The sequence below is a fragment of the Streptomyces sp. NPDC044003 genome, assembly GCF_056435185.1.
Window position 1 is genome coordinate 114,890 of record NZ_JBWKFA010000011.1, and the last position, 56,320, is coordinate 171,209.

Consider the following 56,320-nt stretch of genomic DNA (forward strand, 5'->3'; position numbering starts at 1 on the left):
TTCATCAGTCCGGTCACAGAATGCGGGCACCCGACGGAGGGATCGCCCGTGCCTCGACCGTTGCGCGTCATCGCCGCCGCCTTCGCCCTGCTCCTCGTCACCGCATGCAACTCCGCCTCCAACGGCGGAAGCACCCCCTCGTCCGTACGCGGAGTCACCGCCGACACGATCAAGGTCGGCGGCATCGTCTCCATGACCAGCGCCAGCGGCTACTCCAAGAAGGACACCGACCTCGGCGCGCGGGCCCGCTACGAACGGGCCAACGCCGAGGGCGGGATCAACGGACGGAGGATCGAGTACCTGGGCGCCGAGGACGACGGCCAGGACCCCGCCAGGAACCTGGCGGCGGCCCGCAAGCTCGTCCAGCAGGACAAGGTCTTCGCCGTCTCCCCGATGAGCTCGGTCACCTTCGCCGGGGCCGACTTCCTCGACGCCCAGAAGGTCCCGACGGTGGGCTGGGGCACGCTCCCCTCGTTCTGCGGGCCCGCGCATCTCTACGGCTTCAACGGCTGCCTCGTCCCGATGCCCGGAGGCACGCTCAACCAGACCTGGCCCGAAGGCCTCGCCGCCGTCCTCGGCGGCGCGCGCGGCAAGTCGGTCGCGCTCATCGCCGGCGACAACGACGCCGGCAAGTTCGGCATCCGCACCTTCACCCAGGGCTTCAAGGCGGCCGGCTTCCAGGTCGCGTACGCCAAGGCCGTGGTGCCCGCGACCTCGATGCCCAGCGACTGGTCGGCGTACACCAAGGAGATCCTCCGCTCCGGCCCCGGCGGCGGCGCGCCCGACGCCGTGGTCTCCGTGATGCAGACGCCGTACAACATCGGCCTGTTCACCGCGCTCAAGCGGTCCGGCTACAAGGGCGTCATCTCCGACCCGACGGACTACGACCCCGGGCTGCTCGCGAAGGACGCGACGAAGCAGGCCCTCGACGGGGTGCACGTACTGCTGCAGTTCCAGCCCTTCGAGTCGGACAGTCCCGCGATGCGGCAGTTCAAGGCCGACATCAAGAAGGCCGCCGGCGGCAAGGACGTACCCCTCAACATGCACATGATGACGGGGTACATGAGCGCCGACCTCTTCCTCTCGATCGCGAAGAAGGCGGGCAAGGACCTCACCGTCGAGTCCTTCCAGAAGGCCGCCGACGGCTTCTCCGACACCGGAACGCTCGTCGGTGACCGCGCCGAGCCCAAGGGGAAGAAGGAGAGCTTCGGCTGCGGGGCGCTCGTCCGGCTGAAGAACGGGCGGTACGAGGTCGCGGTGCCGTTCACGTGCTATCCGCCGATCCCCTTCGGCTGAGGGGCGCGTCACGTGGGTGACCTGCTGGGCTTCGTCCTGAGCGGGCTGGTCTCGGGCGCGCTGTACGCGCTGCTCGCGACCGGCCTCGTGCTGTCCTACTCCGCCTCCGGGCTCTTCAACTTCGCGCACGGCGCCACCGCCTATCTCTGCGCGCTGGCGTTCTACGAGCTCCACTCAGGGTTCGGCTGGCCTGCCGTCCCCACCGCCCTGCTCCTGGTGTTCGTGGTGGCGCCCGGCCTCGGCTGGGGCCTGGACCGGCTGATGTTCCGCAAGCTCGCCGGGGTCGGCGAGACGGCGCAGATCGTCGCCACGATCGGTCTGCTCGTCGCGCTGCCCGCGGCCGGACTGTGGGCGGTCGAACTCCTGGAGCGGGCGGGCGCCCCGGTCAAGCCCGCCGAGAACCAGTTCGGGCTGCCGGGCGTCGGGCCGAGCCCCGCGGTGTCCTGGCAGCCGCTCGACGGCGTGGGCATCGACTCCGACCAGCTGATCACCTGGATCGCGACCGCCCTCGCGGCGGCCGGCCTGTGGCTCCTGATGCGGCACACCCGGCTCGGCCTGCGGCTGCGGGCGGCGGTCGACAACCGTGCGCTGACCGAGTTGCGGGGCATCAGCGCGGACCGGCTGTCCTCGATCGCCTGGATGCTGTCGTCCGGCCTCGCGGGCCTCGCCGGTGTCCTCGCGACCCCGCTGCTCGGGCTCTCCGCGCACGACTACACCTTGTTCCTGTTCGTCTCGGCCACCGCGGCGGTCCTCGGGCGCTTCATCTCGGTGCCGCTCGCCTTCGCGGGCGGCCTCGGACTCGGGGTGCTGCAGAACCTGGTGGCGGGGTACGCGTCGTTCGCCGAGGGCATCACCGGCTTCCGTACGGCCGTACCGTTCCTCATCCTCTTCGCCGGACTCGTCGCCCTGGGCCGGCGGCGGCGCCGCGCGGCGGGCACGGCGGCCGTGGACCCGCCGCCGGCCGAGTACCTCGCCGGGAAGGGCTGGGGCCGCCGCTGGGGCGCCTGGGTCGTGGCCGGCGTGCTCCTCGGCACGGCGTTCTACACCGTCACCACGCCCTTCTGGAGCGGGATCCTGGCCCAGGGGCTCGCGATCGGGCTCGTGTTCATGTCGTTCACGGTGGTCACCGGTCTCGGCGCGATGGTGTCGCTGGCCCAGGCGACGTTCGTGACCGGCGCCGCCCTCGTCGCGGGGCTGCTGATGAGCCACGGCTGGCCCTTCGTCGCGGCTGCGGCGGTCGGCACGGCGGCCGCGGCCCTGCTCGGCGCGGTGGTCGCGCTGCCCGCCCTGCGGCTCGGCGGCAGATCACTGGCCCTGGCCACCCTGGCGCTCGCCTTCCTGGCGGACCAGGTCCTCTTCCAGCTCGGATGGCTGCGCAACGGCGACACCGGGTGGGAGATCCCGCGGCCGGTGGCCGGACCGGTGGACCTCGGCGACGACCGGGCCCTGGGGCTCGCCCTCGTGCTGCTCAGCGCGGTGGTCGTCGCGCTCCTCAGCCGGCTGCGCGGCTCCCGCTGGGGCCGGGCCGTGCTCGCGGTCCGCTCGGCCCCGGAGGCCGCCGCCGCGTCGGGGGTGTCGGTCGTACGGACCAAACTGCTGCTGTTCACGGTGTCGGCGGGCCTCGCGGGCTTCGGAGGGGTGCTCTACGCCTCGTACAACACCCGGATCACGGCCACGGACTTCACGGCGATGACGGGCCTGGTGTGGCTGGCTGTCGTGGTCGCGGCGGGGGTGCGCAGGCCGCAGTTCGCGGTCGTGGCGGGGCTTGTCTTCGCGGTGGTCCCGCACCTGATGACGACGTACGTGACGGAGTCCGCGCATCTGCCGGTGATCCTCTTCGGCCTGGCGGGGCTCGCGCTGGCGAACGACCCGGACGGGTACTGCGCGGCGCTGCCGTCGAGACGGGCGGCCCGGCGCGCCGCGAAGGCGGGGGCGGCGCGGGGGGCCGTGCCGGGGGCCGCCGCGCCGCGCAGCGGAACCGGCGCCTCTGCTCGGGTGGGGGACGGCCCGTACGAGCCGTCCCCCACCCGGGACGGCCCGTACGAGCCGTCCCCCACCCGGGACGGCCCGTACGAGCCGCACGTCGTCGCAGCCCGAGGCGCCGCACCGGGCACGGCCGGCGGCTCCGACGAGCCGCCGAGCGCGCTGGAGCCGAGCGCCCTCGAACTGAGCGGCGTCCACGCCGGGTACGGCGGCGCGCCCGTGCTGCACGGCGTGGACCTCGTGGTCCGCGGCGGTGAGGTGCTGGTGCTGCTCGGGCCCAACGGGGCCGGGAAGTCCACCCTCTGCCGGGTGGCGGCGGGACTGCTGCGGCCGGCCGGCGGCCTCGTGCGGGTACGGGGCGCGGACTCCACCCGCGACGCGGCCGTCGCCCGGGCGCGCCGCGGGGTGCGGCTGGCCCCCGAGGGGCGGGGGATCTTCGCCGGACTCTCCATCGAGGAGAACCTGGCCCTCCAGCTGACGGGAGCCGAGGACCGCGACGCCGTGTACGAGCGGTTCCCCGCGCTCGCCGCCCGTCGCGCCGTCGCCGCCGGGTCCCTTTCGGGCGGCGAGCAGCAGCTCCTCGCCCTCGCCCCGCTCCTCCAGCGACCGCCTGCGGTCCTCGTCGCCGACGAGCCCTCCCTCGGTCTCGCACCGCGCGTCGTGGACGAGGTCTTCCGCATCCTGGCCGAACTCCGCGGCCACGGAACCGCGTTGGTCCTCGTGGAGGAGAAGGCGGCCGAGGTGCTCGGGATCGCCGACACCGTCGCGTACCTCGCACAGGGCGAGATCGCCTGGTCCGGACCCCGGTCCGAGGTGGACCGGGACCGGCTCGCCGAGGCCTACCTGGGGACGGGAGTTCGCCGATGAGCCGCACGCTGCTCCGCGCGAGCGGGATCGACGTCCGCTTCGGCGGTGTCCACGCCCTGCGTGATGTGACCGTCTCCGTCGGCCCCGGTGAGATCTGCGGTCTCATCGGGCCGAACGGCGCGGGCAAGACGACGCTCTTCGACGTGCTGTCGGGGATGCGGCGCCCGGACGGGGGAGCGATCGCGTACGACGGCACGGACATCACCCGCCGGTCCTCCGTCTGGCGGGCCCGGCACGGCATCCGCCGCACCTTCCAACGCCAGCAGCTCTTCGGCCAGTTGACCGTCGCGGACAATCTCGTCGTGGCGCAGGACTGGCGGGGCGGAGTACGGCCCGCGGCGCGCCGCCACCGGGAACGGGCCGCGGCCGTGCTCCACGAGTGCGGGATCGACGCGCTCGCCGCCTCGTACGCGGGCGGCCTGCCCGTCGGACAGGCCCGGATGGTCGAGCTGGCCCGCGCGCTCGCCGATCCGCCCCGGGTCCTGCTCCTGGACGAGCCCGCGTCCGGGACGACCGCCGAGGAGCGCCGCAGACTCGCCGCCGTCGTACGGCACATGGCCGACGAGGAGAACTGCGCGGTGCTGCTCGTCGAGCACAACGTGGCCTTCGTGATGGAGCTGTGTTCACGCGTCGTGGTGCTCGATCTCGGCCGGATCCTCGCCGAAGGGACACCGGCCGAGGTCCACGCGGACCCGGCGGTGCGGGAGGCGTACCTCGGGTCCGTGGGGGAGGGGGAGGTGCCGGACCGGTGGAGCCGGTGACCTACCGGTTCGTGAGAGAGGGGCTCCTCCGCCCCCCGGGGGGTGTCAGCGCCTGTGTGTGGTGGCTCCTCCGGCCTTCCCGGGGGTGTCAGCACCTGTGGGGTCGTCCGCGTGTGAAGTTTGAGCGGGGCGCTCCGTCCACCCACCATGGGGGCATGAGCCACGCATTCCAGACCCGCATCCTCGACATCACCACCGGGGCAGCGGAAACCGTCTACGACCTGACCGGGGAGTGCTCCTCCTTCCTGGCCGAGGTGGCGCAGGGCAGAGACGGGCTCCTGAACGTCTTCGCACCGCACGCGACCACGGGTGTGGCGTTGATCGAGACGGGTGCGGGCAGTGACACCGATCTCCTGGCCGCCCTGCACCAGCTCCTCCCCGCGGACGAACGGTGGCAGCACCGCCACGGAAGCCCGGGGCACGGTCGTGACCACGTGATGCCGGCCATCGTTCCGCCCCATGCGACGATCCCCGTGATCGGCGGTGAACTGGCGCTGGGTACCTGGCAGTCGGTGTGTCTGGTGGACACCAACAAGGACAACCCCCGACGCCGAGTCCGCCTGTCGTTCCTGGGCTGACGCCGGTGTGAAGCGCACGCCGCGACGTGCGGATCGGCCTCGGCGGGAAGGGGGTCGACCCGCGCTCGCGCCGGCGGCGGCCGGATCCGTTCGGTATCCCTGGAGTCACCCTCGTCTCGTGGCCAACTTCGCTGGCATCATGGAGAGTTGGCGGCCGTGTCGGATGACGGGGGAGGTGTCCGATCGCATGCGCGGATACGAATACCGGGGCGGGGACGGCGACGGGGAACGCTACGACGGGGCGACCGCGACCCGGCTCGCCCGCCGCGCGGTGGAGGCGGCCGCACCGCACGAGCTGCCCCAGTTCCCGATGACGGCCGAGGCCTTCCACCAGTCGTCCGCGAAGTACCGGCTGTGGCCGGTCCACCGTGACGAGCCGCTGGCGATCGGCCTCGAGGTGGTCGCCGCGGTCATCAGCACCGCGGCGCTCTCCGCCGCGGCCCAGGTCCTCAACCACCTCGCGCAGCAGTCCACCGCGGAGGCCGTGGACACCACCCGGAGCCGGCTGTTACCGCGGCTGCTGCGCCGCCGCGCCGGCCGCCGCACCGGACGGGCCCTCGCACCCGCCGCCGCGCCCGTGGAGGCGGAGCGGCTGACCGCCGAGCAGCTGACCCGGCTGCGCGAGGTGGCCAGGCAGGCGGCGCTCCGGTGGCGGGTGCCCGAGCCGCAGGCGCAGGCGATCGCGGACGGGATCATCGCCGAGCTCGCCACGCTGCCCCCGGAGCGGCCGGACGCCGGCGAACCGGGCGGGGAGGGGCCGGCCGAGGCCGCTCGGTGAGGCGGCGTACGCCGGGACCGGCGGCGCGCGGCCGTCCGGGCCCGTTCACGCTTCCCTCCGGCACGTCCGTGCGCTTCGCGCTGCTGATCGCCGCGATGGGCACCGTGTCGGCCCTCCTGGTGAACGGCACCTCGTCGGTCCTCCTGTCCTCGGTGCGGTGGGAGGAGCTGCGGGCGTACCACGACTGCTACGCCCGGGCGACGGAGGAGGCGGCCCGTGAACGCGGCTCCGCCACGGACATCCGCGTCCCCACCGAGCTCGACATGGGCGACTGTCCGGACCCGCGCGCCGGCGCGAGCCGACTGGTCACCGCGGGAGTCTCGGCCGGCCTGCTCCTCGCCCTCCTCGGTGCCTACGTCGGCCTGCCCCGGTACCGGACCCGGCGGCGCGGCTACCGGCCGCTCACCGGGATGCCCGAGCTGTCCGCGTATCTGGCGGGTCTGCTCCGCGAGTCGGGCGTCCGCGCGCGGGTCGGCTTCCTCGCCGAACCACTGAATCCTGCGGTCCACGCCCTCGCCTTCGGGCATCTCGGACGGCGCCGGGTGGCGCTGAGCGGCGGGCTGCTCACCCTGTACTCCCTCGACCGGGGGGCGTTCCGGAGCATCGTCCTCCATGAACTGGCGCACATCCGCAACCGGGACCTGGACATCGCCTTCCTGACGCTGATCCTGTGGCGGGCGAGCATGCCGACGCTGGGGGTGCTGATCGTCGTCGGGGCCCCGATGTCCCTGCTCCTCGGGGGCGCGCTCGCGGGCTCCGTCCTGGCGTTCGCCGCCCAGGTCCCGTTGCTCGCCGCACTGGTGATCCTGCTCAGGAACGCGGTGCTGCGGAGCCGGGAGCTGTACGCCGACGCGCGGGTGACGGAATGGGAGGGCTCGGCCGACGGCCTGCGCACGCTGTTCGGCGCCGCTCCCGCCCGGGAGGGCGCGAAGATCGGCCGTGGTCTGCTGAGCGTCCACCCGCCGCTCGCCCGGAGGGCACGGGCGCTGACCGACCGCGGGGTCCTGTACGAGGTCGGCTTCTGGGACATGACCGCGGTCGGGGCGGCGGGCGCCTTCGTCTACGACATGGTGCGGCTGGGGCCGATCGGCGGCGGCAGCCAGGCCGGACCGGTCACGGAGCTCGCCGCGACGGTCCTGTCCGGGGTCCTGGTGGTGGGCGCGGCGGGGACGGCGCTGTGGCAGGCGGTGGCGCACGCCCCGGGCTCCCTCACCCCGGCGCGGCTCCGGCAGGCGGGGCTCGGTCTGGGCCTCGGCCTGGGCGTGTTCCGGCTGCTGTCGCCTTCGATGGCCTTCAGCGTGGTGAGCGTGGGCGGGAGAGGGGCGTCGCTGGCAGTCCCGTACCTCGCCCTGACGAGTCTGTGCGGCTGGGCTCTCGTACGGTGGCTGGTGCTGGTCGCGCGGGCCTGGGGGCCGGTCCTGGCCCGCGACCGCCGTCCGCGGCGGGTGCTCTGGACGGTTCTCGCGGTGAGCGCGGCCGGTGTGCTGCCGATGGCCGGCTTCCTGCTGACGCTTCCGATGATGACGCTGTACGCGGCGGCTTTCATCGCTCCGTCGCTGCCGGGTGCGGTGGTCTTCCTCGGAGGTGCCGGGGTTCTGGCGTTCACCCGCATCACGTCGCTGGTGGTGCCGGTGATGCTCACGGCCGTGGTGGTGCCGCTGGTGGGGCAGTACGTGTCATGGCGTCCCGGTGCCCGGCACACCTTCACCGGGTTCGGCCCGCCGGGGCCGCCGCCGGGGGTCCTCGTCCGCTTCGGCGTCCCGGTGGCGCCGGCGGCCGCGGTGTCGGCGGTGCTGGTCGTGTGGACCGGCGTCCCCGCCCCCGAGCTGATGCTGGTGGGGGTACTGATCGCCGGCCAGGTCGCGGCTGCCTTCTGGGCGGGCCGGGGCTACGCGCCGCTCCCGCTCGCCCGGGGCGCCCTGGCCGCGTTCGGAGCCGGCCTGCTCGGCATGGAGGCCTTCGGTGTGCTGGCCAGGCTCGTGCACTGCCTCGCCCCGGGCCCGGACCCCTGCGCCCCGCTCCCCGGCGCGGCCCACTTCCGGCTGGCCCTCACGATGGCCGCGTTGGGCACCCTGCCCGCCTGGGTCGTCCACGCGCTCGCCGTCCGGGCCCGCCGGGCCCGGACGTGGATTCGCTGGTAGAGGGCGGGCCCGGACGTGGCTTCGGTCCTAGGGCTCGGGCCCGGACGTGGCTTCGGTCGTAGGGCGCGGGCCCGGAGTGGGCTTCGGTCGTAGGGCTCGGGCTCAGGCGCGGCGTCCGGTCGCCGCCAGGGCGTCCTTGACCTCCTGCGCCACGCGCGCGGCGTCCTCGGGGTTGTTCACCACGTCCGTGTGGTTCATGTCGACGACGAGGACCTCGCTGGCCGAGTAGTGCTTGTGGACCCAGTCGTCGTAGCCGGACCACAGGGTCCGGTAGTACTCGACGAGGCTCTCGTCCTGCTCGAAGTCGCGTCCCCGCAGACCGATGCGGTGCAGCACCGTCTCGAAGTCCGCCTTGAGGTAGACCATGAGGTCGGGGGCCTTGCGGTACGGCAGGCCGTCGATCTCGCGCATCATCTCGTCGAGCAGCCCCTCGTACACCTGCATCTCCAGGGAGCTGATCCGGCCCAGGTCGTGATTGACCTTGGCGAAGTACCAGTCCTCGTAGATGGAGCGGTCGAGCACGTTGTCGCCCTGCTTGTACGCCTCCTTGATCGCGGCGAACCGCGTCTGCAGGAAGTACAGCTGGAGCAGGAAGGGGTAGCGCTTCGCCTCTATCTCCTCGGGGCTCGCCGAGTAGAAGAGCGGAAGGATCGGGTTGTCGTCGACGCTCTCGTAGAAGACCTCGCTGCCCAGCTCCTTGGCCAGGATTTCGGCCACGCTCGTCTTGCCGATCCCGATCATGCCTCCGACGCAGATCACCGGCATACCTCACTTCTCCCTGGGGGTCTTCTGTTCGTGTCGTGGGCGGGGTGAGCCGGGCTTCCCGCACCACTGAGACGCACGCCGGTGGTCACACGATTCCCGCGATGCTCGTGATCAACGTCATGAAGACCGTGAGGCCCGAGCCCCCGCGACAGGCCGCAGCCCCGTGGCCGCCCTGCATCTTAGATGACGATTTCGCCCCACGGCGGCCCGTGCACCGGGCGTGCGTCCCGGCCGCCGTACCGGGCCGATACCCCCGAGGCCGTACCGGGCCGGAAGGACCGCACCCCTAGCATCGCAACCGAACCGGCCCTGGAGGATCCGCGCATGACCCGCACCACGCCCCCGCGCCCCGTCGACATCGAAGCGGTGATCCCCGCCCTCGCCCGGCATCGGCGCACCACGACGCGGCTGCACCCCCGGCAGGGCACGGCGAGGCCGGAGGACAGCTCGGTGGCGGGGCCGCTGCTGTGGCCCGCGGACGAGCCGTGGCCGGTGTGCACCGCCGTGCACCCGAAGGGCACGGGGCACCTTCTCTCCGACGTGCGGCTCCGCCGGCGGGTCCAGGACGAGGCCCGGGGACGGGACTTCACCGACGAGGAGCGGCGGCTCCTCGACGGGATGACACGGGGGAGGCACGCACCGGGGCTCCGCGACGAGGACCCGCTGCCGATGCTGGCCGTCGCCCAGCTCCACGCCCGGGACGTGCCGGACCTCGTCGGCCCCGAAGGGCACGACCTGCTCCAGGTGTTCTGGTGCCCCTTCGAGGTCCACGGCCCGGAGCGGACGATCGACGTGCGGCTGCGCTGGCGTCGCGCGGCCGACGTCGGCACGGTCCTCGCACCGCAGCCCGAACCGCCGGTCGCCGGGCGCGAGGAGTGCGTCCCCACGTCCTGCGCCGTCCACCCCGAGCAGGTCGTCGAGCACCAGTACCTCGGGCTGCTCGCGGAGGAGCTCCAGGAGGAGATCAGCGAGTGGGAGGAGGGCCTGCTGGAGGAGCAGGACGAGGACGCGTACGACTCCTCCGAGCCCGCGAACCACGCGACGTACGAGGAGTACGAGGCCGCCATGGCCGCCGCCCGCGCGCGGGAGCCCGAGGAGATCGACTACATGAGCGACCTCTCGATCGCCCCGGGCTGGAAGGTCGGCGGCTTCGCCTCCTGGCACCTGACCGACCCCCGGCCCGTGGACTGCCCCACCTGCGGGACGCCGATGCCGCCGCTGCTCACCGTCGCCGCGGTGGAGTGCGACGGCGCCTCACGGAGCTGGCTGCCGGTCGAGGACCGCGACGCGGCGGACGACCCGCGGGTGATCGACCCGGCCGGCGTCTACCTGGGCCGGGGCCTCATGCGCGTCCACACCTGCCCGGCCGACCCGACCCACCCGCACCGGCTCAGCTTCCAGTGACCCGGCGGAGAACCCGCCCCGCGGCTCCTAGGCTGGGCGGGTGACTTCGGACAACAGGCCCCTGGCCGTCTTCGACCTCGACAACACCCTGGCCGCGACCGCGCACCGCCAGCACTTCCTGGAGCGCAAGCCCAAGGACTGGGAGGCCTTCTTCGCGGCGGCGCCGGACGATCCGCCGCTGGACGAGGGCGTCGCGCTGTGCCTGGAGGCGGCCGAGGAGTGCGAGGTGGTCTACCTCACCGGGCGGCCGGAGCGGTGCCGCGGGGCGACCCTGGAGTGGCTGGCCGGGCAGGGGCTCCCGGAGGGGTCCGTCCACATGCGGCGCAACCGCGACTTCCGGCCCGCCCGGGTGACCAAGGTGGAGATCCTGCGCCGCCTCGCCGACGACCGCACGGTCAGGATGCTGGTCGACGACGACCTGGCGGTGTGCGACGCGGCGGAGGCGGCGGGCTTCCGTGTCGTACGGGCCCGCTGGGCGGAGCCCTCCGAGGTGCTGAGGGAGGCTCAGGAGAAGGAGGGCCGCACCTGACAGGCCGCAAACCGACAAGCTCGCACCCGACGGGCCGCACCTGACAGGTCACACCCGACGGGCCGTACCTGGCGGTGTCCGGACCCGGTCAGTCCCCGTCCTCCAGGCGGAAGCCGACCTTCAGGCCGACCTGGTAGTGCTCGATCGCGCCGTCGACGAGATGGCCGCGTACCTGCGTCACCTCGAACCAGTCGAGTCCCCGCAGGGTCTGGGAGGCGCGCTCGATGCCGTTGCGGATGGCCTGGTCGATGCCCTCGGTGGAGGTGCCGACGATCTCGGTGACGCGGTAGGTGTGATTCGACATGGGGGCCGAACTCCTCTCGGTGCGTTCCCTCCACGGTGCCCCAGGGCGCGTCGGCGCGCGACACGAAGGGGGCCGGGCGACCCGCGAGTGACTACCGACGGTAACGGGAGCAGGCCGTCCGTCCGGGGGGTGGAACGGGATCGTCAAGGACTTGACCATCCCGTTGGTCCAGACCAGAATCCAGGCCACATACCCGCGCGAACACCCCGTTCGGTCCCCCCATGCCGGGTCAGCCCCCCATGCGCACGACCCTGTGCTGAACCTGAGCAGAAGGTGACCTACGTGAAGAATCGCCATCTCGCCTGCCCCCTGGCCGCCGCCACCGCGCTCGCCCTCGCGGGCTGCGGGATGCTGCCGGGCGGCGACGGCGGGACGAAGACCGTGAACATCTGGCTCATGCGGGACAGCGTCAGCGAGGACTTCCTCTCGCGCTTCACCGAGGCGTACGAGAAGGAGCACGACGGGGTCGAGCTCGAGTTCACCATCCAGGAGTGGACCGGCATCGGGAAGAAGGTCACCGAGGCGATCCAGGGCTCCGGCGGCCCCGACATCATCGAGGTCGGCAACACCCAGGTCGCCCAGTACGCCGACACCGACAAGCTGTTCGACCTCACCCTGGAGTCGGTCCGCGACCTCGGCAGCGAGGACTGGCTGCCCGGTCTCGCCGCGCCCGGCAGCATCGGCGGAGCCCAGTACGGCATCCCCTGGTACGCGGCCAACCGCATCGTCATCTACAACAAGGAGCTGTTCGAGGACGCCGGCCTCGACAAGCCGCCGGCCACCCGCGCCGCATGGCTCGACGACACCGAGAAGCTCAACAAGAACGGCTCCCAGGGCATCTACCTCGCCGGACAGGACTGGTACACCCTCGCCGGCTTCATCTGGGACGAGGGCGGCGAACTCGCCGTCGACAAGGGCGGCCAGTGGTCCGGCGCGCTCGACAGCCCGGCCGCCCAGCGCGGCATGGCCTTCTACAAGGAGCTCCAGGCCCTCGGCTCCGGCCCGAAGAACGCCGACGAACAGACCCCGCCGCAGGCCGACGTCTTCGCCAAGGGCGACGTCGCCCAGCTCATCGCCACGCCCAGCGCCGTCGCCGCCATCCTCAAGGCCAACCCGGACCTCAAGGACAAGCTCGGCTACTTCCCGATACCCGGTAAGCAGGCCGGCCGCCCCTGCGCCGTCTTCACCGGCGGCTCCGACCTCATCATCCCGGAGAACGCGCCCCGGCGCGGCGCGGCCCTCGAGGTCGTCAAGGCGCTCGCCGGCGAGAAGTGGCAGACCGAACTCGCCCGCGCCATGGGCTACGTGCCCAACAAGAAGGGCCTCGCCTCCGTCGTCGCCGGACAGGAGGCCACCGCCGTCATGGCGAAGGGCGCCGCGCGCGGCCGGGCCACGCCCAACTCCCCGCAGTGGGCCGACGTCGAGGCCGACAACCCCATCAAGCCGTACATGACGGCCGTCCTCCAGGGCGAGGACCCCGTGAAGGCGGCGAAGATCGCCTCGACCGCGATCACGGACACCCTCGCCGAATAGCATTTCAGCGTTCGCACACCCGCGAGCCCCCGGACGGTCATGTCGAATCCAGCCGGCGACGGAAGAAGTAAGGAGCCGGGCCACCGCTCACGCGGCCCGGCCCCGCCCCTTCCCCTTCCGTCCGCCGGAGGAGCCCGCCATGTCCGCACCGACGCCCACGCTCGCCGTCCCCGCCCAGCCCCAGGCCGTCCCCGCCCAGCCCCAGGCCGTCCCCGCGCAGCCCCAGGCCCGCGACCTCACGGCGCAGGACGGGACCCCCGCCGAGCAGCCCACGCCCCGGTACCTCGTCGGTCTCGCCCGGAACCAGGAGGACGTACGGGCCGCCCAGCGGCTGCGCCACCAGGTGTTCGCCGGTGAGATGGGCGCCCTGCTCGACGGCCCCGAGCCCGGCCTCGACGGCGACGCCTTCGACGCGTACTGCGACCACCTCCTGGTACGGGAGGAGACCACAGGCGAGATCGTCGGCACCTACCGGATCCTGCCGCCCGACCGGGCCGCCGTCGCGGGACGCCTCTACTCCGAGAGCGAGTTCGACCTCACCCGGCTCGCCCCCGTCCGCCACGACCTGGTGGAGGTCGGCCGCTCCTGCGTCCACCCCGCCCACCGCAACGGCGCCGTGATCGCCCTCATCTGGGCCGGCCTCGCCCGCTACATGACCCGCACCGGCCACAACTGGCTCGCCGGCTGCTGCTCGATCCCGCTCGCCGACGGCGGCACCCTCGCCGCCGCCACCTGGGACACCGTCAAGGCCAAGCACCTCGCCCCCGAGGAGTACTGGGTCACCCCGCACAAGCTGTGGAGCCCCGACGGCATCACCCGCCCCGAGGGCCGCACCGAACTCCCGCCGCTGCTCCGCGGCTACCTGCGGCTCGGCGCCTGGGTCTGCGGCGCCCCCGCGCACGACCCCGACTTCGGCACCGCCGACCTCTACGTCCTGCTCTCGCTGCGCCGCACCAACCCGCGCTACCTCAACCACTTCCTCTCGCTCGCCCCGGCGCGGTGAACGGGTCCACGGCCCTGTCGCCGTGGCTCCCCACGGCGCCCTGCACCCCGGGGCACTGCGCCGCCCACCGGTCCGGCGGCCGTGACCACCGGGGGGAACGGGCCGGTGCGGTCCTCGCCGCGGCCCGGCTCACCGCCGGGGTCGGCGCCGTCCTCGTCGGCGTCCTGCTCGCCCCGGCCGCCGGGCTGCTCCCGGCGGCCGCCCGGCTCGCCCTCGTCCGCGGCTGGCTGCGGGCGGTGGTCCGCGCCTTCGGGGTGCGCGTGCGGTACGAGGGGACGGCCGCCGCGGCCGACGGCCCGCTGCTCGTCGTCGCCAACCACGTCTCCTGGCTGGACATCCCCCTCGTCGCCGCCGTGCTGCCCGGCCGGATGGTGGCCAAGGCGGAGGTCCGCCGCTGGCCCCTCCTCGGCACGCTCGCCGCGCTCGGCGGCACCCTCTTCATCGACCGCGACCGGCTCAGGGCCCTGCCCGGCGCCGTACGGGCGATGTCCGGGGTGCTCGCCGGCGGGGGCCGGGTGATCGTCTTCCCCGAGGGGTCGACCTGGTGCGGGCGGGCCCGGGGGCGCTTCCGCCCGGCCGCCTTCCAGGCCGCCCTGGACAGTGGATGCGCCGTGCAGCCGGTACGGATCGACTACCGGCCCACCGGAGCCGCGGCGTACGTCGGGGACGATCCGCTGGGCGCGTCCTTGTGGCGGGTCGTCAGCGCACGGCGGATGGTCGCCGATATTCGAATACTGGATCCGATATCCAGTATTCGGTATACGGACCGCCGTGCCCTGGCCGCCGCGGCTCAGCGAGCCGTCGCCAGGGACAGTGCGAACCTGCCCTCTCCGTCCGTCCACCAGCGGGCCAGCTCCAGGTCCGCGGCCGCCAGCTCCTTCCGTACACCGGCCTGACGGAACTTCGCCGACACCTCCGTCCGCATCTCCTCGCCCGCCGCGAACGGCACCACGAGATCCAGCTCGGGGATCTTCACGGTCAGCGCGCGGCGGGCGCGCAGCCGCATCTCGATCCACTCCTGCTCGGCGTCCCAGACCGCCACGTGGTCGAAGGCGGCCGGATCGGCGTCCGCGCCCAGCTCACGGTCGATCACCAGCAGCACGTTCTTGTTGAACTCGGCCGTCACCCCGGCCGCGTCGTCGTAGGCCGCCACGAGCGCGGCCTCGTCCTTCACGAGGTCCGTGCCGAGCAGCAGCGCGTCGCCCGGCGTGAGCATGGCACGGACCGAGCGCAGGAAGGTGCGCCGCTCGGCGGGGAGCAGATTGCCGATCGTGCCCCCGAGGAAGGCCACCAGACGCGGGCCCGGCGTCCCCGGCAGCGCGAGGCCCCGGGTGAAGTCGGCGACGAGCGCGTGCACCCACAGGTCCGGTCGGTCGGCGAGCAGCGATTCGGCCGCACCGACGAGCGCGGACTCGCTCACGTCCACCGGCACGTACGCGTCCAGACCCGGAAGGAGCGCGTCGATCAGGAACCGCGTCTTCTCGGAGGAGCCGGAACCCAGCTCCACCAGCGTCCGGGCCCCGGTCGCGGCGGCGATCTCCGGCGCCCGCGCGACCAGGATCTCCCGTTCCGCACGCGTGGGGTAGTACTCGGGCAGCCGGGTGATCTCCTCGAAGAGCACGCTGCCCCGGGCGTCGTAGAACCACTTGGGCGGCAGCTCCTTGGGGGAGCGGGTCAGACCGTGGAGGACGTCGGCGCGGAGATCGGCGCCGGCGGCGTCCGCGGCGAGGGTGCGGGTCAGCTGGAACGGGCTCACGCGGACGGCTCCTTGAGCGGGGTGAGGGTGACATCGGCGCGGTCGGCGGTGACGAGCGTGTACTCGGGCACCTCCCGCCAGCGCGGATCGTCGTCGTACGGTTCGGAGGCCACGACCACCCGGCCGGGGCCCGACAGGTACCAGAGGCTGTTCCGCCAGGCGGTCGCGGCGATCCGCTCGCCGTCGGTGAGCAGCAGATTCAGCCGGGAATCGGGGGCCGCGGCCGCGACCTCCCGCACGGTGTCGGCGAGCGCCGCCCCCGGCTCGTCCCCGGCCCGCAGCCGGTGCAGCACGAGCGCCCACAGCAGCGCCGAGTCGGTGCGCGCCTCCAGGCGCAGCAGCTCCCCGGCCGGCAGCCCCCCGGCGAGCGCCGCGAGCGAGTCCGGCCAGCCCCCGACCGCGCCGTTGTGACTGAACAGCCAGGGCCCGGCGGTGAACGGCGCCGCCGCGGCCTCCCCGTCGGCGCCCGGCAGTGTGGCCCCCCGGACCGCCCCGAGGAACGCCCCGGAGCGCACGACACGGGCGAGGTCCGCGAAGGACAGGTCGCCCCAGATCGGGCCGGCCCGCCGGTACCGCGCCGGCACGGGATCCCCCTCGGCGTACCAGCCGACGCCGAAGCCGTCCGCGTTCACCACGCCGCTGTCCTGCGTACGGGGCTCCCAGGACTGGCGCAGCAGGGCGTGCGGCGGCCGGACGAGCAGCTCTCCCAGCGCCACCGGCCCGCCCACGTACGCCAGATGACGGCACATCAGTCCAGCTCCGCGGTCCGCGCCGTCCGGAAGCCGGAGAAGATCTGGCGCCGCACCGGCAGGTCCCAGTTGCGGAAGGTGCCCCGGCAGGCGACCGGGTCCACCGCGAACGAACCGCCCCGCAGCACCTTGTGCTCCGGACCGAAGAACACCTCCGAGTACTCCTTGTACGGAAAGGCCGTGAACCCCGGGTACGGCAGGAAGTCGCTCGCCGTCCACTCCCACACGTCACCGATCAGCTGCCGTACGCCGAGGGGTGAGGCCCCCGCGGGGTAGCTGCCCGCCGGCGCGGGCCGCAGGTGCCGCTGCCCGAGGTTCGCGTGCTCCGGACCCGGATCGGCGTCGCCCCACGGGTAGCGGCGGGAGCGCCCGGAGACCGGGTCGTACCGGGCCGCCTTCTCCCACTCCGCCTCGGTCGGGAGGCGGCGCCCGGCCCAGCGGGCGTACGCGTCCGCCTCGTACCAGCTGACGTGCAGGACCGGCTCCTCCTCGGGCACCTGCTCCGTCACCCCGAAGCGGCGGCGCAGCCACTGGCCGCCGTCACGGCGCCAGAACAACGGGGCCCCGATGCCGTGCTCCCGGATCTGCGCCCAGCCCTCCGGCCGCCACCAGCGGCGGTCGGTGTAGCCGCCGTCGGCGATGAAGGCGAGATAGGCGCCGTTCGTGACGGGCGTCGTGTCGATGTGGAAGGCGGGGACGACGCGGGCGTGCGCGGGGCGCTCGTTGTCCAGGGCCCACGGCTCCTCCGAGGTCCCCATGGTGAACGGGCCGCCGGGGACGAGGACTTCGGGGGGAAGCGGACCGGACCGCAGCACCGGCGGCGGGGGAGCGGTCAGGGCCGCCGGTCCCTTCCGCAGCTGATGGGTGATCAGCATGGTCTCGTCGTGCTGCTGTTCGTGCTGGGCGATCATGCCGAACGCGAAGCCCGCGTCGACCAGTGGCCGCCCCTCCAGCGGGGTCCGTTCCAGCACGTCGAGGACCCGGAGCCGGACGTCCGCCGCGTAGCCACGGGCCTCGCCCGGCGAGAGCAGCGGCAGCGACGGGCGGGAGGCGCGCGGGTGCTGGAACGCGTCGTACAGCGAATCGATCTCGGGCCGCAGCGCCTCGCGCCCCGCGACGGCCCGCCACAGCCACTGCTCCTCCTGGTTGCCGATGTGCGCCAGGTCCCAGACCAGCGGGGACATCAACGGCGAGTGCTGCGCGGTGAGTTCGGAGTCCTCCACGCAGGAGGTGAGGAGCGCGGTGCGGTCCCGCGCGACGGTGAGGGCGTCGAGGGCCCGCCGCCGCAAGGCCTCGGGGTCGGCCCCGGTCTCGGTCGCGGTCATGACGTCACCACCTGGAGGATGTCGGCCGGGCAGCTCCCGGGGATCACGTACCGCTCGTGGTAGGCGGCGACCGCCCGCCGCACCTCCTCGCTCGCCCCGATCCGGGGCAGCGCGTCGAGCGCGGCGGAGAACACCGCACGGGCGGCGGCGTGCAGCTCGGGATCGGCGAGACCGTCACGGGCCGCCGCCAGCCAGAGCGGATTGCGCGGGGCGGGGCCGGAACCCGCCTGCTCCGCGAGGGGTTTCACCGCCCGGTACACGGTCTCGGCCGCCTCCGGGTCGTCGAACACGGCCGTCGTCACCGCCACCGGCACCATCCAGCCGTCCGAGCCCGGTTGCGCGTCCACCATCCGCAGCTCCAGATGACCCCGCGGCCGCACCGGCGGGAACAGGGTCGTCATGTGATAGCGCAGATCGTCGGCGTCGGCCGGACGGGGGAGACCTGTCCGCAGCCACTCCCGGAACGTCAGCCCCTCCGGCACCGCCCACGGGCCCTCCTCGGCCCGTACGCACATCACCGGAGTGTCCAGGACGTGCGCCGCCCACTCCGCGCGCGGCTCCCCGTCCGGCGGCGGCGCGAGCGCCCGCCGCGGGTCGAGATCCGTCCACAGCGCCTGCCGCGTCGAGCGCCAGCCGGTGCGGCGCCCGCCGTGCACCGGGGAGTTCGCGAAGGCGGCCACGAGCACCGCGCCGAGGAGGTGGGCGAGCCGCCAGCGCCGGTGGTAGCCGAGCGGACCCGGCTCCTCCAGGCCCGCGTCGAGGCAGATCTGCACCGATGCCGAGTCGCACATCATCGCCCGCCCGGCCGGCCCGGTCCGGTCGAGCGCGGTCTCCATCGCGTCGTACCGCGGCTCGTGCAGCACCCGGTCACGCGGCGCGTGCCAGGGATCCACCCCGTATCCGCTGAGGGTCAGGCCGAGCGGCCCGAGCGCCGCCCGCACCGCGGCCAGGTCGGCGGCGAGCGAGTCGAGGCACTCCATGAGGGAGCCGGCCGGGCGCGAGCTGAGCTCCAGCTGCCCGCCGGGTTCGAACGTGAGCGCCGACACCAGAGGCAGGGCCCGTACGGTGTCCAGCGCGGCCGCCAGCCTCGGCGGCCGTACGGGAAGACGGGGGTCGCGCAGCTCGTGCACGAGCCACTCCAGCTCCACCCCCACCGTGCGGGGCGGACCGGTCTTGAAGCAGATACATCGCAGCAGGTCCTCCGCCTCCGCCTCGGTGAGAGGGGGCCCGCCACGCGGTATGCCGCTCGGCGACATCCGTGCACCTCCTGGTCCTCGGGGTCGAGCTGCTGCTTCCACCTAAAGCCACCACAGGGCGGCGTGCAAGAGCGCCCCGCAGGGCCCGCATGCGCCCCCTGCGCCCCTGCTCGTCCGAAATTCCCCGCAGCCCCGGAAAACCCTTTGTTCCCACGCATGCGAAACGATCATGCTGGGAGACATGAGTGCACGACTGCGCGAGATCGCGCGGCGGACCGAGGAGATCGTCGCGGCGGGCCACTACCGGGCCCCCGACGGCCGGACCGTCTCCCTCGCCGAAGACCTGGCCGCGGCCCTGGCCGGAACCCGCCTCCACGGCCCCGCCCCCGTCCCGGTCACCCCGGACACCGACCGCACGCCCACCCTCACCGTCACCCCCGAGAGCAGCCTCGCGGCGGCCCGCCGGATGACCACGGCCGACACCACCCGCCCGGTCGCCGTCCTGAACTTCGCCTCGGCCCGCAACCCGGGCGGCGGCTACCTCAACGGCGCCCAGGCCCAGGAGGAGGCCCTCTGCCGGGCCTCCGCCCTCCACGCCACCCTGCTGCGCGCCCCCGACTACTACGACCACCACCGGGCCCGGAGGGACGCCCTCTACACCGACCGGGTCATCCACTCGCCGGGAGTCCCTGTCTTCCGCGACGACCGGGGCGCCCTGCTCGCCGAGCCCTTCACGGTCGGCTTCCTCACCTCGCCCGCACCCAACGCGGGCGCCGTCCGCCGCAACACCCCCGAGCTCGCCCACCGGCTGCCCGCCGCCCTCGCCTCCCGCGCCGAGCGCGTCCTGGAGACGGCCGCCGCGGCCGGCTACCGACGGCTCGTCCTCGGCGCCTGGGGCTGCGGCGTCTTCCGGAACGACCCGGCGGATGTCGCGGGCACCTTCAAGGCTCTCCTCACCGGCGAAGGCCGCTTCGCCGGCCACTTCGAGGAGATCGTCTTCGCCGTCCTGGACCGAGCGTCCGGCACCCCGACGCTCGCCGCGTTCGAGCGGGTCCTCGCGAACCCGCTCTGACGTGCGGGTCTCCCGCCCCCGTGCCAGGCTGAGGGCATACGGACCATCGTCCGACACCCGTCACGGGAGGCACGATCGTGGGCAAGAAACAGACCCGGACGAACCGGGGAGCCCGTACCGGCGGCCATGAGCACCGCACCGAGGCGGCCGCGAAGGAGAAGAGCGCGCCGACCCCCACGAGAGACGTGGCGCCGACGCCCCTCGTCGAACACGCGTCCCACCGCAAGGAGCGCAGGTTCGGCCACAACTAGGCCTGACCGAGGCCATGACCGAGGCCACGCACGGTCCACGGGATCGCACGGACGGGCCCGGCGCCATGGACGGCACCGGGCCCGTTCGTCGCGTCCCCCTCACTACTTCTCGTCGCCCACCGGGATCTCCACGATCTCCTCGGAGCGCTGGACCGGCAGAACCGCCCCGGCCGGCTTCTCCTGCGTCGCCGGGCTCATCGTGGCCAGCAGCTGGCGGGCCAGCCCAAGGCCCGTCCCGCCCATGGTCAGGGCCTTGGCGAACACGTCCGCCATGCCGTCGGCGCCGTTGAGCAGCACCATCTGGTCGACGTTCCCGAAGGCGGAGGCACCCGCCGAAACGATCTCCGGCCACTTCTCGGCCAGCTGCTGGGCGACCACGGCCTCCTGGTTCTCCGCGAGCGCCGCCGCCCGCGCCTTGATCGCCTCGGCCTCCGCCAGACCCTTCGCGCGCGTGGCCTCCGCGATCGCGAGACCCTTGGCGTGCTGCGCCGCCGCCTCCGCCTCACCGGTGAGCCGGGTCGCCGTCGCCTTGGCCGCGCTCGCCAGCTCCGTCTCCTTCGCCTCGGCCTCGGCGGCCGAGATCCGGGCGTCACGCTCGGCCGCGGCCAGCGTCCGGGTCTCGTACGCCATGGCGTCGGCCGGCTTGCGGACCTCCGCCTGGAGCTGCTGCTCCTTGCGGTGACCCTCCAGCTCGGCGACCCGGGTCTCCTGGACGACGACCTCCTGCCGCGAGGCGGCGTCGGCCAGCGGGCCGGCCTGCCGGGCCCGGGCGGAGGCCTGGTCCCGCTCGGCCTGGTAGCCCGCCTGGAGGATCTCGCTGTCGCGGGTCGCCTCCGACATGCGTGCCGCGGCCTGCTGCTCGGCCTCGGTCGCCCGCCGGTTCGCCTCCGCCTGCGCGATCCGCGCGTCCCGCTGGACGGCGGCCGCGTGCGGGGCGGCCAGGTTCTTGATGTACCCGGTCGGGTCCTCGATCTCGTGGATCTGCAGCGAGTCGACGATCAGACCGAGCTTCTCCATCTCCGTGCCACAGGCCGACCGCGCCTGCCCGGTCAGCTTCTCCCGGTCACGGATCATGTCCTCGACCGTCAACCCGCCGACGATGGCGCGGAGATGACCGGCGAAGACGATGTGCACCCGCTCCGACATCAGCTTCTGCTGGTCGAGGAAGCGGCGGGCCGCGTTGGCGATCGACACGAAGTCGTCACCGACCTTGAAGATCACCACACCGCGGACCTTCAGCGGAATGCCCTGGTGCGTCACGCACTCCACCGACAACTGTGTCTCGTTGAGGTCCAGCGACAGCTTCCGTACCGCCTGGACGCCGGGGAGCACGAGGGTCCCGCGACCGGTGACGATACGGAACCCCATGCCGTCGCCGAGGCCCTCGTTCTTGTGGTTGGAACCGGAGATGATCAGCGCCTCGTTGGGTTCCGCGACGCGCCACATCATCTTGAACACACCGATCAGAACGGCGAGAGCGCCGACGACGACTCCCGCCAGAATGCCGATGCCCATGGACAAGGTCCCCCTTCACCGGAGCCGTGCGGATCCGGTGAAGGGAGTGTGCGCCCGTGACGGGCGCACACTCAACGGTTCGGTCAACTGTCGTACGCGGCTGTGACATAGACGGTGCGTGGAGGGAGATGTTCCATGACCATCACCACCGTTCCGACCTCGATCCGCTCCTTAGGCGAGGCGGGATACGCGAGGAAGTGCTCGGCCCCACCGCGGATCCGGACGATCACCTCGCCGACGAGGCCGGGGCCGACGGTGCCGGTCACCCGGCCGAGCAGTCCCACCATCGAGCTGTGCATCGACGCGTCGTCCATGCCTGAACGGTACGTCAGATCCAGCCGTCCAGGGCGGACATGAACCCGTCGAACTCGTCCCGGTGGACGGTGTGCCCCGCCCCCTTCACCGTACGGAGCTCGAATCCGCGCTCCGTCAGCATCCGGGCGTGCTCCGGCCGGACCAGCGTGCTCGGATCGGCGAGGGTGACGAGGGAGGGCACCACGGGCCGGACCGGCCACAAGTCGGCGCCCACGAACGGCGTGAGGCCATGGGCCGTCCGCTCGTCCCAGTCCCGTACCGACGCCATCTCGACGTCCACGTCCTCGTCCGGCCACTGCGGGTTGAAGCCCTGGATCTGCTCCCGGGTCATCGACTTGCCCCGGACGAAGAGCTCGGCCCGGTAGCCGCACGGGCCGGCCGCCAGATGCCAGGCCGGGTCGGAGTACACCGCGCGGGCCGGTGCGAGGCGCTCCACCGCCTGGGCGAGGACGAGCCCGCCGAGCGAGTGCCCGATCGCCAACTCGGCCCCGACGGGCAGGGATTCGACGAGGTCGTCGGCGTGGTCCGCCGGGCGGTACGCCTCCGGGCCCGCGGCCCGCTCGCTCGCCCCGTGCCCCCGCAGGTCCACGGCGATCACCCGGTAGCCGCGCTCCGCGAGCGCCGGACCGACCCGGCGCCAGGTGCGGTGGTCGGCCATGAGGCCGTGGACGAGCAGGGCCGTCCGGTCACCGGATCCCCACGTGGTGGTGTGCAGGCGCACGGCGCCGCCTTTCCTGCGGTGCTCGGCGGGCGCCGACGGGGGTCGGCGCCCGCCGCGGGACGGGGCGTGGCCGACGTCGGTCAGCGCACGCTGCGGATGGGGCGCACGGCCAGCGCGCCGAGTACCGACAGTACGGCCGCGACCACGAAGAGCGCCGTGTATCCGCCACTCAGCGACACGATGAGCGAGGCCACGAAGGGGGCGACGATCTGCGGGCCGGCGTTGGCGACGTTGAGGACGCCCATGTCACGGGCCGCGTCCTCGGCCTTGGGCAGCACCATGGTCACCAGGGCGGTGTCGACGGCCATGTAGCAGCCGAAGCCGAGGCCGTTGACGACGGAGAAGGCCAGCATCGCGGTCCAGCTGGTGGAGAGGGCCGGGATGAGCAGCGCGACGGCGGCGAGCGCGGCGGACGCGCCGACGAAGAGCTTGCGGCGGTCGAAGCGGTCCGAGAGCCAGCCGCCGAGGACGGTGGAGACCACCATGGCGACCGAGTTGACCGGCATCAGGATCGCCACGGCCTCCTCGGCGCTCAGTCCGGCGGGCAGCTCGGTGTGGTCCTTGAGGATGTACAGCTGGAAGCCGGCCACGGCGAAGTAACCGAGCACGAGCAGGGCGCGGCCGATGAAGGCCCAGCGGAAGTCGTGGTCCTTGAGGGCGCTGCCGAAGGCCGCGATCTGCTCCTTGACCGGCAGCGGTGCCTTCGGGGGCATGCGCTCCTCACGGGCGCAGGTGGTGAACAGCACGGCGGTGGCGGCGACGATCGCGCCGAAGACGAGGTAGCCGGTGCGGTAGTGCTCGGAGAAGGCCGCGCCGAGGAGGGCGCCGATCGTGGAGCCGATGGGGAGGCCGAGACCGACGGCGGCCGAGGCCTTGCCGCGCGCGGCCGTGGGGATCCGGTCGGGGACCACGGAGGTGATGGCCGCCTGGTAGATGTTCATGACGGCCTGGCCCAGACACCAGGCGATGGTGACCAGCAGGATCGTGTGGACGCTGCCGAGGAGCAGCATCACGGGGAGGGCGAGCAGGCCTCCGGCGAGGATCCACGGGTTGCGGCGGCCGGAGCGGTCCGAGAGGGCGCCCGCGACGGGGTTGAAGACGGTGGCGAAGATCGCGGATATGCCGGAGACGAGGCCGAAGTTCGCCACCTTGTCGGCGGGGTCGATGGCCTCGATCTGGAGCGCGAGGAGCATGCCGGGGACGCCGATGTACAGCGCGTACATCGCCGTGTTGCCGGCGAGCAGCAGGGGCAGCAGGCCGCGCGTCGGCCGGGAGGCCGTGGGGGAGCCGGCGGCGGTGTCGGTGCCGGCGGCGCCCGTCTCGGAGCCGGTCCCGGGGGAGGAAAGGGCCACTGTGCCCTCCTGAGGAGATCGCCCGATGCGGGGGCGAGAAGCGGATGGAACGAGGGAGGTGACACGTGTCAGTGACGCGTGTGAGCATTGTGTAGCACTCAAATCCGGCCATCCGCCAGACCCCGGGCCGGATTGTTCTGGAAAGATGCCGGATCGATGAGCCAGCCAACCGAACAGTCCCCCGAACGCCCCACCGGGCGCGCGGTCCCGACCAGCGCCGACGTCGCGCGCCTCGCGGGCGTCTCCCGGGCCACCGTCTCGTACGTCCTGAACAACACCTCGGCCGTCCGCATCAGCGAGCCCACCCGGCAGCGCGTGCGCGAGGCGGCCGAGGAACTGGGCTACGTCCCGCACGCCGCCGCCCGCAGCCTGCGCGCGGGCCACAGCCGCATGGTGCTGCTCCCGAGCTCCCACGTCCCCGTCGGGCCGCTGTACAGCCAGTTCTTCAACGACTTCCAGTGGGCCCTGCGCCGCCTCGACTACACGGTCGTGCAGTACGGCAGCGTGGGCCTGGAGGCCGAGGAGGCCGCCCGCGCCTGGGCCGAGCTGCGGCCGGTGGCCGTGGTCTCCCTCGGCGAGGTCGAGCTCACCGGGCAGGGCGTCGAGATCCTCAAGCGCTCCGGGGCCCGGGCCGTGATCACCCTCGGCACCCAGCGCGTCGAGGGCACCCACGCGCTCGTCATGGACCAGGGGCGGATCGGCGAGGTGGCCGCCGAACATCTCCTGGAGACCGGCCGGCGCCGGATCGGCGTCGTCGTACCCGAGGAGCCGGGCCTCGGCATGTTCTCCGGGCCCCGCCTGGAGGGCGCCCGCCGCGCGGCCGAGGGCGCCGGCGCCACCGTCGTACCCCTGCCGCTGCGGTACGAGGAGGAGTCGGCGGACGCGCTCGCCGCGCGGTGGCGCGAGCTCGGGCTCGACGGCGTCTTCGCGTACAACGACGAGTACGCCATGCTCCTGATGCGCTCGCTCCAGGACGCCGGGATCTCCGTGCCCGAGGACACCGCCGTCATCGGCGCCGACGACCTGCTCCTCGGCCGGCTGCTGCGGCCCCGGCTCAGCACCGTGCGGATCGACATGGTCGGCGGCCGCGAGCTGGCCGAGCTGGTCGACCGCGCCGTCCGCGAACCGGACGCCGCACCCCTCTCCCGCGACCTCCTCGACTCACGGATCGTCCGGAGGGAGTCCAGCTGAGGGCGGCCCGGCGCCCGGGACGTCGTCCGGCGGGAGTCGGTCCGAGAGCCCGGCTCGGGCGGGCGAGGCCCTCGGGCGGGCGAGGCACTCGGGCTGGCGAGGCTCTCGGGCGGGCGAGGGCCTAGGGCGGGCGAGGCCCCAGGGTGGGCGAGGCTCCTGCCGAGCGCTTAGCTTCGGTGCATGAGCAACGTTCCGAAGCGGTTCGAGATCCTGCTGGTGCCCGAGCACGTCGAGGACCGCGGCGGCGCCACCGTCGCGGACAGCGCCGTCCGCTCGGCCGTCGTCGAGGCCACCGGGCGGCACGGCGAGACGGGCTACCCGATCTACGAGGGCCACGGCATCCGCGCCGACATCGACACCGAGACGCTCACGGTCGAGGCGCTGCTCGTCGACGGCCGCGAGCTCGACTACGGCCTCACGGCCCTGGTCCGCCCCTCCGCGCCCCACTGACCCTCCCGTCCCTCCCCGGTGTCCCGAAGCGGCCCGTTGACATGGCGGGCCGTCGGACGGAGACTCTGCGCGCGCAATGCGGCGAAGATTGTTTCACCAGGCGAACAGCGTCGTCGTTCCGAAGGTACGAAGGTCACGTGGGAGAGAACCGATGAGCATCCGCGACGTCTACATCGTCGACGCCGTCCGCACCCCGATCGGGAAGTTCGGAGGCGCCCTCGCCTCCGTACGCCCCGACGACCTCGCGGCCCACGTGGTCCGCGCGCTCGTCGACCGCTCGCCCGCGCTCGACCCCGCGCGCGTGGACGACGTCTACTTCGGCGACGCCAACGGCGCGGGCGAGGACAACCGCGACGTCGCGCGGATGGCCGTCCTCCTCGCCGGACTGCCCGTCACCGTCCCCGGCGTCACCGTCAACCGCCTCTGCGGCTCCGGCCTCGAAGCCGTCATCCAGGCCGCCCGCGCCATCGCCCTCGGCGACGCGTCCGTGGCCATCGCGGGCGGCGTCGAGTCGATGTCCCGCGCCCCCTGGGTGCTGCAGAAGCCCGAGCGGGCCTTCCCCGCCGGCCACCAGCAGCTCCACTCCACGACCCTCGGCTGGCGCATGACGAACCCGAGGATGCCCGCCGAGTGGACGGTCGCGCTGGGCGAGGGCGCGGAGCTCGTCGCCGACAAGCACGGCATCACCCGCGAGCAGCAGGACGCCTTCGCGCTCGCGAGCCACCGCAAGGCGGCCGAGGCCTGGGCCAAGGGTCTCTACGACGACGAGGTCGTCCCGTACCCCGGGGTGGAGCTCGGCCGCGACGAGTGCATCCGCGACACCACGTCCATGGAGGCCCTCGCCAAGCTCAAGCCCGCCTTCCGTCCCGAGGGCGGCACCGTCACCCCGGGCAACTCCTCGCCGCTCAACGACGGCGCCGCCGCCCTGCTCCTCGTCGACGAGGACGGACTGCGCGAGACCGGCCGCGAGCCGCTCGCCCGGATCCGTACCTCCGCCGTCACCGGGATCGAGCCCCAGCTCTTCGGCCTCGGCCCCGTCGAGGCGGTCCGGAGGGCCCTGCAGAAGGCCGGGCGTTCCTTCGCCGACCTCACGACCTTCGAGCTCAACGAGGCCTTCGCGGCCCAGTCGCTCGGCTGCCTCGCGGAATGGCCGGAACTCGACCCCGAGATCGTGAATCCTCGCGGCGGAGCGGTCGCGATCGGTCACCCGCTGGGCGCGTCCGGCGCCCGACTGGCCGGCTCGGTGGCCCACCAGCTCGCGGCGGCGGGCTCCGGCACGGGCCTCGCGGCCCTCTGCATCGGCGTCGGCCAGGGCCTCGCCCTGGTCCTGGAACGCTAGGGCCTGTCCGACGACACGCGAGGGGGGTACGGGAAGCTGTCCCGTACCCCCTTCGCGGTGGATCACTTGGCCTGCGCGTCCTCGATGGACTTGCGCACCTCGTCCATGTCCAGCTTGCGCGCCTGCCCGATGACGTCCTCCAGGGCGTTCTCCGGCAGCGCGCCCGGCTGCGCGAACACGGCCACGTTGTCACGGACGATCATCAGCGTCGGGATCGAGCGGATCTCGAACGCCGCGGCCAGCTCCTGCTGCGCCTCGGTGTCCACCTTCGCGAAGACCAGGTCCTGGTGCCGCTCGGACGCCGCCTCGAAGACCGGGCCGAACTGACGGCAGGGACCGCACCACGAAGCCCAGAAATCGATGAGCACGAATCCGTTCCCGCTCACGATCTCGTCGAAGTTGTCCTTGGTGAGCTCTACGGTGCTCATACTGCCTACCTTTCGGGTCTCCTGGCGTGGTCCTCACGGTCCCCTGGGGACTCGCCCGGCACAACGGCGTATCGAGCCGCGCTATTCCGCACCGCTGCCACCAGACTGGGACCCATGACGCGAACGGTGGAAGACGAGCACAGCTACGACGTCGTGGTGATCGGTGCGGGCCCGGTCGGAGAGAACGTCGTCGACCGGGTGCGGGCCGGCGGCCTCACCGCGGCGATCGTCGAGAGCGAGCTGATCGGCGGCGAGTGCTCGTACTGGGCGTGCATGCCCAGCAAGGCGCTGCTCCGCCCGGCGATCGCCCGCTCGGACGCCCGGAAGGTCGCGGGGCTGCGCGAGTCGGTCTACGGTCCACTGGACGCCATGGAGGTCTTCGCCCACCGGGACAGGGTCGTCGGCCACTGGAAGGACGAGGGCCAGGTCGACTGGCTCGACTCGATCGGCGTGCGGGTCTTCCGCGGCCACGGCAGGCTCCACGGGCCCCGCCGGGTCGAGGTCACGGGCCCCGAGGGCGAGCGTCATGTGCTGACCGCCCGGCACGCGGTCGCCGTCTGCACCGGCACCCGCCCCCTCCTCCCCGAACTGCCGGGACTGCCCGCGGCGCACCCCTGGACCAGCCGTGAGGCGACCAGCTCCGACCGGGTGCCCGAGCGGCTCGTCGTGGTCGGCGGGGGAGTGGTGGGCGTGGAGATGGCCACCGCCTGGCAGGCCCTCGGCGCGAAGGTGACCCTGCTCGTACGGGGCGGGGGGCTGCTGCCGCGCATGGAGCCGTTCCTCGGTGAGTACGTGGCCGCGGCGCTCACCACGCGCGGCGCGGACGTCCGTACCGGCGTCTCGGTGAGCGCGGTGGTACGCGACGGGGGCACCGGCCCGGTCACCGTGGTCCTGGAGGGCGGCGACCACGTCGAGGGGGACGAGGTGCTGTTCGCGACCGGCCGCAAGCCGCGCACCGAGGACATCGGCCTGGAGACGGTCGGTCTGACACCGGGCACCTGGCTCGACGTCGACGACAGCCTCCGGGTCGACGGGAGCGACTGGCTCTACGCCGTCGGCGACGTCAACCACCGCGCGCTCATGACCCACCAGGGCAAGTACCAGGCCCGGATCGCGGGCGCCGCGATCGCCGCCCGCGCGCACGGCGGCGACTCCCTGGACACCGGGCGGTGGGGCGCGCACGTGGCCACCGCCGACCACGCGGCCGTGCCGCAGGTCGTGTTCAGCGACCCCGAGGCGGCCTCCGTCGGCCTCACGCTGGCCGCGGCGGAGCGTGCCGGGTACCGGGTCCGGGCCGTGGACCTCGACATGAAGCAGGTCGCGGGGGCCGGTCTCTACGCGCAGGGGTACCGGGGGCACGCCCGGATGGTCGTGGACCTCGACCGGGAAGTGGTCCTCGGCGCCGCCTTCGTGGGCCCCGGCATCGGGGAGCTCCTCCACTCGGCGACGGTCGCCGTCGCGGGCGAGGTGCCGATCGCCCGCCTGTGGCACGCCGTCCCCGCGTACCCGACGCTGAGCGAGGCGTGGCTGCGGCTCCTGGAGGCGTACCGGGGCTGAGACCGGAGGCCCACCGGGGCTGAGGCCCCGTCAATCCCCTTCGCTCTCCTTGGTGTTGAGGGGGATCAGAGCGCGCGCCGCCGAGCGGGCGGCCTCCAGGGCGGGCCGGGGGTCCCGCACCGGCTCCTGGCCCAGCACCACGCGGGTGCTCAACCCGTCGAGCAGAGCCAGGAGTTCGGAGGCGCGGGCGGCGGTGTCCAGCGGGGCGAAACGCCGGCGCGCCACGCCCGCCGTGAGCAGGGCCTCCAGGTCCTCCTGCCAGCCCGTGTCCAGTTCGGCCTGCGCCTCGCGGAGCGCGGTGTTGCCGGGGGTGCGGGCCCAGAGCTCGATCCACAGGGTCCAGCGCGGATCGCGCGGGCCGCGCGGGAGATAGAGCCGGAGGAAGAGGTCGAGCTTGCGCTCGGCCGTGATCCGGCGGGCGAGCAGCGCGCGCCGCTCCTCGGCGAGCGCGGCCTCGCTCCACCGGAGGGCGGCGAGCAGCAGCAGGTCCTTGCTGCCGAAGTAGTACAGGATGTGGCCGCCGCTGGTGCCGAGCCGCTCGGCGAGCGCCGACATGGTGAGGGAGGCGAGGCCGTCCTCGGCGATCGCCGCCATGGCCTCCTCCAGCATCCGTTCCTGGGTGACGTGTCCGTCCCGCCGTCGTGCCGCGCCTGCCACCGCCGCCGTCCCCGTCCTGCCGTTCCGCTCTGTCCTCCGCCTGCGGGTTCGACCTTAACCGCAACCTTCCCAGGTCTTGACGTGGCCTGAACCCATCGCACATCTTGAATGCCGTTCTAAAACTTAGAACGGCATTCAAGACAGGAGTGCGGTGTGCTCGAACACGAGACGGCGCCCGTGACCACGGGCCGGACAGCGACCGACGAGGTCTTCCAGGTCGAGGAGCACGGCATCGACCCCATCCCCGACGCAGAACGGCACGGTGGCGCCAAGGACGTCTTCTGGCTCTGGTTCGGCTCGAACCTGACCTTCACCTACGTCATCAACGGCGCCCTCGCCGTCGCCTTCGGGCTCTCCTTCTGGCAGGCCACCGCCGTCGTCGTGCTCGGCGGCCTCTCCTTCCTCGCCATCGGCGCGGCCGGACTCAGCGGCGTGCGCACCGGCACCGCCACCCTCGTCATCTCCCGCGCGGCCTTCGGCCGCCGCGGCAACTGGCCCGCCGGACTGCTGAACTGGATCGTCAGCATCGGCTACACCATCATCAACACCGTCGTGGGCACCCTCGCCCTCGAAGCCTTCTTCGTCGACCTCGGCTGGAACGGCGGCCACGCCGCCCGCGCGCTCGCGCTCGCCGTCACCCTCGCGCTGACCTTCGCCGTCGCCCTCTGGGGCCACGCCACCGTCCAGTTCGCCGAACGCTGGATGGCGTACGTCCTCGCCGCCGGCTTCGCCGCCCTCGTCGCCCTCGTCCTGCCCGGCGCCGACACCTCCGCCCCCGCCGCCGCGCCCGGCGCCTCCGGCTGGAGCCTCGCCTTCGTCGTCATGCTCGCGGGCCCCTTCTCGTACCTCCCCATGCCCGCCGACTACACCCGCTATCTGCCCCGCACCACCAGCCTCAAGGCCGTGACCTGGAGCGGCGCCCTCGGCGGCTTCGTCTCCTCCGTCGCCCTCGGTGTCGCCGGCGTGGCCGCCGCGACCCAGGTCGACATGACCGACGCCGTCGCGGGCACCGAGAGCCTCCTCCCCGGCTGGTTCCAGCCCCTCTTCCTCGCCCTCGTACTCGGCGGCTCCGTCACCAACTCGATCATCACGCTCTACTCGTCGAGCCTGAACCTCCAGGTCCTCGGCATCCCCTGGAGCCGGGCCCGGGCCATCGTCATCAGCGCCGCCGTCACCGCCGTCGGCTCCCTCGGCGCCCTCTTCCTCACCGACTTCACCACCTCCCTCCTCTCCTTCCTCTCCCTCCTGATCATCGTCTTCGCGCCCTGGGGCGGCGTCTTCCTCGCCGACATGGTGCTCCGCCGCTGCACCTACGACTCCGCCGGCCTGCACGCGGACACGGGCGGCGCCTACTGGTACCGCTCCGGCTGGCACCCGGCCGGCATCACCGCACTCCTCGCCGGCCTCGTCTTCTCCGCGCTCACCTGCGACTCCGAGCTGTGGACCGGCCCCCTCGTCGCCCCGCTCGGCGGCGCGGACCTCACGCTCCTCGGCGCGGTCGTCTCCGCCCTGGTGTACGTGCTCCTCGCCCGCCGCACCGTTGCCCCCGTCAAGTAACCGCCCCGACTTCCCTCGTACGACACGGAGTCCCGCCCCATGAACCGCACCGCCCCCGCCGACCTCGTCCTCACCGGGGCCCGCATCCACACCGTCGACCCGGCGCTCCCCGAGGCCCAGGCGCTCGCCGTCCGCGCCGGCCGCATCGTCTGGGTCGGCCCCGACGCCGAGGCCGCCGAGTGGACGGGCGCCGACACCCGGATCCTCGACGCCGGCGGGCGGCTCGTCCTGCCCGGCTTCGTCGACGCCCACAACCACGTCCGCCTCGGCTCCGACGACGCCTGCGTCCAGCTCGCCGGCGCCCGCACCCTCGACGAGATCCACGCACGCATCCGCGGCTGGCACGAGGCCCACCCGGACGCCCGGTGGATCGAGGCCGAGGCCTTCGACTACTCCGCGATCCCGGACGGGCGGATGCCCACCGCCGCCGACCTCGACCCGGCCACCGGAGACACCCCCGCCCTCGTCCTCAGCTACGACGTCCACACCGCCTGGCTCAACACCGCCGCCCTCCGCCGGCTCGGCGTCGACCGCGACCACACCGAGCTGCCCTTCGGACGGGCCGTCACCGACCCCGCCACCGGCGAGCCCACCGGCTTCGTCAAGGACTTCGCCGTCAGGGGCCTCTCCCGCGACGGCCACCGCGCCCTGCGCGAGCTCGGCCTCCCCTGGGCCTCGATCGACCGGCAGTACGGACGGCTCGCCAAGAGCCTGGACGACGCCATCGGCTACGGCATCACCACCGTCGTCGAACCGCAGAACTCCCTCGACGACCTCGCCCTCTTCGAGCGCGCCCGCGACGAGGGCCGGCTGCGCTCCCGGATCGTCGCCGCGCTCTTCCACCCCCGCGGCACCACCGAGGAGGACCTGGACGCCTTCGAGACGGCGGCCGACGCGTACGCCGACGACCGGCTGCGGGTCGGCCCGCTCAAGCTGTACATCGACGACGTCGTCGAACCCCGCACCGCCGCCCTCCTGGAGCCGTACGCCGGCTGCTCCCACCACCGCGGCGACACCTTCTACCCGCCCGAGGAGTTCGCCGAGCTCCTCACCCGGCTCGACGCACGAGGCTTCCAGTGCTTCGTCCACGCGACCGGCGACCGGGGCATCCGCACCGTCCTCGACGCCGTCGAGCGGGCCCGCGCCGTCAACGGGCCGCGCGACGCCCGCCACCAGGTCGTCCACGTCGAGTGCCTCGACCCGGCCGACACCCCGCGCTTCGCCGAGCTCGGCGTCGTCGCCTGCATGCAGCCCCGGCACGCCGCCCCCGACATCGCGGGACCCGGCCAGGACTGGGCCGAGAACGTCGGCCCGGAGCGCTGGCACAAGGCCTGGCCGCTCCGCAGCCTGCACGCGGCCGGTGCGGTCCTCGCCCTCTCCAGCGACTGGAACGTCGCCGAGATGGACCCGATGGTCGGCATCCACGCCGCCGTCACCCGCCGCCCGCCCGGCGGCGGCGAGGCCTGGACGGCGGGCGAGACGATCGACGTCGCGACCGCCGTCGAGGGCTACACGATGGGCTCGGCCCACGCGAACTTCCTGGAGCACGAGCGGGGCTCGCTGACGGTGGGCAAGCTGGCCGACTTCGTCGTCCTCTCCCGCGACATCCTGCGCATCGTCCCCGAGGAGATCCCGGGGACGGTGGCGGAGACGGTGGTGGTCGGCGGCGAGGTGGTCGTGGACCGCCGACCGGGAGCGTGACGGACCCTCGCACGCTCGGGCGGGTGCCGGTTTTGGGTCGCGGGGGATCGGGGCTGCCGTTCGGGCGGGTGCCGGTTTCGGGTCGCGGGGGATCCGGGCTGTCGCTCGGGCGGGTTCCTGTTCCGGGATCGGGGTCGCCGCTGGGGCGGGTGCCGGTTTCGGGATCGGGTTCGCCGCTCGGGCGGGTGCCTGTTCCAGGATCCGGGTCGGCGCTCAGCCGGCGATCCGCTCCAGGACCGGGGCCAGGGCGGACGGCCGCCGGTCGACGGGCAGCGGGTCGACGAAGTGCACCGGGCACCCGAGCGCCCGCGCACCCCCGTCGGCCGTCCGGTTGTCACCGACCATGAGCACCTCGGGCGGCGCGACCCCCAGGAGCTCGCAGCCGGCCCGGAAGATCGCCGGATCGGGCTTCTGGGCCCCCACCTCGTACGAGAGCACATAGCCGTCGACGAGCTCGTCGAACCCGTGGGCCCGGAACACCGGACGGAGGTCCCAGCCGATGTTGCTCACCACGACCACCGGTACGCCACGGCTGCGCAGGGCGCGCAGCGTGGCGCCGGTGTCCGGGTACGGCTGCCAGGCCGCCGGGCTCATGTGCCGCTCGTACAGCGCCGTCACGAGCCCGGGGTCGGTGAGCCCGGCCTCCCGGGTGAGCCCGGTGTACGCGGCGCGGTGACTCTCCGGAGACAGGTCCCGCTCGTCCCAGAGCCGCTCCAGATGGCCGGGCACCCGCTCCGGCTCGGCGCCGCCGGGCAGCGCCCCGTACCGCGTGAGCCGCCCGACGAGGTCGTCGAAGGACTCCGTGCCCGGCACCGGGCCGCCCCTCGGGCCGACAACGGCCGCGGCCCACTCCTCCACCGGTTCGATGTGCAGAAGGGTGCACGAGAAGTCGAACATCACTCCGTTGACCGCTGTGGTGATCATCCCGGGATCGTAGGCCGCCGGGGCCGGTCAGTGGCCGCCGTTCCCGGATTCCACCGAGAGGCGGCGCTCGAAGGTGCGGCCCGCGTCGCGTGACTCGTACACCCCGTCCTGGGTGGCGACGAGCAGTCGGCGGGCGTCCACGGCGGTGAGCGCCTGCGGGGCACCGCCCGGCACGGGGGCGACCCGGGTCCAGGCGGCGCCCCCGTCCGTCCCGCGGTAGAGGACGCCGTCCGGGTCGACGCCGAAGAGGGCGTCGGGGGCGGCCCACGACACGTACGCGAGGACCCGCTCGGAGGCCGGGGCGAAGCTCCGGCCGCCGTCCGTGGAGCGGACCACGCCGGTCTCGGTGGTGGCCAGGACGGTGCCGGGGGCGGCGGGGGAGACGGCGATGTCGAGGGCGCGAAGGGCGGCGCGGTCGTCCCAGGTCACGCCGTCGGTGCTGACCCGCAACAGGCCGTTCGCGCTGTCCAGGCCGTAGACGGTGGAGTCGGCCGCGGTGTCGAGCGCGTGGAAGTCGACCTTCCCCGCGAGGGACTGCTCGCGCCAGGTGCGGCCGGAGTCCGTCGACGCGATGAGCCCGAGGTCGGCGGGCCCATCGCCGCCGGGTGCAGGGTGCCCGCTGGCGAGGAAGTCGCCCTTCGCGGTGACGGTGAACCCCATGAAGTCGTCGCGGCGGTCGCCGACCAGGACCGGCCGGCCGTCGGCGTCCGGGCTGTGGAGGCCCTGGTGGGTGGCGACGTAGAGGGTGTCGCCGCGCATCCCGAGGCCGTGGATGTGGCTGAGCGCCGACCCGGAACCGGCGGAGTCGTCGGCCGGGTCCCCGGAGGAGCAGCCGGCCAGGGTCAGAGCGAGGGCGGCGGCGAGGGCGGCGCCGAGGGTGGTGGCCGGGCGGCCGGAGAAGTACGTCTTCATCGTTCTTTCGCCAGGGGTTCGGGAGGTACGGGGGTACGGGCGGGGCGCGGGTACGGGAGGCATGCGGGTACGGGAGGCATGCCGGTACGGGCGGGACGCGGGTACGCAAGGCACGGGGGTGCGGAACGTACGGGGGTGCGGAACGTACGGGGGTGCTGGAGGCACGCGGGTACGGCGGCGGGGGCGGCCCGTCCCGGGAAGGGACGAGCCGCCCGTGAGGCACGCGCACGCGTGGCCGGGGAGACGGGAGATCCGGCTCAGATCCGGCTCAGAGCCGGTCGAGGATCTTCCGCAGCTGGGCGACCTCGGCGGACTGGGTCCGTACGACGTCGTCGGCGAGCTTCTTGGCCGTGGCGTTGCGGCCGCTCTGCTGCTCGTCCTTCGCCATGGCGACGGCGCCTTCGTGGTGCGCGATCATCAGCTCGGCGAACTTGCGGTCGAAGGCCTTGCCCTTGACGGCGGCCAGGTCCTTCATGTCCTGGTCGGACATCATCCCGGCCATGCCGTGTCCGGAGCCGTGCCCTGCGGACTCGGGCTTGCCCCAGCCCTTCAGCCAGGCCTTCATCTTCTGGATCTCCGGGTCCTGGGCCTGCTCGATCGCGGCGACCAGCTTCTTGACCTCGGGGTCCTCGGCCCGGCCGTCCGCGAGTTTCGCCATCTCCAGGGCCTGCTCGTGGTGGGGGATCATCATCTGCGCGAACATGACGTCCGCGTCGCTGAAGTCGCCGGGGGCCGAGTCGGCGCCGGGGGCGGCGGGAGCGGAGGCGGACGCGGTGGACGTGGCGGACGTACCGCCGTGGTCCATTCCGCTCATGCCGTCGTCGGTGCCACAGGCGGTGAGGAGCAGTCCGGCTGCGGAGAGGGCCCCGGCGAGGGCGATCTTGCGGGTGGTGCGGTTCGTGAAGGCATGCATGGTGATACCTCGTGTGTGCTGTGTCTACGTACAGGCGGAAGGGGGACCGAGAGACGCGTGCGGGCAGCGCGAGGCGACCCGTGGCGCGTCGGGTTCGGTCTAGATCCGCAGGACGGACAGCCGGGCGAGGTCCGGGGGACGTGGGGGAGGGGCGTGCGGCCCGAGCGCGGGGGTGAGCCGCGCGAGGAGGAGGGTGAGCCAGTCGGGGCGGCGCCCGAGCGCGGCCCGGAGGAGGCCCGCGAGCAGCCAGGCGCCGAGGACGGCCACGCAGAGGGTGGTCATGTCCATCCCCGAACCCGGCTCGTGCCGGGCGTCGGAGCTGTCGCCGTGATGTGCGGGGGCGGCCTGGGCCGGCGCGCTGTGGTGCGAGGCGGCAGCGGTGTCCATGCCGCCGCCGGAGCCCTCGGGGTGGCCCACCGCGTGCATCAGGAACACACCGAGCGCGAGCACGACGACGAGCAGGAGGTGCCCGATGGCACCTCCTGCTCGTCTGCCGCGTTCCGCTCGGTGTGCGCGCACGATTCAGGGCCTCCTGGCCCCGACGATACCGTGCGGGGGTATCAGTCGCGCGTCAGGACGGGGTCTCGCCCGTCATGGCGGCGGCCATCCGCAGGTGCGGCGCGGCCTCGTCCCGGCGGCCCTGGCGCTCCAGGGTGCGTCCGAGCATCAGCCGGGCGTAGTGCTCGACCGGGTCACGGTCCAGGACGGCGCGCAGCTCGGTCTCGGCGCGGGAGAGCTGGGCGGAGTGGTAGTAGGCCCGGGCGAGGAGGAGCCGCTGGGCCGTCTGCTCCGGGTGTTCGGCGACGAGGCCGCTCAGGATGCGGATGGCGGTTCCGTACTCCTTGGCCTCGAAGAACAGCTGCGCGCGGTCCCAGCGTTCCCCGGCCGTTCCGAACTCGTAGTACGTGTCGCTCACTTGCTCTCCCTTTCCGGGGCTCCGGATCTGCCACCCTGTGGGGTGGTCGATCACGTCAACACCGCCGGTTAGTTGAACATTCCACCAAGGATGGGTTGAGTGTCATGAGCAATCTCGATCGTCAGGCCGCGCTGACCGTGTGCGGCGGCCGCGGCTTCGTCGTCGCCGAACCCGTACGGGAGCTCCTCAGCCCCCGCCGCGTACAGCTCGGCGAATCGACCGAGGTCCGCAGGCTGCTCCCGAACCTGGGCCGCCGCATGGTCGGAGCCTGGGCCTTCGTCGACCACTACGGCCCCGACGACATCGCCGACGAGCCCGGCATGCAGGTCCCTCCCCACCCGCACATGGGGCTGCAGACCGTCAGCTGGCTCCACGAGGGCGAGGTGCTGCACCGCGACTCCACCGGCAGCCTGCAGACGATCCGCCCGCGCGAACTGGGCCTCATGACCTCCGGCCGGGCGATCTCCCACTCGGAGGAGAGCCCCCGGCCGCACGCCCGCTTCCTGCACGGCGCGCAGCTCTGGGTCGCCCTCCCCGACACCCACCGCCACGTCGAGCCGCACTTCCAGCACCACGCCGAACTGCCGCAGGTCACCGCCCCCGGCCTCACCGCCACCGTCATCCTCGGCACCCTCGACGGCGCGACCTCGCCCGGCACCACGTACACCCCGCTCGTCGGCGCGGACCTCGCCCTCGCGGCGGGCACCGAGACGCGCCTGCCCCTGGAGCCCGACTTCGAGTACGCGGTCCTCGCCATGTCCGGCGAGGCCCATGTCGACGGCGTCCCCGTCCTGCCCGGCTCCATGCTCTACCTGGGCTGCGGCCGCACCGAACTCCCCCTCCACGCCCTCTCGGACGCCGGCCTGATGCTCCTCGGCGGCGAGCCCTTCGAGGAGGAGCTCGTCATGTGGTGGAACTTCGTGGGCCGCACGGACGAGGAGATCCGCAAGGCGCGGGAGGACTGGATGACGGGCGACCGCTTCGGCGAGGTGAAGGGGTACGACGGAGACCGGCTGGACGCCCCGGAGGTTCCGGCTACCCAGCTGAAGGCGCGAGGTCGGGTGCGCTGACCTGGGGTTTTCTCCCCGGAGTCGATGGAAGGGCGGGGGTTGCCCGGGCCCGCCTGTCGCTGTCGTCGCGGGTGTGGGAGGGGGCGTGTGGCAGCCCCTCCCAGTCGCGCAGGAGGCGGGTGTGCTTCCAGGATGTGCTCGCGTCTGAGTGGTCTGGTGACATTGCGTGGCTCTCGTCCTTGACCGGTTGTGCGCTGTCGTGCCAACTCCTGGGCGCAGGAAGTCAAGGCGGTCGGTCGGGTCGCTCGTAGCTTGAGGAAGTGCCGAGCCGCGGACGCGGCGGGCACGGTACCGATTGCTTCGAGAGGACCCCTCATGTTCGACATCAACAAGGTGCAGGCCGCCCCCAGCGCGGACCTTCTCACGCCCGACAACGCGGTCATGCTCTTCGTCGACCACCAGCCGCAGATGTTCTTCGGTACCGGCAGCGGCGACCGGGCCGCGATCATCAACAGCACCGTGGGTCTCGCCAAGGCGGCGCAGGCGTTCGATGTGCCGGCCGTTCTGACCACGGTGGCCGCCGAGTCGTTCTCCGGGCCCCTGCTGCCGCAGCTCGCCGAGGTGTTCCCCAAGAACGAGGTCATCGACCGCACCACCATGAACGCCTGGGAGGACGAGGCGCTCGTGGCGGCGGTCAAGGCGACCGGGCGCAAGAAGATCATCCTGGCGGGTCTGTGGACCGAGGTCTGCCTCGTGCTGCCCGCGCTCTCCGCCCTTGAGCAGGGGTACGAGGTGTACGTGGTCTCCGACGCCTCCGGCGGCGTCAGCCCGGCCGCCCACGAGCACGCGCTGCAGCGGATGATCGCCGCCGGCGCCGTCCCCGTGACCTGGGTCCAGGTCCTCCTGGAGCTGCAGCGCGACTGGGCGCGCCAGGAGACGTACGGCGCGGTCATGGAGATCGTCAAGGCCCACGCGGGCGCGTACGGCCTGGGTGTCGTGTACGCGCAGTCGGTCATCGGCGCGCACGCGGCGGGCTGACCCCTTGGACACCGGCATTCTGATCCTGCGTCTGCTGGTGGGCCTGCTCGTCGCCGGCCATGGGGTGCAGAAGATCAGTTCGCACCTGGGCGGTAGGGGACTCGAAGGCGGGACACAGGAGTTCCGCGCCGACGGCTTCCGCGGCGGAGCCCTCACCGCCCTGGCGGCGGGCGCCGGCCAGATCGGCTCCGGCCTGCTGCTCGCCGCCGGCCTCCTGACACCGCTCGCCGCGACCGGCGCCATCGGGGTCATGACCGTCGCCCTCACCGTGAAGTGGCGCCACGGCCTCTGGGTGCAGAACGACGGGTACGAGTACCCGCTCGTCCTCATCGGCACCGCCGCCGCCCTCGCCGCCACCGGACCCGGCGCCTGGTCCCTCGACGCGGTCCTCGGCCTCACTCCGTACCCGCTGTGGTGGGCCGCCCTCGCGCTCGTGGCCGGTCTCGGCAGCGGACTCCTCACCCGGCTCGTCCTGCACCGGCCCCCCGCCGCCCCGGCGATCGCCGAGCGCTGAGCGCTCAGCGCGAGCAACGCAGACCGGGTCCGGCCGGCCGTGCACCCCCGACCGGGCGGCCGGACCCACCCACCCACCTCTCCCTGTACAGGAGCACTCGATGGACACCCTCACGTCTCCGCACGGCGGCGGCCAGCCGCTGCTGCACCAGAAGGGCGCCGAGACCCAGGCGTTCGGCACGCTCAAGCAGCTGCCGATCGGTCTCGGCCACGACACCCGCATGTACGCGTGCCAGCGGCTGAACCGCGTACTCGCCGACACACAGATCCTCTACTCCCTCTACAAGAAGCACCACTGGCTCATGCGCGGGGCGACCTTCTACTCGCTCCACCTGATGCTGGACAAGCACGCGGAGGCCCAACTGTCCATCGTGGACGCGCTGGCCGAGCGGGTCCAGAGCCTCGGCGGCGTCGCGGTCGGGGACCCGCGCCACGTCGCGGAGCTGACCGCGATTCCCCGTCCGCCGGACGGCGTGGAGCCGGTTCCGGTCATGCTGTCGCGGCTCCTCGACGCGCACGAGCGGATCCTGATCGACGCGCGGGACGCCGCGGCCCGGCTCTCCGGCGAGGGCGACGAGGGCAGCGCCGACCTGCTCGTCTCCGATGTCATCCGCACCGGCGAGGCGCAGGTGTGGTTCCTGGCCGAGCACCTCGTGGACACCCCTCTGGTGCACGGCTGATGGACACGTACGACGTGGTCGTGGTCGGCGGCGGACCGGCCGGCGAGGTCGTCGCCGACCGGGTCGTCCGGTCCGGTCTGACCGCCGTCGTCGTCGAGGCCGACGCGGTCGGCGGTGAGTGCTCGTACCGTGCCTGCGTGCCGAGCAAGGCCTTGCTGCGTCCCGGCGCCGCCCGAGCGGAGGCCCGCTCGGTCGACGGGGCCCGGCAGACGGTCACGGCGCCACTCGACCCGGCGCGCGTACTTGCCCGTCGAGACCGCTTCACCGGGCGCGGTGACGACACCGGCCAGGCCGACTGGCTCGACGGTGCGGGCATCGCGCTCGTACGGGGCCACGGGCGGCTTGCCGGAGAGCGCCGGGTGGAGGTGACCGGGGCCGACGGTGCGGTCCGCACCCTGCGGGCCCGGCTCGCGGTCGTCCTCAGCCCCGGCACGGAACCCGCCCTGCCGCCGGTCGAGGGGCTCGACGGGATCGGTGTGTGGACGAACCGGCAGGCCACCACGGCCGATGCGGTGCCGGAGCGGCTGGTCGTCATCGGCGGGGGAGTGGTGGCCTGCGAGATGGCCACCGCGTGGCGCTCGCTCGGCTCCTCCGTCACCCTGCTCGTCCGCGGCCAGGCCCTGCTGACCGACTGGGAGCCCTGCGCCGGCGAAGAGGTCACCCGGGGACTGAGCGACCTGGGCGTCACGATCCGCTTCGGCGTCTCGGCCGTCCGGGTCGCCCGTGACGTCGACACCCGCACGGTGACCGTGGAGACCGACGACGGCGCCACCCTCGTCTGCGACGAGGTCCTCGCCGCCGTCGGCCGACGCCCGCGCACCGCGGACCTCGGTCTCGGCTCCGTCGGGCTGCCGACCGGCGACTGGCTCCAGGTCGACGACACCTGTCGGGTCACCGCGGTCGACGGCGACTGGCTCTATGCCGTCGGCGACGTCAACCGGCGCGCGCCGCTGACCCACATGGCCAAGTACCAGGCCCGCGCCTGCGCGGCGGCGATCGCCGAGCGAGCCGCTGGGCGTGCGGCCGTCACCGGCGGCCGGCAGCCGTGGAGCGCGGAAGCCGACCGTTTCGCCGTCCCGCAGGCCGCCTTCACCCGTCCCGAGGTCGCGAGCGTCGGTCTCACGGAACGCGCGGCACGCGAAGCGGGTCTCGCGGTACGCACGGTGGAGTACCGCCTCGACGACGTCGCCGGTGCCGCACTCCACGCCGACGACTACCGCGGCCTGGCCAAGCTCGTCGTGGACGAGACCAGAGGGGTCGTCGTCGGCTGCACCCTCACCGGCCCGATGGCGACCGAGCTCATCCACACGGCCACGGTCGCCATCGTGGGCGAGGTCCCTCTGGAGCGTCTGTGGCACGCCGTGCCGGCCTTTCCGACGGTGAGCGAGGTCTGGCTCCGGCTCCTGGAGGCGTACGGCCTCTGAGGCCTGGACCCTCTCTCCCCGAGCCCCTCTCCCCGAGCCCCGCTCGACCGAGCCCCTCTCCCCGAGCCCCGCTCGACCGGCGTACCCCTCCCGCTCGACCGAGCCCCGCTCGACCGGCGTACCCCTCCCGCTCGACCGAGCACACCCCAACGCTTCCCCACCCGACAAGGACACACCCACCCATGCGACTCACGAGGCGCACCCTCGCCCTCGCCGTGCCCGCGACGCTCGCCGCCCTGATCGGCGCCGCACCCGCGAGCCGCCCGGCTGCCGCGAACACCGACCGGCAGGACCCCAAGCCCACGATCGTCCTGGTCCACGGAGCGTTCGCGGACGCCTCCAGCTGGAGCGGCACGATCAGGCGGCTGCAGCACGCCGGCTACCCCGTCCTGGCCCCCGCCAACCCGCTGCGCGGTCTCGCCGCAGACACCGCCTACCTGCGCAGTGTGCTGGCCGCCGTCGACGGACCCGTCGTCCTGGTCGGACACTCCTACGGCGGCGCCGTCATCAGTGGCGCCGCGGTGGGCAACAGCCGTGTGAAGGCCCTCGTCTACATCGCCGCATTCACCCCGGACAAGGGCGAGAGCGCGGCCGAACTCGCCGCCAAGTTCCCCGGCTCCACCCTCGGCGACACCCTGAACCCGCGGTCGTACCCGCTGCCCGACGGTGGCACCGGCACCGAACTCGTCATCGAACGGTCCAAGTTCCACCGGCAGTTCGCCGCTGACGTCCCCACCGCCGACGCGGCCGTCATGGCCGCGACCCAGCGCCCGGTCGCCACCTCCGCGCTGGAGGAGACGGCCGGGGAAGCCGCCTGGAAGACGATCCCGTCCTGGGCGCTGATCGCCACCGCCGACAAGAACATCCCGCCGGCCGCCGAACGGTGGATGGCCCAGCGCGCCGGTTCGCAGATCACCGAAGTGGACGCGTCCCATGCAGTGGCCGTCTCCCGCCCGGCCGTGGTCACCCACGTGATCCTCGCCGCCGCGCGGGCGACCGGCTGACGCTCCGAACCGCCCGTCCCGTACACCCTCCGAAGGAGTACCCCTCATGACGAACCGACCGGTCCTCGAACCCGCCGCCCAGGCCTTCGCCGACGCCACCGCCCAGCCGCCGTACCTCTACCAGATCCCCGTCGCGGACGGCCGTAAGGCCGTGGACGACGTCCAGAGCGGTGAGGGTGTCCCGCTGCCGGACGTCGACGAGGAGTGGATCACCGTCCACGGCGGCCCGACCGGCGACGTCCGCGCCCGCATCCTCCGCCCCCGAGGCGCCACCGGCCCGCTCCCTGTCATCCTCTACATCCACGGCGCCGGCTGGGTCTTCGGTAACGCCCACACCCACGACCGGCTCGTCCGCGAGCTCGCCGTCGGCACCGGGGCGGCCGTCGTCTTCCCCGAGTACGATCTCTCGCCCGAGGCCCGCTACCCCGTCGCCATCGAGCAGAACTACAGCGTCGCCCAGTGGATCGCCCGCGAGGGCCACCACAAGGACCTCGACGGCACCCGGATCGCCGTCGCGGGCGACTCGGTCGGCGGCAACATGAGCGCCGCCCTCACCCTCATGGCCAAGCAGCGCGGCGACGTCACGCTCGTCCAGCAGGTCCTCTTCTACCCGGTCACCGACGCGAGCTTCGACACCGACTCGTACCACGCCTTCGCCGAGGGCTACTTCCTGCGCCGCGACGCCATGAAGTGGTTCTGGGACCAGTACACGACCGAGGAGGCCGAGCGCGCCCAGATCACCGCCTCGCCGCTGCGCGCCACCACCGAGCAGCTCACCGGCCTGCCGCCCGCCCTGGTCATCACTGCCGAGGCCGACGTCCTGCGCGACGAGGGCGAGGCGTACGCGGCCAAGCTCCGCGCCGCAGGCGTCCCCGTCACCGCCCTGCGCGTCCAGGGAGTCATCCACGACTTCGTCATGCTGAACGCGCTGCGCGAGACGCACGGCGCCGAGCTCGCCATCGGTGTCGCCACCGACGTCCTGCGCAAGGCCCTCGCGTGACCGGGCCCTCCACGAGCATGCCGGTGGCGGGCCTCGTCCCCGCCCAGCGGCGGGAACATGCGCACGCCGACCTCCTCGTCCGCAACGCGAAGGTGTTCACCGGCGACCCCGGCCGCCCCGCGGCCCGTGCCGTCGCGATCCGCGACGGCCGGGTCGCGGCCCTCGGCGACGACCACGACCTCGCCCACCTCGTCGGGCCGGGCACCAAGGTCGTCGACGCGCTGGGCCGCCGGGTGATCCCCGGTCTCAACGACTCGCACCTGCACGTCATCCGGGGCGGCCTGAACTACGTCCTGGAGCTGCGCTGGGACGGCGTACGCAGCCTGCGCCACGCCCTGGCGATGCTGCGCGAGCAGGCCGGCCGCACCCCGAAGGGGCAGTGGATCCGGGTGGTGGGCGGCTGGACCGCCGAGCAGTTCGCCGAGCGCCGGATGCCGACCGTGGCGGAGCTGAACGCCGCCGCGCCCGACACCCCGGTGTTCGTCCTGCACCTGTACCAGTCGGCCCTGATGAACCGGGCCGCGGTTCAGGCAGCCGGTTTCACCCGGGAGACCCCCGATCCTCGGGGCGGGCAGATCGTCCGGGGCAAGGACGGCGAACCCAACGGCGTCCTCCTCGCCGCCCCGAGCGCGCTCATCCTGTACTCGACCCTGGCCAAGGCGCCCGCTCTCGACGAGGCCGACAAGCGGACGTCGACGCGGCACTTCCTGCGCGAGCTGAACCGGTTCGGCCTGACGTCCGCGGTCGATGCCGCCGGCGGCTTCCAGAATTTCCCCGACAACTACGCCACGGTCACCGACCTCGCCAGGTCGGGGGAGCTGACCCTCCGGATCGCCTACCACCTCTTCCCGCAGACGGCCGGGCAGGAACTCGCCGACCTGAAGCGCTGGACGGAGATGGTCAAGCCCGGGGACGGGGACGAGTGGCTCCGAATGAACGGAGCGGGCGAGAACCTGACCTGGGCCGCTGCCGACTTCGAGAACTTCTCCGAGCCCCGACCTGAGCTCGCCGCAGGTTACGAGGTCGAGTTCGAGCAGGCCGTACGGCTCCTGCTCGAGAACGGCTGGGGCTTCCGGCTCCACGCGACCTACGACGAGACGATCCGCCGCGACCTGGCCGTCTTCGAGAAGCTCGCGGCGGAAGGGCTCTTCCCCGGCGGCAACCGCTGGCTCTTCGACCACGCGGAGACCGTCTCGGGCGACAGCCTCGACCGGATCGCGGCCCTCGGCGGCGCCGTCTCGGTCCAGAACCGGATGTCCTTCCAGGGCGCCGCCTTCCTCGACCGCTACGGTGCCGAGGCCGCCGCCCACACCCCGCCGGTCCGCGCCATGCTCGACCGCGGCCTGACGGTGGCCGCCGGAACCGACGCCACCCGCGTCTCCTCGTACAACCCGTGGGTCGCACTGCACTGGCTGGTGACCGGCAGGACCGTCGGCGGCACGGCGCTCTCCCCGGCCGGGACACGGATCGACCGGGAGACCGCCCTCGACCTCTACACCCGGGGCGGTGCGCAGCTCACCGGCGAGCAGGACGTCAAGGGAAGCCTGCGCGAGGGCTGCTACGGCGACCTCGCGATCCTGTCCGACGACTACCTCACCGTGCCCGAGGACGTCATCCCCGACATCGAGTCCGTCCTCACCGTCGTCGGCGGCCGCATCGTCTACGCGACCGCGGAGTACGAGGGCCTCGACGAGGCCATCCCGCCGGTGACCCCGGAGTGGAGCCCCGTGGCCCGCTTCGGCGGCTACCAGAGCGGTGCCCTCCAGGCGTCGGCCGTGGCCGAGGCCGCCGCGGAATCCGAGCAGCACCGCCGGTGGCGCGTCGCCCGCGGATCCGTCCCCGAGACGACGCCGTCCTTCGTCGACCCCTGCTTCGAACACTGAAAGAGACCGCACGATGAGTACAGCCTCCCCCGCCACCGACGGCGGCGAAGAAGACCCGGCCGGCCTGCCGGGACGCCGCTTCGAGCCGGACCTCCGGTCGATGACCCGGATCAACCTGCGCCCCATCGCCTCACCCATGCCGCTCGGCTTCTTCACGATCGCCATCGCGTCCGTGATGACGGGCTGCCTCCAGCTCGGGATCCTGGGCGAGGAGGCCCGTACCGCCGTCGCCTTCACCGTGCTGCCGGCCTTCGTCCTCCAACTCCTGGTCAGTTTCCTGGCCTTCGGCGCCCGTGACGTGATCGCGGCGACCCTGATGGCGGTGTTCGCCGGCAGCTGGCTGCCCTACTCGCTCATCATGCTCAGTGGCGCGGCCGACGGCCTGAAGGTGCTCGGCGTCTTCAACCTGGCGCTTCTCTGCTTCGGCGCGCTGATGACCGCCGTGACCGGGCCCAAGCGGGCGCTGTGGCTCGTCCTCGCGGTCTCCCTTCCCCGCTGGGCGGCCACCGGCCTCGCGGGCGTCACCGGCGCCGAATGGCTCACGCGCACGTCCGGGGCTCTCGGCCTCGTGGTGGCGCTCGTCGCGATGTACACGGCGTTCGCCCTGATGCTCGAGGACATGCGCAGCGAGCAGGTCCTGCCGATCGGCCGCAGCGGCCCCGCCCACCTGGCCGTGGAAGGCGACCTGGCCGTCCAGCTACGCAACCTGGAACGCCAGGCCGGCGTGCGCCGCACGCTCTGAACGCAGCCACCGCCCCCGTCACACCACGACCGCACAGGAGCACCCATGGAACCCCGAGTGACCGACCGGCCCGAGAAGTCCCGGTACGAGATCCTTGCCGGCGACGACGGCACCGAGACCGCGGGCTTCGCCGAATACCACCTCTCGGACGGCGAGATCGCCTTCATCCACACCGAGATCGATCCCCGCTTCGGCGGTCAGGGTCTGGGCGGGCTGCTCGCCCGCGGCGCCCTGGACGACGCCCGGGCCCGCGGGCTGAGCGTCCTGCCGTACTGCCCCTTCATCCGGGGCTGGATCGGCAAGCACCCCGAGTACGCCGACCTGGTGCCCGAGGCGCGCCGCGCCCGCTTCGGTCTCTGAAACACCCCACATCCACCTCCTGTCCCCAGCCACACACCGAGGAGTTCTCCCGTGCCCCGACACGCCCGTCCCACCGTCGTCCTGGTCCACGGCGCCTTCGCCGACGCCTCCAGCTTCGCCCGCGTCATCCCCGAACTGACCGCCGCCGGCATGGAGGTGATAGCTCCGGCGGTGCCCAACCGCAGCCTCGTCGACGACGCCGCGTACATCGCCTCCGTGGTCCGTGCCGTCGAAGGCCCCGTGATCCTGGTGGGGCACTCCTACGGCGGCGCCGTCATCACCCTCGCCGGTACGGAGGACAACGTCCGCGCCCTGGTGTACCTCGCGGGGTACGCACTCGAGGAGGGCGAGAGCCTGGGCGAGCTGCAGGGCGGCTTCCCCGACTCCGGTCTCGGCGACGCGCTCGTGTACACCCCGTTCCCGGTGGCCGGTTCGGACGAGACCGGTACCGACGTCTCGGTGGCGATCGAGAAGTTCCCCGCTCTGTTCGCGGCCGACGTCGAGCCCGAGCTCGCCGCGGTGCTCGCGGTCTCCCAGCGCCCCCTGGCCGCGCGGGCCTTCTCCGAGGCGGCGCCGGTCGCGGCGTGGAAGACCAAGCCCTCGTGGGGCCTGGTGGCCTCCGCCGACCGTACGATCAACCCCGATGTGGAGCGTTTCGGCTACGAGCGCGCCGGCATGACCACCGTCGAGGTCGACTCCTCGCACCTGGTCATGCTCGCCCAGCCCAAGGCCGTGGCGGAGCTGATCATGGAGGCGGCCCGGTCCACGGGGCACTGATCCCACGGAGCCGACGCTTGAACATCGAACGATTGGTCTCTGTCGTTCGAACGCGGTAGCTTTCCGAAACGCCCGTCGAGAACATGCGGCGGGCGATCGGAGGAAGCACACCCATGAGGTTCGGCGCGAGGCTCGCGCTCGCGGTCATCACCCTCGCCGTCACCGCCACCGCCTGCGGCACCCCGCAGGACAGTGGTTCGCGGTCGCACACCACCGCGGACTGCGCACCGTACGCCCGGTACGGCAAGCACCCCGGCACCAAGGTGACCGTCTACGCGGAGAACCGCGACCGGGAGGCCGATCTGTTCGAAGAGACCTGGGCGGACTTCGCGGACTGCACGGGAATCGACGTCCAGTACGAGGGGGACGGAGAGTTCGAGGCCCAGATCCAGGTCCGAGTGGAGGGCGGGAACGCGCCCGACGTGGCGTTCTTCCCCCAGCCCGGTCTCCTGGAACGCTTCGCGCGGGACGGGAAGCTCAAGCCCGTGAGCGCCGGCGTCGCTGCTCTCGCGCAGCAGGGCTGGTCGGCCGACTGGAACAGCTACGCGACCGTGGACGGCACCCTCTACGGCACGCCGCTCGTCGCGAACGTGAAGTCGTTCGTCTGGTACTCCCCGAAGTTCTTCCGCGACAGGGGACTGAGCGTTCCCCGCACGTGGTCCGAGCTGATGGCCGTGACCGAGAAGGTCGCGGCGTCGGGCGTCAAGCCGTGGTGCGCGGGCATCGAGTCCGCCGAGGCGACCGGCTGGCCCGTGACGGACTGGATCGAGGACGTCCTGCTGCGCCGGCAGGGCACGCACGTCTACGACCAGTGGGTCGCCCACGAGATCCCGTTCAACGACCCGCGGGTGATCAAGGCCATGGACACCGTGGGGTCCATCCTCAAGAACGACCGGTACGCCAACGGCGGCTTCGGCCCGGCCCGGTCCATGGCGTCGATCTCCTTCCAGGAGGCCGGCACGCCGGTTCTCTCCGGCGACTGCGCGATGCACCGCCAGGCCTCGTTCTACGCCGGCATGTGGCCGAAGGGCACCGAGATCGGACCGGACAAGGACGTCTACACCTTCCTCCTGCCGGGGGCCGACCCGGCGAGCCGCCCCGTACTGGGCGGTGGGGTGTTCACCGCGGCGTTCGCCGACCGTCCCGAGGTGCGGGCGTTCCAGCAGTACCTGGCCTCCGCGGACTTCGCGAACGCGCGGATGAAGAAGGGCCCGTTCGTCTCGGCGAACAAAGGCGTGGATCCGGCGAACGCCGCGACCCCGGTCGACAAGCTCTCGATCCAGCTGCTCCAGGATCCCCGGACCCAGTTCAGGTTCGACGGTTCGGACCTGATGCCGGCGTCGGTCGGCGCCGGGACGTTCTGGAAGGGAGCCGTCGACTGGGTCGGCGGCGCGAGCACCCGGCAGGTCGCCGACTCGGTCGAACGGTCCTGGCCGAGCCGCTGATGTCGTTCGACGCCGTCGCCCAGCAGCCCAAGCTGATGTACCTGCTCCAGGGCGTCGCCGCCTTCGCGGCGGTGGTCGCCCTGGTCCTGCTCGCGCTGCACCGGGGGCCGGTACGGAGGAGGGCCGCGGCCCTGATCCTGCTGACCCCCGCGCTGCTGCTGCTCACGGTCGGCCTCCTCCTGCCCGGTCTGCGCACCCTGGTGCTGTCGTTCACCGACAGCGGGGGAGACACGTGGGCCGGCTTCGACAACTACGTGTGGATGTTCACCGACCACAGGGCGCTGGTGGCGCTGCGCAACACCCTGGCGTGGGTGGTGCTCGTGCCGCTGACGTCGACCGCGGTCGGTCTGCTCTACGCGGCGGCCGTCGCACGGTCGCGGTTCAGAGCGTTGGCGCTGTCCCTCGTCCTGATGCCGATGGCGATCTCGTTCGTCGGCGCGGGTGTCGTCTGGAAGTTCGTCTACGCCTACCGGCCCGTGGAAGCAGGGCAGATCGGGCTGCTGAACCAGCTCGTCGTCGCGTTCGGCGGCGAACCGAGGCAATGGCTCGTGGACTCCCCCTGGAACGTCCTGTTCCTCATCGGGGTGATGGTGTGGACCCAGGCGGGCTTCGCGGCCGTCCTGCTGGCCGGCGCGATCAGAGCCGTACCCACGGAGCTGACCGAGGCCGCTCGGCTCGACGGCGCGTCCCCCCGGCAGATCTTCCGACGGATCACCCTGCCGTCGATCAGGCCCACGCTGCTCGTCGTGCTCCTCGCCCAGGCGATCGGCACCTTCAAGGCCTTCGACATCGTCAAGACCATGACCGGCGGACAGTTCGACACGGGCGTCATTGCCCACGAGATGTACGACCAGGCCTTCCGCTACGGCGAGACGGGCCGCGGCGCGGCGCTCGCCGTGCTCCTCTTCCTCCTCGTCACCCCCTTCGTCGCCCATCAGGTCAGGGCGCAACGGAGGACGGGGTGAACGGCGTCCGGGAGCGTCTGGCCTCCCGCGCCTTCACGTTCATCGCCGTGGTGATCGCGGTGCTCTGGACGACACCGACCCTCGGTCTCCTGCTCTCCTCGTTCCGCCCCGAGGAGGAGATCAAGACGACGGGCTGGTGGACCGTGTTCGGTACGCCGCACCTCACGCTCGACAACTACGGCGAGGTGCTGTCCGGCGGCGGGAACGGGTCGGGGCGGCTCGGGGAGTACTTCGTCAACTCCGTCGTCATCACCGTTCCCTCGGTGCTGTTCCCGCTCGTCCTTGCCTTCCTCGCGGCGTACGCCCTGGCCTGGATCGACTTCAGGGGGCGCGACGCGCTCGTCGTCGGCATCTTCGCGCTCCAGGTCGTGCCGCTCCAGATGGCGCTCGTCCCTCTCCTGAAGCTCTTCTCCCAGGGCTGGCTGTTCCTGCCCGCGTGGCACCTCACCGGACCCGCGCGGTTCGGCCAGGTCTGGTTCGCCCACACGGTCTTCGCGCTGCCGTTCGCGGTGTTCCTCCTGCACAACTTCCTGGCAGGGCTGCCCCGGGACCTGATCGAGGCCGCCCGCGTCGACGGCGCGTCGCACGGGACGCTGCTGCTCCGGATCGTGCTGCCGCTGGCCCGCCCGGCCCTGGTCAGCTTCGCCATCATCCAGTTCATCTGGGTGTGGAACGACCTCCTCGTCGCACTCACCCTGTCCGGCGGAACGGCCGAGACCGCGCCGATGACGGTCAGACTCGCGAGCATGGCCGGGACCTACGGCAACGAGTGGCAGCGGCTCACCGCAGGTGCCTTCGTGGCGGCGCTCGTCCCGCTGCTCGTCTTCTTCTCCCTCCGACGGCACTTCGCACGGGGACTGCTCGCCGGATCGGTCAAGGGATGAGCCCCGACCGGCCCGAGGAACGAGCCGTGGCGCCGGGGCTGAGCCGGCCCGGACTGCGGGGCCGCGAAGCCGAGCTGGAGCGACTGCGCGCCCTGGTCGAGGCGGTGCGCGACGGCGAGGGAGGAGCGATCGCGCTCCTCCTGGGCGAGCCCGGGATCGGGAAGACCGTACTGCTGCAGGAGACCGTCTCGATCGCACGGGCCCACGGATTCCTCGTCAGCCATGGACGCGCCGAGGAACTGCACGAGCTGGCACCGCTCGCCTCACTGGCCTCGGGCCTCCTGCACGGCGACCCGCCGCTCCTGGCCCGTACGGACTTCGCAGACCTCGCCGGCCACCACGACCAGCGCATCTGGCTCGTCGAACGGCTGGCCCAGCTGATCGAGGAACGCTCGGCGGGCACGCCCGTACTGATCGCCGTCGACGACGTCCAATGGGCCGACCCGCTGAGCCGCTTCGCCCTCAGTGTCATGCCGACACGGCTGCTCAGTTCCCCGGTCCTCTGGCTGCTCACGGGCAGGGAGGACCCGGAACTGTACGGGCAGGGGCCGCGGACGACGACCCTCCCGCTGCGGCCGCTGTCCGACACGGCCCTGGCCGAGCTGGCCCGCGACGTCCTCGGCGAGGACGTGCCGGCGCGGGTCGAGGAGCTCCTCGACGGGGCGGGCGGCAACCCCTTCCTCGCGGCCGAGATGCTCGGGGGCATCGCGGCGTCGGGCGCGGACGGACCGGAACCACCCGAGCGGCTGGTCCTCGGCGTGCGCGGCCGACTGGCCGACCTCCGGCCGGACACCCTCCACTTCCTGCGGATCGGCTCGGTCCTCGGCCGCGCGTTCTCGCTCGCGGACGCAGCCGCCCTGTGCGGCCGGCCCGCCTCCGCACTCAGCGCCGAAGTGGACGAGGCGATCGCCGCCGCCCTCCTCCACGACGACGGCGAACGCCTCCTGTTCCGCCACGACCTGCTCCGCCAGGCGGTGTACGCCGACCTCGCCCCCTCCGTACGCCGGGCGCTGCACCGGGAGGCCGCGAGCCGGCTCGTCGCGGCGGGCCGGAGCTCCGTCGACGCGGTCCCGCACCTGCTGATGAGCGCCGAACCCGGCGATTTGGAGGCGATCGGACTGCTCGGCACGGCCGCCGCGGACGTGAGCGCCGTGATGCCCGACCTCGCCGCCGACCTGGCCGTACGCGCCCTGGAACTCGTACCGCCCCGTGCGCCCATGGCGTACGACGTGGGAGAACGGGCCGTCGTCGCGCTGACCCGCGCGGGCCGGTACACCCAGGCACGGGACACCGGCGACGCGCTGCTCGCCCGACAGCCGCCCCTCGACGTCTTCGCCCGTCTGCAGTGCGTACTCGGCGACACGCTGTGGCACCTCGACGACATCCACGAGCTGACCCGCCGCTCGGCGGTGGCGCTGGCGGCCGTCACCGACCCGGCGATCCGCGCCCGGCTCACCGCCCGGCAGGCCCTCGCCCGGTCCCGCGGGCGCGACCTTGCGGCCGCACGCGAGACCGGCGAACGGGCGCTAGCCGAGGCGGAGCGGGCCGGTGACCGGGAGGCCCGCGTCCTCGCACTGTGGGGTCTCGGCGAGATCGCCCTCAACGCGGGCGACTGCGCCGCCGCCCTCGAACACCACACGGCCCTGAGCGTGTTCGACAAGGCCTTCCTTCCCGAGGAGGCCGTCGCCCTGATCCACATGGATGACTTCGACACCGTACGGCGACTGCTCCGCACGGCGGGCGACGCTCCCCTGCGCCCCGCGATGCTGAGCTGGGCCCAGGGAACCTTCAACATGGGGCTCGGCCGGCTCGACGACGCGGACGCCGACTTCGTCACCGCCGAGCGGCTCGAAGCGGACCTCCACGTGCCCGGCAACCTGGTCAACATCCGCGTCAACCGCGGTCTCCTCGCGTTGCTGCGCGGCGACCGCGAAGCCGCGCGGGAACACCTGGACGTCGTGCGGGCGACCGTGGCCGACCGGCCGAACACGGGCAACCACGCCACGCACCAGTACTTCGAGGCCGTCGTCGCCGACTCCGACGGCGACCCCGCGGCAGCGGCGGAACTGGTCCGGTCCGTGCAGCGCGACCACCCCTTCCTCCGGTGGCGGCTCCTGCGCCCCCATGTCGTCCAGGCCGTGCGGATCGCCCTGCGCGGCGGGGACCGGAAGCTGGCCGAGGACCTCGCGGCCCAGGCCGCCGAACACGCCACCCGCAACCCCACCGTGCCGACCGCCCAGGGGACGGCCGCCCACGCGGCCGCCCTGGTGAACGCCGACCACGAACTCCTGGAGCGGGCGGTCCACGTCCTCCTCACCGGCCCTCGGCCGCTGCCCCTTGCCGCCGCGTCCGCCGACCTCGGGCGCGCGCTGCTGACCTCGGGCGACGCCACCGCCGCGACACCCGCCCTGACCAGGGCGTACGACCTCTACGCCCAGGCGGGGGCCGACGCCGAGGCCGACCGGGTCCGGGCCGAACCGGAACGGGCCACAAGCCGCCCCGGCCGGCGCACCGGACGCCTCCGGCCACGCGCCGACCAGGGCTGGGACGCGCTCACGGCCTCGGAACGCAAGGTGGCCCGGCTGATCGCGGCGGGTCACACCAACCGGTCGGCCGCGGAGGCCCTCGTCGTCTCCCCGCACACGGTCAACACCCACCTGGCGTCGATCTTCCGCAAGCTCGGGGTGCGCTCGAGGGTCCACCTGGCCCGGATCGTCCTCGCGAAGGACGACGCCGGAACGGCCACCGGCGGCTGAGCGACCTCTGCGCCCCCGTGCAAGGTGCGGTGCGCGGGACGGCAACAGCAGGTGCGGGACCGGTCCTAGCGTGACGGGCATACCGCGCCGCTCCGACGCGCGGACCAGTCCACCCGAAACGAGGGAACCCCCATGCCGTTCATCACCGTGGGCCAGGAGAACACCACCCCCATCGAGCTGTACTTCGAGGACCAGGGCGCCGGGCAGCCCGTCGTCCTCATCCACGGCTTCCCGCTCGACGGCCACTCCTGGGAGCGCCAGAGCGCCGCTCTGCTCGACGCCGGGTACCGCGTGATCACGTACGACCGCCGGGGCTTCGGGCAGTCCTCGCAGCCGACGACCGGCTACGACTACGACACCTTCGCCGCCGACCTGAACACCGTGATGGAGACCCTCGACCTGAACGACGCCGTCCTCGTCGGCTTCTCGATGGGCACGGGTGAGGTCGCCCGCTACGTGTCCGTGTACGGCTCCGGCCGCGTCGCCAAGGTCGCCTTCCTGGCCTCGCTCGAGCCCTGCCTGCTCAAGACCGACGACAACCCGGAGGGCGTGGCCCCGCAGGAGTTCTTCGACGGAGTCGTCGCCGCCGTCAAGGCCGACCGGTACGCCTACTACACGGCCTTCTTCCAGGACTTCTACAACCTCGACGAGAACCTGGGCAGCCGGATCAGCGAGGAGGCCGTCCGCAACAGCTGGGACACCGCGGCCCGCGGTGGCTCCTTCGCCGCGTCCGCCGCGCCGGCGACCTGGTACACCGACTTCCGCGCCGACATCCCCGCCGTCGACGTGCCGGCCCTGATCCTGCACGGCACCGCCGACCGCATCCTCCCCGCCGAGAACACGGCCCGCCCCTTCCACAAGGCGCTCCCCGCCGCCGACTACGTCGAGATCGAGGGCGCCCCGCACGGCCTGCTGTGGACCCACGCCGAGGAGGTCAACACCGCCCTCCTCGCCTTCCTGGCGAAGTGACCCCGCACCGCTGACCCGCCGGGTGACGCCGGAGCTCCCGGCGTCACCCCGGCCCCCGGTTCCCCAGCGCGGGAAGCGGACGAGCTCAGGAGAGCAGACACCCCATGCAGTTCGGCATCTTCACCGTCGGGGACGTGACCCCCGACCCCACCACCGGCCGCACCCCGACCGAACGCGAGCGCATCAAGGCGATGGTCGCCATCGCGCTCAAGGCCGAGGAGGTCGGCCTGGACGTCTTCGCGACCGGCGAGCACCACAATCCGCCGTTCGTCCCGTCGTCGCCGACCACCATGCTCGGCTACATCGCGGCCCGCACCGAGAAACTGATCCTGTCCACGTCCACGACGCTGATCACCACCAACGACCCGGTGAAGATCGCCGAGGACTACGCGATGCTCCAGCACCTGGCCGACGGCCGGGTCGACCTGATGATGGGCCGCGGCAACACCGGCCCCGTCTACCCGTGGTTCGGGCAGGACATCCGCCAGGGCATCAACCTCGCCAAGGAGAACTACGCGCTGCTGCGCCGGCTGTGGCGCGAGGACGTCGTGGACTGGGAGGGCACGTTCCGTACACCGCTCCAGGCCTTCACCTCGACACCGCGGCCCCTGGACGGCGTCGCGCCCTTCGTCTGGCACGGATCCATCAGGTCCCCCGAGATCGCGGAGCAGGCCGCCTTCTACGGCGACGGCTTCTTCCACAACAACATCTTCTGGCCGGCCGACCACACCAGGCGCATGGTGCAGCTGTACCGGCGCCGGTTCGCGCACCACGGCCACGGCCGCCCGGAGGACGCGATCGTCGGCCTGGGAGGACAGGTCTTCATGCGGAAGAACTCCCAGGACGCCGTACGGGAGTTCCGGCCCTACTTCGACAACGCGCCGGTGTACGGCCACGGCCCGTCGCTCGAGGACTTCACCGAGCAGACCCCGCTGACGGTCGGCTCTCCCCAGCAGGTCATCGAGCGGACCCTGTCCTTCCGGGAGACTGTCGGCGACTACCAGCGCCAGCTGTTCCTGATGGACCACGCGGGCCTGCCCCTGAAGACCGTCCTGGAACAGCTCGACATCCTCGGTGAAGAGGTCGTGCCCGTCCTGCGGAGGGAATTCGCGAAGGGGCGTCCGGCCGACGTGCCGGAGGCACCCACGCACGCGTCCCTCCGAGCCGCCCGGGAGGTGTCCGCCGCGTGAAGCTGACCATCGTCTCCGCAGGGCTCAGCACCCCCTCCTCCACCCGCCTGCTCGCGGACCGGCTGGCCGAATCGGCCCGCGACGGACTCGCCGGCCGGGGCCACGAGGCGTCCACCGAGGTCGTGGAACTGCGCGAACTCGCCGGCGACATCGCCAACCACCTCGTGACCGGATTCCCGCCGCCGCGGCTGAGCGCCGCGATCGACGCGGTGACGGCGGCCGACGGTCTGATCGTCGTGACTCCCGTGTTCGCTGCCTCCTACAGTGGTCTCTTCAAGTCCTTCTTCGACGTGATCGATCCGGATGCCCTCACCGGAAAGCCGGTCCTGATCGCGGCGACCGGCGGCACCGCCCGCCACTCCCTGGTCCTGGAGCACGCCGTGCGCCCGCTCTTCGCCTATCTCCGCGCCGTCGTCGTCCCCACCGCCGTGTTCGCGGCCTCCGAGGACTGGGGCTCGGGGGGAGACGAGTACACCGACGGCCTGCCCGGCCGCGTCCGCCGGGCGGGCGCCGAACTCGCTACGCTCATGGCGGCGCGCCCGGTCGGAGAAGAGCCCGAGGACGACGTCACGGCCCTCGAACGGCAACTCGCCGACCTGCGCTTCGACTGACAAGGGCCCCTGGGCCGGGCGACGGCGGGGTGGTGCATATGGTTCATACTGTTCCGCCGTATGAGCGTGAACAGAGCGACGACAAGAACCGTGCCCGAGGAGCCCGACGGTGCACGGACACCCCTCCGCGGCAGGGACGCGGAACTGGCGTTCATCGAGGCGCGGCTCGACGCGCTCGACCGGGGCGAAGGCGGGATCGTCCGCGTCGAGGGCCCCGCCGGCATCGGCAGGTCCCGCATCCTCGCGGAGGCCGCGGCAGCCGCGCGGCGGCGTGGGACGAGGGTCTTCGAGGGGGCTGCGGACCCCGACGAGCACGTCGTGCCGCTCGGC

At 72.9% G+C, this 56,320-nt stretch carries 55 protein-coding genes (1 of these 55 only partly in view); 38 read left to right on the forward strand and 17 right to left on the reverse strand.

Annotated elements, in window-relative coordinates:
- Positions 1–48 precede the first annotated feature (48 nt).
- From AC07AW_RS33640 to AC07AW_RS33665, 6 genes are all read left to right on the forward strand, one after another.
- Entirely contained in the window at positions 49–1,296 is a 1,248-nt protein-coding gene (locus AC07AW_RS33640) for an ABC transporter substrate-binding protein (RefSeq protein ID WP_478819261.1), read from the forward strand.
- Between the two features lie 12 nt (positions 1,297–1,308).
- Entirely contained in the window at positions 1,309–4,146 is a 2,838-nt protein-coding gene (locus AC07AW_RS33645; protein ID WP_478819262.1) for an ABC transporter permease subunit, read from the forward strand.
- On the forward strand, positions 4,143–4,907 hold the full coding sequence (locus AC07AW_RS33650) for an ABC transporter ATP-binding protein (RefSeq protein WP_478819263.1): 765 nt from the start codon (positions 4,143–4,145) through the stop codon (positions 4,905–4,907). Before AC07AW_RS33645 ends, AC07AW_RS33650 begins: the two co-directional genes overlap by 4 nt.
- 155 nt (positions 4,908–5,062) lie before the next feature.
- Entirely contained in the window at positions 5,063–5,485 is a 423-nt protein-coding gene (locus AC07AW_RS33655) for a YjbQ family protein (protein ID WP_478819264.1), read from the forward strand.
- A gap of 187 nt (positions 5,486–5,672) precedes the next feature.
- Positions 5,673–6,263, forward strand: a complete 591-nt coding sequence (locus tag AC07AW_RS33660; RefSeq protein ID WP_478819265.1) for a hypothetical protein — start codon at positions 5,673–5,675, stop codon at positions 6,261–6,263.
- A 68-nt stretch (positions 6,264–6,331) separates the two neighbouring features.
- A complete protein-coding gene (locus AC07AW_RS33665) occupies positions 6,332–8,404 on the forward strand; it encodes a M48 family metalloprotease (protein ID WP_478819266.1) in 2,073 nt (690 codons plus the stop codon).
- A 102-nt stretch (positions 8,405–8,506) separates the two neighbouring features.
- Here AC07AW_RS33665 and AC07AW_RS33670 read toward each other — a convergent pair whose 3' ends face one another.
- Positions 8,507–9,169 carry a deoxynucleoside kinase gene (locus tag AC07AW_RS33670; RefSeq protein ID WP_478819267.1) on the reverse strand — a complete coding sequence of 221 codons (663 nt, stop codon included), beginning with the start codon at positions 9,167–9,169 and terminating at the stop codon, positions 8,507–8,509.
- Between the two features lie 324 nt (positions 9,170–9,493).
- Between AC07AW_RS33670 and AC07AW_RS33675 the strand changes: the two genes are divergently transcribed.
- Both AC07AW_RS33675 and AC07AW_RS33680 read left to right on the forward strand, forming a co-directional pair.
- Complete coding sequence (locus AC07AW_RS33675; protein ID WP_478819268.1) at positions 9,494–10,573, forward strand: hypothetical protein; 1,080 nt, start codon at positions 9,494–9,496, stop codon at positions 10,571–10,573.
- Positions 10,574–10,613: 40 nt separating this feature from the next.
- A complete protein-coding gene (locus tag AC07AW_RS33680; RefSeq protein WP_478819269.1) occupies positions 10,614–11,102 on the forward strand; it encodes a phosphatase domain-containing protein in 489 nt (162 codons plus the stop codon).
- Positions 11,103–11,190: 88 nt separating this feature from the next.
- Here the strand turns inward: AC07AW_RS33680 and AC07AW_RS33685 are convergent, their stop codons facing one another.
- On the reverse strand, positions 11,191–11,406 hold the full coding sequence (locus AC07AW_RS33685) for a dodecin (protein ID WP_478819270.1): 216 nt from the start codon (positions 11,404–11,406) through the stop codon (positions 11,191–11,193).
- Positions 11,407–11,688: 282 nt separating this feature from the next.
- Here AC07AW_RS33685 and AC07AW_RS33690 point away from each other — a divergent pair, with 282 nt between their 5' ends.
- The 3 genes from AC07AW_RS33690 to AC07AW_RS33700 all read left to right on the forward strand — a co-directional run bounded on the left by AC07AW_RS33690 (position 11,689) and on the right by AC07AW_RS33700 (position 14,838).
- Positions 11,689–12,939, forward strand: coding sequence for an extracellular solute-binding protein (locus AC07AW_RS33690; RefSeq protein ID WP_478819271.1), 1,251 nt, complete (start codon positions 11,689–11,691; stop codon positions 12,937–12,939).
- A gap of 139 nt (positions 12,940–13,078) precedes the next feature.
- Entirely contained in the window at positions 13,079–13,942 is an 864-nt protein-coding gene (locus AC07AW_RS33695; RefSeq protein WP_478819272.1) for a GNAT family N-acetyltransferase, read from the forward strand.
- A gap of 14 nt (positions 13,943–13,956) precedes the next feature.
- The gene (locus tag AC07AW_RS33700; protein ID WP_478819357.1) at positions 13,957–14,838 is read left to right on the forward strand and encodes a lysophospholipid acyltransferase family protein; all 882 of its coding nucleotides are present in this window, start codon (positions 13,957–13,959) and stop codon (positions 14,836–14,838) included.
- On the opposite strand, the gene egtD is transcribed toward AC07AW_RS33700, so the two are convergent.
- Genes egtD through egtA form a run of 4 tightly spaced genes read right to left on the reverse strand, consistent with a single transcriptional unit; the run spans position 14,733 to position 19,028 of the window.
- Positions 14,733–15,698 carry an L-histidine N(alpha)-methyltransferase gene (egtD, locus tag AC07AW_RS33705; protein ID WP_478819273.1) on the reverse strand — a complete coding sequence of 322 codons (966 nt, stop codon included), beginning with the start codon at positions 15,696–15,698 and terminating at the stop codon, positions 14,733–14,735. The genes AC07AW_RS33700 and egtD overlap by 106 nt on opposite strands.
- Complete coding sequence (gene egtC / locus AC07AW_RS33710; RefSeq protein WP_478819274.1) at positions 15,695–16,447, reverse strand: ergothioneine biosynthesis protein EgtC; 753 nt, start codon at positions 16,445–16,447, stop codon at positions 15,695–15,697. Before egtC ends, egtD begins: the two co-directional genes overlap by 4 nt.
- Positions 16,447–17,772: an ergothioneine biosynthesis protein EgtB gene (gene egtB / locus AC07AW_RS33715; protein ID WP_478819275.1), complete on the reverse strand. Its 1,326-nt coding sequence runs from the start codon at positions 17,770–17,772 to the stop codon at positions 16,447–16,449. The genes egtC and egtB overlap by 1 nt, the downstream gene beginning before the upstream one ends.
- Complete coding sequence (gene egtA / locus AC07AW_RS33720) at positions 17,769–19,028, reverse strand: ergothioneine biosynthesis glutamate--cysteine ligase EgtA (protein ID WP_478819276.1); 1,260 nt, start codon at positions 19,026–19,028, stop codon at positions 17,769–17,771. The genes egtB and egtA overlap by 4 nt, the downstream gene beginning before the upstream one ends.
- A gap of 181 nt (positions 19,029–19,209) precedes the next feature.
- Here egtA and AC07AW_RS33725 point away from each other — a divergent pair, with 181 nt between their 5' ends.
- Both AC07AW_RS33725 and AC07AW_RS33730 read left to right on the forward strand, forming a co-directional pair.
- On the forward strand, positions 19,210–20,040 hold the full coding sequence (locus tag AC07AW_RS33725; protein WP_478819277.1) for a TIGR02452 family protein: 831 nt from the start codon (positions 19,210–19,212) through the stop codon (positions 20,038–20,040).
- Positions 20,041–20,117: 77 nt separating this feature from the next.
- Positions 20,118–20,291, forward strand: coding sequence for a hypothetical protein (locus tag AC07AW_RS33730; protein WP_478819278.1), 174 nt, complete (start codon positions 20,118–20,120; stop codon positions 20,289–20,291).
- A 102-nt stretch (positions 20,292–20,393) separates the two neighbouring features.
- Here AC07AW_RS33730 and AC07AW_RS33735 read toward each other — a convergent pair whose 3' ends face one another.
- The 4 genes from AC07AW_RS33735 to AC07AW_RS33750 all read right to left on the reverse strand — a co-directional run bounded on the left by AC07AW_RS33735 (position 20,394) and on the right by AC07AW_RS33750 (position 24,194).
- Positions 20,394–21,806: a flotillin family protein gene (locus tag AC07AW_RS33735; protein ID WP_478819279.1), complete on the reverse strand. Its 1,413-nt coding sequence runs from the start codon at positions 21,804–21,806 to the stop codon at positions 20,394–20,396.
- Between the two features lie 83 nt (positions 21,807–21,889).
- A complete protein-coding gene (locus AC07AW_RS33740) occupies positions 21,890–22,120 on the reverse strand; it encodes a hypothetical protein (RefSeq protein WP_478819280.1) in 231 nt (76 codons plus the stop codon).
- A gap of 14 nt (positions 22,121–22,134) precedes the next feature.
- Complete coding sequence (locus AC07AW_RS33745) at positions 22,135–22,842, reverse strand: alpha/beta fold hydrolase (protein ID WP_478819281.1); 708 nt, start codon at positions 22,840–22,842, stop codon at positions 22,135–22,137.
- Between the two features lie 80 nt (positions 22,843–22,922).
- Positions 22,923–24,194 (reverse strand): MFS transporter, encoded by a 1,272-nt coding sequence (locus AC07AW_RS33750; protein ID WP_478819282.1) that lies wholly within the window; start codon positions 24,192–24,194, stop codon positions 22,923–22,925.
- 156 nt (positions 24,195–24,350) lie between these two features.
- On the opposite strand from AC07AW_RS33750, the gene AC07AW_RS33755 reads away from it, so the two are divergent.
- From AC07AW_RS33755 to AC07AW_RS33765, 3 genes are all read left to right on the forward strand, one after another.
- Entirely contained in the window at positions 24,351–25,385 is a 1,035-nt protein-coding gene (locus AC07AW_RS33755; RefSeq protein WP_478819283.1) for a LacI family DNA-binding transcriptional regulator, read from the forward strand.
- A 180-nt stretch (positions 25,386–25,565) separates the two neighbouring features.
- Positions 25,566–25,835 carry a hypothetical protein gene (locus AC07AW_RS33760; RefSeq protein WP_478819284.1) on the forward strand — a complete coding sequence of 90 codons (270 nt, stop codon included), beginning with the start codon at positions 25,566–25,568 and terminating at the stop codon, positions 25,833–25,835.
- A 151-nt stretch (positions 25,836–25,986) separates the two neighbouring features.
- Positions 25,987–27,174 (forward strand): thiolase family protein, encoded by a 1,188-nt coding sequence (locus AC07AW_RS33765; RefSeq protein WP_478819285.1) that lies wholly within the window; start codon positions 25,987–25,989, stop codon positions 27,172–27,174.
- Between the two features lie 62 nt (positions 27,175–27,236).
- Here the strand turns inward: AC07AW_RS33765 and trxA are convergent, their stop codons facing one another.
- Positions 27,237–27,602, reverse strand: a complete 366-nt coding sequence (gene trxA / locus AC07AW_RS33770; RefSeq protein WP_478819286.1) for a thioredoxin — start codon at positions 27,600–27,602, stop codon at positions 27,237–27,239.
- Between the two features lie 114 nt (positions 27,603–27,716).
- Between trxA and AC07AW_RS33775 the strand changes: the two genes are divergently transcribed.
- Positions 27,717–29,159 (forward strand): dihydrolipoyl dehydrogenase family protein, encoded by a 1,443-nt coding sequence (locus AC07AW_RS33775; protein WP_478819287.1) that lies wholly within the window; start codon positions 27,717–27,719, stop codon positions 29,157–29,159.
- A 30-nt stretch (positions 29,160–29,189) separates the two neighbouring features.
- Here the strand turns inward: AC07AW_RS33775 and AC07AW_RS33780 are convergent, their stop codons facing one another.
- On the reverse strand, positions 29,190–29,816 hold the full coding sequence (locus tag AC07AW_RS33780) for a TetR/AcrR family transcriptional regulator (protein WP_478819288.1): 627 nt from the start codon (positions 29,814–29,816) through the stop codon (positions 29,190–29,192).
- 153 nt (positions 29,817–29,969) lie between these two features.
- Between AC07AW_RS33780 and AC07AW_RS33785 the strand changes: the two genes are divergently transcribed.
- Together AC07AW_RS33785 and AC07AW_RS33790 are read left to right on the forward strand one after the other, a co-directional pair.
- The gene (locus tag AC07AW_RS33785) at positions 29,970–31,373 is read left to right on the forward strand and encodes a purine-cytosine permease family protein (RefSeq protein WP_478819289.1); all 1,404 of its coding nucleotides are present in this window, start codon (positions 29,970–29,972) and stop codon (positions 31,371–31,373) included.
- Between the two features lie 39 nt (positions 31,374–31,412).
- Positions 31,413–33,074, forward strand: a complete 1,662-nt coding sequence (locus AC07AW_RS33790; RefSeq protein ID WP_478819290.1) for an amidohydrolase — start codon at positions 31,413–31,415, stop codon at positions 33,072–33,074.
- A gap of 213 nt (positions 33,075–33,287) precedes the next feature.
- On the opposite strand, the gene AC07AW_RS33795 is transcribed toward AC07AW_RS33790, so the two are convergent.
- From AC07AW_RS33795 to AC07AW_RS33815, 5 genes are all read right to left on the reverse strand, one after another.
- On the reverse strand, positions 33,288–33,998 hold the full coding sequence (locus AC07AW_RS33795; RefSeq protein WP_478819291.1) for an HAD family hydrolase: 711 nt from the start codon (positions 33,996–33,998) through the stop codon (positions 33,288–33,290).
- A gap of 27 nt (positions 33,999–34,025) precedes the next feature.
- Positions 34,026–34,910 (reverse strand): F510_1955 family glycosylhydrolase, encoded by an 885-nt coding sequence (locus AC07AW_RS33800; protein ID WP_478819292.1) that lies wholly within the window; start codon positions 34,908–34,910, stop codon positions 34,026–34,028.
- Between the two features lie 268 nt (positions 34,911–35,178).
- Complete coding sequence (locus tag AC07AW_RS33805) at positions 35,179–35,823, reverse strand: DUF305 domain-containing protein (protein WP_478819293.1); 645 nt, start codon at positions 35,821–35,823, stop codon at positions 35,179–35,181.
- Between the two features lie 99 nt (positions 35,824–35,922).
- Positions 35,923–36,342, reverse strand: coding sequence for a DUF6153 family protein (locus tag AC07AW_RS33810; RefSeq protein ID WP_478819294.1), 420 nt, complete (start codon positions 36,340–36,342; stop codon positions 35,923–35,925).
- Positions 36,343–36,394: 52 nt separating this feature from the next.
- The gene (locus AC07AW_RS33815; protein ID WP_478819295.1) at positions 36,395–36,739 is read right to left on the reverse strand and encodes a tetratricopeptide repeat protein; all 345 of its coding nucleotides are present in this window, start codon (positions 36,737–36,739) and stop codon (positions 36,395–36,397) included.
- Positions 36,740–36,843: 104 nt separating this feature from the next.
- Here AC07AW_RS33815 and AC07AW_RS33820 point away from each other — a divergent pair, with 104 nt between their 5' ends.
- From AC07AW_RS33820 to AC07AW_RS33910, 19 genes are all read left to right on the forward strand, one after another.
- Complete coding sequence (locus AC07AW_RS33820) at positions 36,844–37,809, forward strand: pirin family protein (RefSeq protein ID WP_478819296.1); 966 nt, start codon at positions 36,844–36,846, stop codon at positions 37,807–37,809.
- Positions 37,810–38,124: 315 nt separating this feature from the next.
- The gene (locus AC07AW_RS33825; protein WP_478819297.1) at positions 38,125–38,787 is read left to right on the forward strand and encodes a hydrolase; all 663 of its coding nucleotides are present in this window, start codon (positions 38,125–38,127) and stop codon (positions 38,785–38,787) included.
- Positions 38,788–38,791: 4 nt separating this feature from the next.
- Positions 38,792–39,301, forward strand: coding sequence for a DoxX family membrane protein (locus AC07AW_RS33830; RefSeq protein ID WP_478819298.1), 510 nt, complete (start codon positions 38,792–38,794; stop codon positions 39,299–39,301).
- Between the two features lie 100 nt (positions 39,302–39,401).
- A complete protein-coding gene (locus AC07AW_RS33835) occupies positions 39,402–39,980 on the forward strand; it encodes a Dps family protein (RefSeq protein ID WP_478819299.1) in 579 nt (192 codons plus the stop codon).
- The gene (locus tag AC07AW_RS33840) at positions 39,980–41,404 is read left to right on the forward strand and encodes a dihydrolipoyl dehydrogenase family protein (RefSeq protein WP_478819300.1); all 1,425 of its coding nucleotides are present in this window, start codon (positions 39,980–39,982) and stop codon (positions 41,402–41,404) included. The genes AC07AW_RS33835 and AC07AW_RS33840 overlap by 1 nt, the downstream gene beginning before the upstream one ends.
- Before the next feature lie 182 nt (positions 41,405–41,586).
- A complete protein-coding gene (locus AC07AW_RS33845) occupies positions 41,587–42,408 on the forward strand; it encodes an alpha/beta fold hydrolase (RefSeq protein ID WP_478819301.1) in 822 nt (273 codons plus the stop codon).
- 46 nt (positions 42,409–42,454) lie between these two features.
- Entirely contained in the window at positions 42,455–43,408 is a 954-nt protein-coding gene (locus tag AC07AW_RS33850; RefSeq protein ID WP_478819302.1) for an alpha/beta hydrolase, read from the forward strand.
- A 17-nt stretch (positions 43,409–43,425) separates the two neighbouring features.
- Positions 43,426–45,291: an amidohydrolase gene (locus AC07AW_RS33855; RefSeq protein ID WP_478819358.1), complete on the forward strand. Its 1,866-nt coding sequence runs from the start codon at positions 43,426–43,428 to the stop codon at positions 45,289–45,291.
- 13 nt (positions 45,292–45,304) lie between these two features.
- Positions 45,305–46,033, forward strand: a complete 729-nt coding sequence (locus AC07AW_RS33860; protein WP_478819303.1) for a GPR1/FUN34/YaaH family transporter — start codon at positions 45,305–45,307, stop codon at positions 46,031–46,033.
- Positions 46,034–46,078: 45 nt separating this feature from the next.
- Positions 46,079–46,393: a GNAT family N-acetyltransferase gene (locus AC07AW_RS33865; protein WP_478819304.1), complete on the forward strand. Its 315-nt coding sequence runs from the start codon at positions 46,079–46,081 to the stop codon at positions 46,391–46,393.
- A gap of 51 nt (positions 46,394–46,444) precedes the next feature.
- Positions 46,445–47,170: an alpha/beta fold hydrolase gene (locus tag AC07AW_RS33870; RefSeq protein WP_478819305.1), complete on the forward strand. Its 726-nt coding sequence runs from the start codon at positions 46,445–46,447 to the stop codon at positions 47,168–47,170.
- A 113-nt stretch (positions 47,171–47,283) separates the two neighbouring features.
- Complete coding sequence (locus AC07AW_RS33875; RefSeq protein ID WP_478819306.1) at positions 47,284–48,615, forward strand: ABC transporter substrate-binding protein; 1,332 nt, start codon at positions 47,284–47,286, stop codon at positions 48,613–48,615.
- Positions 48,615–49,580 carry a carbohydrate ABC transporter permease gene (locus tag AC07AW_RS33880; protein WP_478819307.1) on the forward strand — a complete coding sequence of 322 codons (966 nt, stop codon included), beginning with the start codon at positions 48,615–48,617 and terminating at the stop codon, positions 49,578–49,580. Before AC07AW_RS33875 ends, AC07AW_RS33880 begins: the two co-directional genes overlap by 1 nt.
- On the forward strand, positions 49,577–50,464 hold the full coding sequence (locus AC07AW_RS33885) for a carbohydrate ABC transporter permease (RefSeq protein WP_478819308.1): 888 nt from the start codon (positions 49,577–49,579) through the stop codon (positions 50,462–50,464). Before AC07AW_RS33880 ends, AC07AW_RS33885 begins: the two co-directional genes overlap by 4 nt.
- Positions 50,461–53,220 carry an ATP-binding protein gene (locus AC07AW_RS33890; RefSeq protein ID WP_478819309.1) on the forward strand — a complete coding sequence of 920 codons (2,760 nt, stop codon included), beginning with the start codon at positions 50,461–50,463 and terminating at the stop codon, positions 53,218–53,220. The genes AC07AW_RS33885 and AC07AW_RS33890 overlap by 4 nt, the downstream gene beginning before the upstream one ends.
- A 132-nt stretch (positions 53,221–53,352) precedes the next feature.
- On the forward strand, positions 53,353–54,189 hold the full coding sequence (locus tag AC07AW_RS33895) for an alpha/beta fold hydrolase (protein ID WP_478819310.1): 837 nt from the start codon (positions 53,353–53,355) through the stop codon (positions 54,187–54,189).
- A gap of 104 nt (positions 54,190–54,293) precedes the next feature.
- Positions 54,294–55,379: an LLM class flavin-dependent oxidoreductase gene (locus tag AC07AW_RS33900; RefSeq protein WP_478819311.1), complete on the forward strand. Its 1,086-nt coding sequence runs from the start codon at positions 54,294–54,296 to the stop codon at positions 55,377–55,379.
- Complete coding sequence (locus tag AC07AW_RS33905) at positions 55,376–55,990, forward strand: FMN reductase (RefSeq protein WP_478819312.1); 615 nt, start codon at positions 55,376–55,378, stop codon at positions 55,988–55,990. The genes AC07AW_RS33900 and AC07AW_RS33905 overlap by 4 nt, the downstream gene beginning before the upstream one ends.
- Positions 55,991–56,050: 60 nt before the next feature.
- Positions 56,051–56,320: the 5' end (the start) of a helix-turn-helix transcriptional regulator gene (locus AC07AW_RS33910; protein WP_478819313.1), read on the forward strand. 2,559 nt of this gene lie beyond the right edge of the window; only the first 270 of its 2,829 coding nucleotides appear in the window; the start codon lies at positions 56,051–56,053; its stop codon lies off the right edge, out of view.

Bases quoted from the DNA above. Each gene is read 5' to 3' on its own strand.
- AC07AW_RS33880 (WP_478819307.1), top strand. From the start codon at position 48,615: ATGTCGTTCGACGCCGTCGCCCAGCAGCCCAAGCTGATGTACCTGCTC.
- AC07AW_RS33820 (WP_478819296.1), top strand. From the start codon at position 36,844: ATGAGCAATCTCGATCGTCAGGCCGCGCTGACCGTGTGCGGCGGCCGC.
- AC07AW_RS33695 (WP_478819272.1), top strand. From the start codon at position 13,079: ATGTCCGCACCGACGCCCACGCTCGCCGTCCCCGCCCAGCCCCAGGCC.
- AC07AW_RS33860 (WP_478819303.1), top strand. From the start codon at position 45,305: ATGAGTACAGCCTCCCCCGCCACCGACGGCGGCGAAGAAGACCCGGCC.
- egtA (WP_478819276.1), bottom strand. From the start codon at position 19,028: ATGTCGCCGAGCGGCATACCGCGTGGCGGGCCCCCTCTCACCGAGGCG.
- AC07AW_RS33760 (WP_478819284.1), top strand. From the start codon at position 25,566: ATGAGCAACGTTCCGAAGCGGTTCGAGATCCTGCTGGTGCCCGAGCAC.
- AC07AW_RS33850 (WP_478819302.1), top strand. From the start codon at position 42,455: ATGACGAACCGACCGGTCCTCGAACCCGCCGCCCAGGCCTTCGCCGAC.
- AC07AW_RS33825 (WP_478819297.1), top strand. From the start codon at position 38,125: ATGTTCGACATCAACAAGGTGCAGGCCGCCCCCAGCGCGGACCTTCTC.
- AC07AW_RS33835 (WP_478819299.1), top strand. From the start codon at position 39,402: ATGGACACCCTCACGTCTCCGCACGGCGGCGGCCAGCCGCTGCTGCAC.
- AC07AW_RS33685 (WP_478819270.1), bottom strand. From the start codon at position 11,406: ATGTCGAATCACACCTACCGCGTCACCGAGATCGTCGGCACCTCCACC.
- trxA (WP_478819286.1), bottom strand. From the start codon at position 27,602: ATGAGCACCGTAGAGCTCACCAAGGACAACTTCGACGAGATCGTGAGC.
- AC07AW_RS33890 (WP_478819309.1), top strand. From the start codon at position 50,461: ATGAGCCCCGACCGGCCCGAGGAACGAGCCGTGGCGCCGGGGCTGAGC.
- AC07AW_RS33660 (WP_478819265.1), top strand. From the start codon at position 5,673: ATGCGCGGATACGAATACCGGGGCGGGGACGGCGACGGGGAACGCTAC.
- AC07AW_RS33655 (WP_478819264.1), top strand. From the start codon at position 5,063: ATGAGCCACGCATTCCAGACCCGCATCCTCGACATCACCACCGGGGCA.
- AC07AW_RS33765 (WP_478819285.1), top strand. From the start codon at position 25,987: ATGAGCATCCGCGACGTCTACATCGTCGACGCCGTCCGCACCCCGATC.
- AC07AW_RS33800 (WP_478819292.1), bottom strand. From the start codon at position 34,910: ATGAAGACGTACTTCTCCGGCCGCCCGGCCACCACCCTCGGCGCCGCC.
- AC07AW_RS33875 (WP_478819306.1), top strand. From the start codon at position 47,284: ATGAGGTTCGGCGCGAGGCTCGCGCTCGCGGTCATCACCCTCGCCGTC.
- AC07AW_RS33675 (WP_478819268.1), top strand. From the start codon at position 9,494: ATGACCCGCACCACGCCCCCGCGCCCCGTCGACATCGAAGCGGTGATC.
- AC07AW_RS33670 (WP_478819267.1), bottom strand. From the start codon at position 9,169: ATGCCGGTGATCTGCGTCGGAGGCATGATCGGGATCGGCAAGACGAGC.
- AC07AW_RS33865 (WP_478819304.1), top strand. From the start codon at position 46,079: ATGGAACCCCGAGTGACCGACCGGCCCGAGAAGTCCCGGTACGAGATC.
- AC07AW_RS33775 (WP_478819287.1), top strand. From the start codon at position 27,717: ATGACGCGAACGGTGGAAGACGAGCACAGCTACGACGTCGTGGTGATC.
- egtC (WP_478819274.1), bottom strand. From the start codon at position 16,447: ATGTGCCGTCATCTGGCGTACGTGGGCGGGCCGGTGGCGCTGGGAGAG.
- AC07AW_RS33725 (WP_478819277.1), top strand. From the start codon at position 19,210: ATGAGTGCACGACTGCGCGAGATCGCGCGGCGGACCGAGGAGATCGTC.
- AC07AW_RS33900 (WP_478819311.1), top strand. From the start codon at position 54,294: ATGCAGTTCGGCATCTTCACCGTCGGGGACGTGACCCCCGACCCCACC.
- egtB (WP_478819275.1), bottom strand. From the start codon at position 17,772: ATGACCGCGACCGAGACCGGGGCCGACCCCGAGGCCTTGCGGCGGCGG.
- AC07AW_RS33895 (WP_478819310.1), top strand. From the start codon at position 53,353: ATGCCGTTCATCACCGTGGGCCAGGAGAACACCACCCCCATCGAGCTG.
- AC07AW_RS33735 (WP_478819279.1), bottom strand. From the start codon at position 21,806: ATGGGCATCGGCATTCTGGCGGGAGTCGTCGTCGGCGCTCTCGCCGTT.
- AC07AW_RS33840 (WP_478819300.1), top strand. From the start codon at position 39,980: ATGGACACGTACGACGTGGTCGTGGTCGGCGGCGGACCGGCCGGCGAG.
- AC07AW_RS33855 (WP_478819358.1), top strand. From the start codon at position 43,426: ATGCCGGTGGCGGGCCTCGTCCCCGCCCAGCGGCGGGAACATGCGCAC.
- AC07AW_RS33740 (WP_478819280.1), bottom strand. From the start codon at position 22,120: ATGGACGACGCGTCGATGCACAGCTCGATGGTGGGACTGCTCGGCCGG.
- AC07AW_RS33805 (WP_478819293.1), bottom strand. From the start codon at position 35,823: ATGCATGCCTTCACGAACCGCACCACCCGCAAGATCGCCCTCGCCGGG.
- AC07AW_RS33650 (WP_478819263.1), top strand. From the start codon at position 4,143: ATGAGCCGCACGCTGCTCCGCGCGAGCGGGATCGACGTCCGCTTCGGC.
- AC07AW_RS33790 (WP_478819290.1), top strand. From the start codon at position 31,413: ATGAACCGCACCGCCCCCGCCGACCTCGTCCTCACCGGGGCCCGCATC.
- AC07AW_RS33795 (WP_478819291.1), bottom strand. From the start codon at position 33,998: ATGATCACCACAGCGGTCAACGGAGTGATGTTCGACTTCTCGTGCACC.
- AC07AW_RS33755 (WP_478819283.1), top strand. From the start codon at position 24,351: ATGAGCCAGCCAACCGAACAGTCCCCCGAACGCCCCACCGGGCGCGCG.
- AC07AW_RS33845 (WP_478819301.1), top strand. From the start codon at position 41,587: ATGCGACTCACGAGGCGCACCCTCGCCCTCGCCGTGCCCGCGACGCTC.